The sequence below is a fragment of the Pseudomonas sp. P1_C12 genome, from assembly GCF_056406435.1.
This window is the reverse complement of sequence record NZ_JBFUAE010000028.1, coordinates 1-41,569: the sequence shown is the minus strand read 5'-3', so window position 1 is coordinate 41,569 and position 41,569 is coordinate 1. Positions and strand designations below refer to the sequence as shown.

The window sequence follows — 41,569 nt, the reverse complement described above, 5'->3', positions numbered from 1 at the left end:
GCGAATGGACGCGCCTTGACTCCAGTCCTGCCGACCATGCCTGCGTAACCAGTTCAGTACGGTCGTTTTACCCTGAATGCCATAGCGCTCTTGAGCCTCTTTATAACTCAACTCGCCTTTTTCGACCTGATCGACGACCGACAATTTAAAGGTCAGCGTGTAATCACGCTGACTGCGCCTTTCTCCCGTATTCATTACTCCCTCCTGAGAATGGGTCAGAAGGTGTAAACCTTATTCAGGACGGGACACAGATATAAAAAAGGGGCGCATTGAATGCGCCCCTTTTTTCGTTGCAGCAGTCGATCAGAACGCCGGCACCACTGCGCCTTTGTACTTCTCGAGAATGAAAGCCTTCACTTCCGGGCTGTGCATGGCAGCCACCAGTTTCTTCATCGCTTCGCTGTCCTTGTCGTCCGGACGAGCCACCAGAATGTTCACGTAAGGCGAGTCGCTGCCTTCGATGAACAGCGCGTCCTTGGACGGATCGAGCTTGGCTTCCAGCGCGTAGTTGGTGTTGATCAGCGCCAGGTCGACCTGGGTCAGCACGCGCGGGATAGTCGCGGCTTCCAGTTCGCGGATTTTCAGGTCCTTGGTGTTCTCGGTGATGTCCTTGACGGTCGACAGGATGTTGTTCGAATCCTTCAACTTGATCAGGCCGGCCTTGGCCATCAGCAACAGCGCACGGCCGCCGTTGGTCGCATCGTTCGGGATCACCACGTTGGCGCCGCCAGGCAGTTCAGCAATGGTCTTGTACTTGCTGGAGTAAGCACCCAGAGGTTCCAGGTGCACGCCCGCCACCGACACCAGGTGGGTGCCCTTGGCCTTGTTGAACTCATCCAGGTACGGCTGGTGCTGGAAGAAGTTGGCGTCCAGGCGCTTTTCCGCGACCTGCACGTTCGGCTGGATGTAGTCGGTGAATACCTTGACCTTCAGGTCCACGCCTTCTTTGGCCAGGGCCGGCTTCACGAATTCGAGGATCTCGGCGTGCGGAACCGGAGTAGCCGCGACGGTCAGGGTGTCGGCCGCGTGGGCCGAGAATGCGGCAACAGCAGCGAAGGCGACGAGTAGTTTTTTCATTCAGCTAACTCCTTGTGGGTGCCCGCTTGCGGCGCCGGTTTCCGGCGCCTGCCAGCGAATGGCCGGCTCATGTCTTATTTACGGGAGAAATGCACAACCAGTTTGTCGCCGACGGTTTGCAGCACCTGGACCAGTACCAGCAGCAACACCACCGTCACGACCATCACATCGGTCTGGAAACGCTGGTATCCGAAGCGAATCGCCAGGTCACCCAGACCACCGGCACCCACGACACCGGCCATAGCCGTGTAGGACACCAGTGTAATTGCTGTCACCGTAATCGCCGCGAAGATGCCCGGACGAGCCTCCGGCAGCAACGCGTTGGTGATGATCTGTCGGGTGGTCGCGCCCATGGCCTGGGTCGCTTCGATGATGCCGCGATCCACTTCACGCAGGGCGGTTTCCACCAGGCGGGCGAAGAACGGCGTGGCACCCACCACCAGCGGCGGAATCGCACCGGCGACACCCAGGGACGTGCCGGTGATCAACACGGTGAACGGGATCATCACAATCAACAGGATGATGAACGGCAGCGAACGCAGGATGTTCACCACCAGCGACAACAACGCGTAGACGCCTTTGGCTTCCAGCAACTGGCGCGGGCTGCACAGGAACAGCAGCACTCCCAGGGGCAAGCCGAGCAGCACGGTGAACAGCAGCGAACCGCCGAGCATCAGCAGGGTGTCGCCGGTGGCCAGCCAGATTTCGAACCAGTCGATATTGGCGAAGAAACTTGTCAGGGCTTCCATTAGCGCAGCACCTCCATGTGGACGTCGGCTGCGGTGAAGCGGGCAAAGGCCGCTTCCATGTCACCGCCGGTCACGGCCAGGGTCAGTTGCCCGTAAGGGATGTCTTTGATGCGGTCGATACGACCGGCCAGGATGCTGTAGTCCACACCGGTTTCCCGGGCGACAGTGCCCAGCAGAGGCGCGTAGGTCGCTTCGCCCTGGAAGGTTAGGCGCAGGATGCGCCCCGGTACGTGAGCGAAGTCGTCACGCTGCTCGCTTTCGTCGATCTGCTCGTCTTCCTGCACGAAACGCTTGGTGGTCGGGTGCTTCGGATGCAGGAATACCTCGGCCACCGAGCCTTGCTCGACGATCACGCCGGCGTCCATCACGGCTACCTGGTCGCAAACCCGACGGATCACGTCCATCTCGTGGGTGATCAACACAATGGTCAGTTTCAGCTCGCGATTGATCTCGGCCAGCAACTGCAACACCGATGCGGTGGTTTGCGGGTCAAGGGCGCTGGTGGCTTCATCGCACAGCAGGATTTTTGGCTTGGTCGCCAGGGCGCGGGCAATGCCGACACGCTGCTTTTGTCCGCCGGACAATTGCGCCGGGTACTTTTTCGCGTGGTCGGACAAACCGACCCGCGCCAGCAGCTCGGCCACGCGCGAGTCGATCTCGCTGCGCGACAGCTCGCCGGCCAGGGTCAGTGGCAGCGCGACGTTGTCGGCGACAGTCTTGGAGGCCAGCAGGTTGAAGTGCTGGAAAATCATCCCGACCTGCTGACGGAAGCGGCGCAGGCCATTGGCGTCGAGCGCGGTGACTTCTTCACCGTCGACGGTGATCTTGCCGCCACTGGCGTTTTCCAGGCGATTGATCAGACGCAGCAGGGTACTTTTTCCTGCACCGGAATGACCGATCAAGCCGAAAACCTGCCCGTTCTCAATCGTCAGACTGGTCGGATGCAGAGCGGGGATTTCCTTACCGGCGATGCGGTAGGTTTTATGGACGTTTTGAAACTCGATCACGTAGCGAACCTTGTGGGGCGCGTTAGAAAAGGATCAGCGGTTAGCCGGGCGCGCATTTTAGCCTGTCCGTATAGAGGTTCTTAGCATTTATTTCGCATTTGTCCTGTCATTTGGAAATAACGCGATCAAAGGTCAGAAAAAAGGAACGGCTGAAGAGGCTCACTCCAGCGATTGGTCGGCATCGGGTTTGGGAGAGGTATGCGAAGGCCAAGGCGATTTCGGCCTGAGCATTTTTATTGCCAGAAAGGATGCCTTCGCGGGCTTGCCCGCGAAGCTTTTCAGGGTTTCCGAGGGCTAAGAACCATCTGCGCCGGAACATTGCGCAAAATCTGCCGCTCAAGCTTCAGATCAAACTCAGGATCGAGCTTCTTCACCCGTTTGGTCAGCAAGTTAGCCAGCCAAGGGTAATCATTGGTGCGTGGAGCCTGAATGCTCACGTCGCACTGAAAATTCACCACATCAGCGGCAATGGCATCCAGTTGGCGACGCAGTTTGCCCATATCGTTGATATTCAGCACGATCGTGGTGCTTTCAGCCGTCAGGTCGATAACCTTGGCTTTTGGCTTGGCTTCGGCAGCCTTGAGGGCGGCTTCGGCTTTTTCCAGCTCGGCCTTGCGCGCCTGGGCAATCGAGCCGTTGACTCCGCCGGTCAGTGCCGGAGCCTTGGGCATCAACGCGCGGGCACGGCTCAGGGCGGTCGCGGCGGCATCCACATCACCCTTTTGCAGCACGATCTGGCTGCGGCGCAGGTAGGCTTCGGCCAGTTGCCGCTGGTATTGCTCAAGGGAAACATCGTTGGGCGATTCGGCCTGCAAGGCTGCCAATTGGTCCTCGGCGGTGGCCAGTTCATCGCTGGCGATGTTTTGCTCCAGCTGCACGATGGCCGTGGCCCGTGCATCGGCGGCCTTGGTGGCTTCCGATGGCGTGCTTTGGCAGGCGCCCAGCAGCAAAGAAAATGCGACAAGGAGCAGATAACGGGAGGCGAACGACTTCATTCCTGCGACTCTCTATTTGCGCAAAAAACGAGCAAGTCTACACCCCTCGACGGGGCAGAACAAAACTCAGCAGAAACAGTGCGGCGGCTGCCACCACAATCGATGGGCCAGCGGGGGTGTCCTTGAACCAGGACAGTGCCAGCCCGCCACACACGGCGAGTATGCCCAGCAGGCTCGCGCCCAGTGCCATCTGCTCTGGCGAGCGGGCGTGACGTTGTGCCGCAGCCGCCGGGATGATCAGCAATGAAGTGATCAGCAACACGCCGACGATTTTCATCGCCACGGCAATTACTACGGCGATCAACAGCATCAGGGCCAGGCGCAATCCAGCCACCGGCAGGCCTTCGACCCGGGCCAGTTCTTCATGCACCGTGATCGCCAGCAATGGGCGCCACAACGCAACCAGCAAGACCAGTACCGCAGCACTACCGCCAAGAATCCAGGCCAGATCGGTCGGACTGATCGCCAGCAGGTCGCCGAACAGATAGGCCATCAGGTCGATCCGCACTTCGTGCATGAAGCTTAGTACCACCAGGCCCAGAGAGAGCGTGCTGGGTGCGAGAATTCCCAAAAGTGTGTCGGATGCCAGCGGCTGGCGTTGTTGCAATGTCACCAGCAACACTGCCAACAGCAAGCAGCCGACGGTGACGGCAACGGTCGGGCTGACATCCAGCAGGAAGCCCAGGGCCACACCGAGCAATGCCGCGTGGGACAGGGTGTCGCCAAAATAGGCCATGCGCCGCCAGACCACGAAAGACCCCAGCGGGCCTGCAACGACGGCCAGGGCCAGGCCTGCAAGCAGGGCGTAGAGCAGAAAATCAGCCATGCTTGCAGCTATCTCCGTGAACATGGGGTTTACCCGACGCGGGCGCCTTGACCACCGAGCCATGCAAGTCGTGGGCGTGGTCGTGGTGGTGGTGATAAATCGCCAGGCTTTGTGCGTTTTTTCCGAACAGCTCGACGAAAGCCGGATCGCCGCTGACCTGCTCGGGATGGCCGGAACAGCAGACGTGGCGATTAAGGCAAACCACCTGGTCCGTGGTGCTCATCACCAGATGCAAATCGTGGGAGACCATCAGCACGCCGCAACCGTGACGGTCGCGCAGGCGGGTGATCAGGCTGTACAACTCAGCCTGGCCGGCCACATCGACACCCTGCACCGGCTCGTCGAGCACCAGCAGTTCCGGCTCGCGCAACAAGGCCCGGGCCAGCAACACGCGCTGCATTTCGCCACCGGAAACGCTTTGCACCGGGCTGTCGATCACCTGTTCGGCACCGACTTCCTTGAGTGCCGCCAAGGCCATCGCACGGTCCACGCCCGGCACCAGGCGCAAGAATCGCAGGACCGATAGCGGGAGGGTTGGATCGACGTGAAGTTTTTGCGGCATGTAACCGACCCGCAGTTTCGGCTTGCGCCATACGCTGCCGCTGTCCGGTTTCAACAGGCCGAGCACGGCACGCACCAGTGTGGTCTTGCCGGCGCCGTTGGGGCCGATCAGGGTAACGATCTGCCCCGGTTCGACGCTCAGCTCGATGTTGTCCAGCACCGGTTGCCCGGCGAACGTGACGGCAACCTGCTCAAGACGGATCAGCGCGTTGCTCATCAAGCCCCCTGGCAACCCGAGCAGAGACCGACCACTTCAACGGTCTGGCCTTCGACGATAAACCCGACATCCCTGGCGCTGGCGATGATCGCGTCGCTGATGGATTTTTGTTCGAGCTCGATGGCGGCGTGGCACCCACGGCAGATCAGGAACTGACCCTGGTGAGCATGTTCCGGGTGATTGCAGCCGATGAAGGCGTTGAGCGAGGAGATCCGATGGACCAGGCCGTTTTCCAGCAGGAAATCCAGCGCGCGGTACACCGTCGGCGGCGCGGCACGGCGACCGTCTTGCTCGCTGAGGACCGCGAGAATGTCGTAGGCACCCAGCGGCTTGTGGCTTTGCCACACCAGTTCCAGCACTCGCCGGCGCAACGCGGTCAGGCGCAGGCCTTGACGTGCGCACAGGGCATCGGCCTCGGACAAAGCGCTGTGAACGCAATGTGAGTGGTCGTGGGGACGGCTGGCGATCGGTGTTTTTAGCATGGGCGGCGACGAGTTTTGTGAGAGACGTTATTATGTTACCCGTTCTCGCCTCTTCGAGTGGTCATCGTGTCCCGACTTTTTTCTATCTTTGTCGCATTTACCGCAAGTTTTCTGCTGATCGGTTCGGCGCAGGCCGAGGTCAAGGTCCTTACCAGCATCAAGCCTCTGCAATTGATCGCCGCGGCGGTGCAGGACGGTGTGGCGATTCCCGAGGTCTTGCTGCCACCTGGAGCATCGCCGCATAACTATGCGTTGCGCCCTTCCGACGTGCGCAAGGTGCAATCGGTGGACCTGCTGTACTGGATCGGCCCGGACATGGAAGGTTTCCTGCCACGCGTGCTCAATGGTCGTACGCTGCCCAGCGTCGCCGTGCAAGATTTGGCAGGCATGAAACTGCGCCGCTTCGCCGAAGATAGCCACTCCCACGCCGAAGAAGTCGACGAACACGACCACGATCACCGCCCGGGCAGCCTGGATGCGCACCTGTGGCTGTCGCCGGTTAACGCCCGGGTCATCGCTACGAAAATGGCGGCCGACCTGAGTGCCACCGATCCTGACAATGCTGCGCGCTATCAGAGCAATCTGAAAGCCTTCGACGAGCGCCTTGATGCACTGGATGCGCGCCTGAAGAAACGCCTGGCCGATGTTCAGGGCAAACCTTACTTCGTGTTCCACGAAGCTTTCGACTACTTCGAGGACGCCTACGGCCTCAAGCACGTGGGTGTGTTCAGCGTCGCGGCCGAAGTGCAACCCGGTGCCCAGCATGTCGCGGCGATGCGCGCGCGATTGCAGGAAGTCGGCAAGACCTGCGTGTTCAGCGAACCGCCTCTGCGGCCGCGCCTGGCGGAAACCCTGGTGACGGGTTTGCCGGTGAAACTGGCTGAACTGGATGCGCTGGGCGGGTATACGCCGGCGACTGCTCAGGGGTATGAGCAGCTTTTGGAGAAGCTGGGGAATGATTTGGCAGGGTGTCTGGAGTCGTTATAAACCCATAAAAAGATCGCAGCCTTCGGCAGCTCCTACCTCGGTCCGTAGGAGCTGCCGAAGGCTGCGATCTTTTGCTTTAAAGGGCGAAAGGCAACGGCGTATTGACCGTCTGCCGCTGCGCCAGCCGCAGCTGGAACTCCATCGGATCGTGAATCAACACATCCTGTCCGGCGAACGACTCCGCGGCGATCAAGCGTGACAACCAGAACCGTACGCAAGCCACCCGCAGCATGGTCGGCCACAACTCGGCTTCGGCAGCGGTGAACGGTCGCAGGGCTGCATAAGCGCCCAGCAAGGCCCGCGCTCGCGGTCCATCGATCACGCCATCGTCGTCGGAGCACCAGTCGTTCAAGGCAATCGCCACGTCGTAGAGCATCGGCCCGGAGCAGGCGTTGTAGAAATCGATCAGCCCGGTCAGGTGCGTGCCTTCGAACATCGCGTTATCGCGGAACAGGTCGGCGTGAATGTTCGCCCGCGGCAGTGCCAGGATTTTTTCTTTCTGCCGGGTGATTTCTTCCAGCGCCCGTTGCAGCAGGTCTTTCTGCTCGGCACCGAGATGCGACAGGAACTGCGTGCCCTCTTCCAGCATCCAGTCCAGGCCGCGATCGGTTTTGCGCTTGATCATATTGGCCTGGGTCGCCAGGTGCAGATGGCCGAGCAACTCACCGACCTGTGTGCAATGTTGCGCGTTGGCTTGCTTGATGTGCTTGCCGGCCAGGCGCGGTTGCAGCAACGCAGGCTTGCCCGCCAGTTCGCGCAAGGCCACGCCGTCTGTGGTGCGCAGGGCGTAAGGTACCGGCAGGTCGGCGCCGTGCAGCACGTCGAGCAGTTCGATGAAGAACGGCATTTCCTGAACCGGACCGCGCTCGATCAGGGTCAGGACAAATTCGCCCTGCTCCAGGCTGATAAAGAAATTGGTGTTTTCGCTACCGGCGGCAATCCCCTGGAAATCAAGCAGGCGGCCGAGGCCATAAGGGGCGAGAAAAGCTTCCAGCTCGGGCCGAGCCAGGGGGGTGAACACAGACATGTTTAAACTGCCAGTACGGGCGCCGCTCGTGAGCCAGCGCCAATTGAAATTAGGAAACTATTTCCACTCAAAGATCTTCCACGCCGGAATCAGCATATCCGGGTAATCCGAGCGGATGTAGTTTGCATCTGTACCGTCCGCACGCACCAGAAAGTATGGCTTTCCGCCCTTGGGCGTGACTTTGATCGCATACAGGAAGCCGTTTTGGCGGTACTCCTGAATGAGCTTGTCCCCTTCCGTGCGGATCGTGACTTCCGGCTCGGGTGTCGGCGCATCGTCCGCTGCCATGACGGCCAGTGGTGTGATTGCAAACAAGCCAGCCAGCAACAGGCGATTTAGTGTGCGCATGATAACCTTGTCCCTTTGTCGTCAACGGTCCCGCTATTCTAGCGCCGGACCCGCCGAAAAGGTTGATCCTGCTCATGAGCCAAGCCCCCCTCGTCCTGGTGGACGGTTCTTCTTACCTGTACCGCGCCTTTCACGCGCTGCCACCGCTGACCACGTCCAAAGGCCTGCCGACCGGCGCGGTCAAGGGCGTGTTGAACATGCTCAAGAGCCTGCGCAAGCAATATCCGAATAGTCCGTTCGCCGTGGTGTTCGACGCCAAGGGTGGGACTTTTCGCGATGAGATGTTCGCCGAATACAAGGCCAACCGTCCGAGCATGCCTGACGACATGCGCGTGCAGATCGAGCCGCTGCACCAGAGCGTGATCGCCCTGGGCTTCCCGCTGCTGTGCGTAGAGGGCGTCGAGGCAGATGACGTGATCGGCACCCTGGCCCGCAGCAGCGCGGCGGCGGATCGTCCGGTGATCATCTCCACCGGTGACAAGGACATGGCGCAACTGGTCGACGGTCACATTACCTTGGTCAACACCATGACCGGTAGCAGCATGGACGTGGAGGGCGTGAAGGAGAAATTCGGCGTCGCTCCGGAGCAGATCATCGATTATCTGGCGCTCATGGGCGATTCGTCCGACAACATTCCGGGCGTTCCGGGCATCGGTCCGAAGACGGCTTCGGGCCTGCTGGTTGGTGTGAACGGCGGCCTGACCGAACTCTATGCGCAACTCGACATCGTGCCGACCCTGCCGATTCGCGGCGCCAAGACCCTGCCGGCCAAGCTCGAAGAGCACAAGGAGATGGCCTTCCTCTCCTATCAACTGGCGACCATCAAGGTCGACGTGCCGCTGGACGTTGGGCTCGACGACTTGCAAATGGGTCCTGAAGATCCGGCCAAACTCTACGAGCTGTACACCCTGCTGGAATTCAAGAGCTGGCTGAGCGACCTTGATCGCGACGCCAAACGCCTGGAACTGAGTGCTGCCGCCGAGCCTGCACCGGCCGCGGATCTGTTCAGCGAACCAGAGGCCGAAGCACCGGTCGCCGCTGCTGAAGCCGCCTATGAAACCATCCTCGATCAGGCGCGGTTCGATGCCTGGCTGGAAAAACTGAAAAACGCCAAACTGTTTGCCTTCGACACCGAAACCACCGGCATCGATGCGCAGCAGGCACGACTGGTGGGCCTGTCATTCGCGGTTCAGGCCAACGAAGCGGCCTACATCCCGTTGACCCATTCCTACATCGGCGTGCCGCAACAGCTGGACCGCGACACTGTTCTGCGTGCGCTCAAGCCGATTCTGGAGGACCCGAACAAACTCAAGGTCGGCCAGCACGCCAAGTTCGACATGAACATCCTGGCCAACTGCGCCATCGGTGGCGATCAGGACAATGGCATTACCGTGCGGGGCATCGCCTTCGACACCATGCTTGAGTCCTACGTGCTCAACTCCACGGCCACCCGTCATGACATGGACAGCCTGGCGCAGAAGTATCTGGACCACACCACGGTAAGTTTCCAGGACATCGCCGGTAAAGGCGTGAAGCAGCTGACGTTCGATCAGATCGCCCTGGAGCAGGCCGGGCCTTACGCCGCCGAAGATGCGGATATCACCTTGCGTCTGCACCAGACCCTGTTCGAAAAGCTCTCGGCCATTCCGAGCCTGGCCAGCGTGCTGACCGATATCGAAATCCCGTTGGTGCCGGTGCTGGCGCGAATCGAGCGTCAGGGCGCATTCGTCGATGCCGCCTTGCTGGGCGTGCAAAGCATCGAGCTGGGCGACAAGATGGTGGCGCTGGAGCGTGAAGCCTTCGAGATTGCTGGCGAGGAGTTCAACCTCGGTTCGCCCAAGCAACTGGGCGTGATCCTTTACGAGAAGCTCGGCCTGCCGGTATTGAAGAAAACCGCCAAGGGCCAGCCCTCCACCGCCGAAGAAGTGCTGGCCAAACTGGCAGAAGACGACTATCGATTGCCGAAAGTGCTCATGGAATACCGCTCCATGAGCAAGCTGAAAAGCACCTACACCGACCGTCTGCCGGAGCAGATCAACCCACGTACCGGACGGATCCATACCTCGTATCATCAGGCGGTGGCGTCCACCGGGCGGCTGTCCTCCAGCGACCCGAACCTGCAGAACATCCCGGTGCGCACCGCCGAAGGGCGTCGCATTCGCCAGGCCTTCGTGGCCCCGGCAGGTTACAAGCTGCTGGCGGCGGACTATTCGCAGATCGAACTGCGGATCATGGCGCACCTTTCCCGGGACGAAGGGCTGATGAACGCCTTCCGCCACAATCTGGACGTGCACACCGCGACCGCCGCCGAAGTGTTCAAGGTCGAACTGGCCGACGTGACCTCCAACCAGCGCCGCAGCGCCAAGGCGATCAACTTCGGCCTGATCTACGGCATGGGCGCGCAGAAGCTCGGCAAGGACATCGGCGTCGACACCAAGACCGCCAAGGCCTACATCGATACCTATTTCGCCCGATACCCCGGCGTTCGCCAGTACATGGACCGCACGCGTGCCCAGGCCGCCGAGCAAGGTTATGTCGAGACGTTCTTCGGCCGACGCCTGTACCTGCCGGACATCAACTCCAACAAGCCGCAAGAGCGCGCCGCCGCCGAACGCACGGCGATCAACGCGCCGATGCAAGGCACTGCGGCGGACATCATCAAGAAAGCCATGGTCGCGGTGGATAACTGGCTGACCGCGTCTGGCCTCGACGCCAAAGTCATTTTGCAGGTGCACGATGAACTGGTGCTTGAGGTGCGTGAAGACCTGATCGACCAGGTTCGCGATGAAATTCGCGTGCACATGAGCGAGGCCGCGAAACTGGATGTCCCGTTGCTGGTCGAAGTGGGTGTCGGAAATAACTGGGATGAGGCTCACTGAGCCTTCTTGTAGGAGCAAGCTCGCTCCTACAGAAAATTGTCGTGTTCTGCTGCGGCATAGTGCCGCGGCAGAAGGGCGTGAACCACTTAGTCCGGAAAATTATCAGAGTTATTCCAAAGCTATTTGAAAAAAATCTGAACTAATCTTGCGAACCACCACTCAGAGTTACTGAATGGCTGGTGAAGCCCTTCGATGCTCCTATGTTGTGTTAAGTGTTGGCAGATATCTGGACCCCGCCCTAGCGGTCTAGAGCTTGAACCCCGGAACTTCTCCCTCCCCATATGAAGCCCGGGGTTTTTTTTGCCTGCAGAAAACTGCCTGGGGCGCCCCAGGCAACCTTCGCTGCTTACTGGGCTTCTACTTCGGCACCCTTGTCCGCCAGTTCCATCCATCCAGCCAGTACGGTGTAGGCATCTTCCAGGCCCATGCGTTTCGGGGCCGAAAACAGCTGAATCGTCACGAGATCACCCCAGCCCTTGCGGATTTCCGCCTGAACCTTGAGCAGCGTGTTCTTGGCCGCGCCATAGGTCAGCTTGTCTGCTTTGGTCAGCAGAATGTGCATCGGCATGCCGGCAGCCACGGCCCAGTCGAGCATCAGCAGGTCGAAATCGGTCATCGGATGGCGGATGTCCATCATCAGGATCAGACCTTTCAAACTCTCGCGACCACCCAGATATGCCTCCAGGTGACGCTGCCAGTGTTGCTTGAGCGGGATCGGTACTTTTGCATAACCGTAGCCCGGCAGGTCGACCAGACGGCGTTCATCGTCTAGCTTGAAGAAGTTCAACAGCTGTGTGCGCCCCGGGGTTTTCGAGGTGCGCGCCAGGCTGGCATGGGTCAGGGTGTTCAAGGCACTCGACTTGCCGGCGTTGGAACGCCCGGCGAAGGCGACTTCGAAGCCCTCGTCATCCGGACATTGGTCGACTTTGGCGGCGCTGAGCATGAAGGTGGACTGTTGGCACAGACCGAGGATGGGATTCTTGAGTTGCATGGGATTTCCGATGTGGGCGGCGCCAGGAATGGGTGCGGCAAGCAGTGTCGCTTCCGTTTCAGTGACGCCAGTATATAATGCCGCAGATTTTGTGTGCGCTTTGTCCCAGCGTAGGATGAAGTTCACGAGAGCGACAAACCTTGATTGCGCACTAGAACGCAGCTCGCTCTCAACCCTGAAAAGGTCGTTTTATGACGAAATGGCTGCTAGCTGCCGGTGTCTTGATGCCGCTTTACAGCGCTCAGGCTACACAGGATCCGGAAGCTGTGTACAACCGTGTTTGTGGTGCCTGTCATTCCGGCCAACTCCCCATGGCGCCGAAAAAAGGCGATCAGGAAGCTTGGACGCCGAGGTTGGCGAAAGGTATGGAGACGCTGGTGCAACACGTGACCCAGGGTTTCAAGGCGATGCCGCCGCGTGGTTTGTGCATGGACTGCAGTGCCGAGGATTACCAAGCCACCATCCTTTGGATGAGCGAGTAAGCCCGGTCCATAACTCTTAACCCTTAGCCGTAGTTGGATTAGCTGATGAAGAAATTGATCGTGAGTCTGCTGTTGACCGTGGGCATCTCCGGCATGGCCCATGCTGCAGGTGAGGCAGTACAACCGGGTGATGCAAAAGCCGGCCAGGCCAAAGCCGCCGTATGTGGCGCCTGCCACGGCCCGGATGGCAACAGCATGGCGCCAAATTTTCCAAAACTGGCGGGTCAGGGTGAACGCTACCTGACCAAGCAATTGCACGACATCAAGTCGGGCAAGCGCACCGTTCTGGAAATGACCGGTCTGCTGACCAACCTGAGCGATCAGGACCTGGCGGACATCGCCGCCTACTTCGCCAGCCAGAAAGGCAGCGTCGGCGCCGCCGATCCGAAAGTTGTCGCTCGCGGTGAAGCCCTGTTCCGTGGTGGTGACCTGGCCAAGGGGATGCCAGCCTGCACCGGGTGCCATTCGCCAAATGGCGCAGGTAACGCGGCTGCCGGTTTCCCGCACCTCGGCGGCCAGCACGCTCAATACATCGGCAAGCAGCTGACCGACTTCCGCAAGGAAGAAGGCGGCCGCAACAACGACGGCGATGCCAAAACCATGCAGACCATTGCCAAGAAGCTGAGCGACGAAGACATCGCTGCGGTGTCCAGCTACATTCAAGGCCTGCACTGAGGCCGGCGGATCGGGTGTTGAACAGGGTGCTTATCGCCTGCAACGTTAACGCTCGATTAATCCGTGACAGCAAGTATAAAAAGGGTGGCCTTGGCCGCCCTTTTTTGTGGCCGCTGCCGTTACACTACAGAACTCAAGCCCGTCAGGATCTGTCTGAAAACAGTCGCGCGAGGCGATAAAATTTGTCCAGGAGTGAAGCATGCGTAATCTGATCATCAGCGCCGTTTTTGCCGCTGCCAGCCTGTTCGGCATGACCGCCCAGGCTGCTGAAGCCCCCGCCGCACCTTATGTGGAACTGAGCAATCCGGTTCCGGTCGCTGTGCCTGGCAAGATCGAAGTGGTAGAGCTGTTCTGGTACGGCTGCCCGCATTGTTACGCCTTCGAGCCGGTGATCAATCCGTGGGTCGAGAAGCTGCCGACGGACGTGAATTTCGTACGCATTCCAGCCATGTTCGGTGGCCCGTGGGATGCTCACGGTCAGATGTTCCTGACCCTTGAAGCCATGGGGGTCGAGCACAACGTTCATGCCGCGGTGTTCAATGCGATTCAGAAAGAACACAAGAAACTGACCGACAAGGATGACATGGCCGACTTCCTCGCTACCCAAGGCGTGGACAAGGACAAGTTCCTCGCGACCTTCGACTCTTTCGCTATCAAAGGTCAGATCGTCAAGGCGCGTGAACTGGCCAAGAAGTATGAAATCACCGGCGTTCCAACCATGATCGTCAACGGCAAGTACCGGTTTGACGTGGGGTCTGCCGGCGGTGCTGAACAGGCCCTGCAACTGGCCGACAAACTGATCGACAAAGAGCGGGCGGCTAACAAGGCTGCCGCCAACTAAGGGCAGTCACTGCCATGCGCCGATGGGGTACTGAACGTGTCGTTGGCCGGCATGATCCGCGGGTCAACGAGCATCATCTGGAGTCCACGGGCCTGCCCGTAGACAGTCGTCTGCGCTTGCTCAGCTTCAATATCCAGGTCGGCATCAGTACCGAGCGTTATCGGCATTACCTGACCCGGGGCTGGCAGCATCTGCTGCCGCACACCGGACGTGCCGACAATCTGCAGAAAATCGGCAATCTGCTGGGCGATTTCGATCTGGTCGCCTTGCAGGAAGCCGATGGCGGCAGCCTGCGGTCAGGCTACGTCAATCAAGTCGAACACCTGGCCCAGCTCGGCGCCTTCCCCTACTGGTATCAACAACTCAATCGCAACCTTGGTCGCCTGGCCCAGCACAGCAATGGCGTGCTCAGTCGATTGCGTCCGTGGGCCATTGAAGATCATCCGTTGCCGGGGCCAAAAGGTCGCGGAGCCATTCTGGTACGGTTCGGCGAAGGCCCGGAAGCGCTGGTGGTGGTCATGATGCACCTGGCCTTGGGTGCCCGGGCGCGCAGCCTGCAACTGGCCTACATCCGCGATCTGATTGGCGATTACAAACACCAGGTACTGATGGGCGACATGAATACCCATGCCAGTGACCTGCTGCAAAACTCTGCGTTGCGCGATCTCGGCCTGCTTGCGCCACAACTGGAAGCGACGTTTCCCAGCTGGCGCCCGCAGCGCTGCCTGGACCATATCCTGCTGAGCCCGAGCCTGACCCTGGAAAAGGTCGAGGTGCTGGCACAGCCCATTTCCGATCACCTGCCGGTCGCGGTAGAGATTCGTCTGCCGGGTTCGCTCACGGCCGATGCATTGCCCGCGTTGAGTCCTGCCCTTCGCGGATCCCATGAATGAGCGACGAAACACAGCGCTGGAAAGAGAAATACCTCAAAAGCATTGAACAACAGGAAAAGCTCGAACGTCGCTGGGACGCGCGGCTCGACTTGCTGCGCCGTGGACTGGTGCGCAGCACCCTGGCGGCGGAAGGCACTGACCGCGCCGTTGACCAGTGCATGAAGGAAATGCGCGAGGTCGTGCGTACCGACGACATGGACGCCGGCCTGGCCGCGCTGATTCCACGCCTGGAAAAAGCCGTGCTCGACTCCGAGCAGCGTCGGGAAACCCGGATCAACCAGACCAGTGCCGCCCTGACTGCGCTGGTCACTCAACTGCAAACATTGCCGCTGCCACGGGATGTGAGCCGGCCACTCAAGAGTTTCGCCAAGCAACTGGAGGCGCGGGTCAGTCAGGCACGTGAGATACCGTTGTTGCTCAGCGAACTGAGTGGCTTGCAAGGCAAGGCCCTGAGCCAGCTGGAGACCCCGACGGAACCCGATCGGCCGGGCTTGCTGCAGCGGTTGTTCGGCGGTCGTGAAGCGCAGGAGACGGCGGCCTCAACGGCTACTTCTCCTGCGCTGGCTGCCCCTGTAGCCGAGAGCCCTGTGGCGATTATCGAGTCGGCCCCGGTCGTGATTGAGCCAGCAATCTGCGAGGTACCCGCTGTTGAGCGAGCTGAGGACGAGTCCGTGCCGACTGAGCCAGCCGTGGCTTTTGCACCTCCGGCTGCGGAGCCTCAACCATCCAGTGCAGCCTCGACAGAAATCGAATCGGCCGAGCAACCAGCTCCGGAAACCATTGCGACACCCCCTGAGCCGCAAGCGAACCCCGACGAGCTGACCGCGCAAGCATCGACGGATAGTGTGCCCGTACCTCCGATTCCGACGGAGGACGTGGTCGCCACCGATCAGGCGCCATCCGAACACGACATTCTCTACGCACTCCCGGACTCCCCCGAGCCCTCCTACAGTTCGGTGGCCAGTCACATCGAAGACACGCTGCTAGGGCTGCTCGACGACCTGACATTGCCCGAACATTATCGCCCGCAAGCCGAATCCATGCGCGATCGTCTGAAAAACGGTTTGAACTGGTACGAATTGCTGCCGATCCTCGACGACTTCGCCACGTTGATGCTGGCCATTACCGACAGCGGCCAGCATGAGTTCGAAGCCTATCTACAACGATTGAACGAGCGCCTCGAATCGTTCCAGAGCAACTTGCAGGCCGCCACCGCAGGGCACGCCGACAACCGTTCGGCTGCGCGGCAGATGGACACGCAGATCCGCGAACAGGTCGATGGCTTGCAAAGCAGCATGCAGGAAGCCGCGGACCTGGAAGATCTCAAGCACGTCCTGGAAAACCATCTCGAAGGCTTGCTGGGCACCATGGACCAGCACCAGAAACAGCGCGATGAGCGCGAGCAAGAGGTCGCTGCGCGCTTGCATAGCCTGGCCGAGCGGGTCGCCCATATGGAGCAGGAGGCCCAAGGTTACCGTGAGCACCTTGAAGAGCAGCGTCAGAAGGCATTGGTCGACCCGTTGACCGGTCTGCCCAACCGCGCGGCCTGGAGCGAGCGCCTGGACCATGAAGTCACACAATGGCAGCAACATGGCAACACGTTGCTGCTGGCCATGCTGGACCTCGATCATTTCAAGCGTATCAATGATAACTACGGGCACCTGGCCGGTGACAAAGTGCTGAAAATCATCGCCAGCGTGTTGCGCAAGCGTCTGCGCGGGACGGATTTCATTGCGCGGTTTGGCGGCGAAGAGTTTGTGCTGTTAATGCCATCCACGGTGCCGGCGGCGGGGCTGAAGTTGCTGGAAAGCTTGCGTGCCTCGATTGAGGCCTGTCCGTTCCACTTCAAGGGAGAGCCGGTGACCATCACCGTGTCTATCGGAATGACGGCGTTCAGGCAGGGTGAGCATGGCGATCAAGCGCTTAAAAGAGCCGACCAGGCGCTGTATCGCGCAAAAAATGCCGGGCGCAACCGCGTGGAGCCGGGCTGATCGTCAATTGTTCCATTTTGTTTGATTGCCGTCCGCCCGCCAGGCATTACGTTACACTGTTGCATTATTGTCTTATGTGTACTGCCTTCGCCATGAAATATTTTGCTCTGATCGCGTCACTGATTCTGCTGGCCGGCTGCGCCAGCGGTCCCCGTTTTGACACCAGTCATCCTTCAGCCAATTACGACAGCCGTGTGCAGTTCGTGGTGGTGCATTACACCAACGCCTCGCTGGAGCGTTCGTTGCAATTGCTGACCCACGGTGAAGTCAGCAGCCATTACCTGATCGGCGACGACAAGGGCGCCACCATCTACAAACTGATGGATGAAAATGTGCGGGCCTGGCACGCCGGGGAGAGCGAGTGGAATGGCCGGACCTGGCTGAATTCCAGTTCCATCGGTATCGAAATCGTCAACCCGGGCTTCAAGGACACCCCGACCGGACGCGTGTGGTACCCCTACACCGAAGATCAGGTCCAGTCCTTGATCGTATTGCTAAAGGACATCAGCAAGCGTCAGGGCATAAGGCCTCGCGACATCATCGGCCATAGCGATATTGCACCGTTGCGCAAGCTGGACCCGGGGCCGCTGTTCCCCTGGAAGCGTCTGGCCGCCGAAGGCCTGGGCATCTGGCCGAACGAACAGTTGGTAGCGCGCCAGCAAATGCAGTTCGCCGAACAATTGCCGAGCATCAGCTGGTTTCAGGCGCAATTGGCCCGCCTGGGTTATACCTCGCCACAAACCGGCGAGCTCGACGTCGCGACACGCCATGTAATAGCGGCATTCCAGATGCATTTCCGCCCGGCGCGCTTCGATGGAACTCCGGATGCGCAAACTGCAGCGCTGCTTTTTGTGTTGAATCAGACAAAATAATGACGCCCGCCCGACGGTCAGGGCTATTTTTCCAATCAGCAGCTATAACTCATTGGTAATCCGTCGGATATTACACAATGCCTGCTGCTCGAGAGACCTTCCATAGTTGGTTCCATCGCCCCTGGTTTTTGGGGCTGCTGTCTGCTGTCTTGAGCGCAACGTTATTGATGGCCGGCAGCCTGTTCGTCGCCATACACCAGGTCGAGCAAAACGAAAGCGAAGAAATGAATGCTCAGGGGGAGCGCTTCCTCGCCCGCCTGGAACAGCTCTTCGGGCAACTGCGTGAAAGCCTTGACGATCTTGAAGCGCAACCGTTGCGCGGCTGCGATGCTGAAATGATCGCGACCTTGCAACAGGTTACGTTCAATTATCGCTTCGTCTACGAAGCCGCCTACATGGACTCCTCGCGAATCTGCTCCAATCGCCCTCGCCAGGAAGGGCTGTCGCTGAGTCGATCGCCAGACATAAAAGGCCCGACTTACAGCTATTGGCTCAACACCACCACCGAACCCGATGAAAACCGCGCCGCGCTGATGCTCGGGCGCGGGAATTTCCGGGTCGCGACCTCTCGCGGTCATTTGACCGATATGGTCGACCTGTCACCGGGCAGCAGCCTGCTGGTAGTCCTGGACCATGGCGCGCGGGCGATTCCGGTGCTGGGTGCTTCTCAGATCTGGCCACCAGCCGAGGCCTGGCCACCGAAAAACCGTGATGCGCTGCAGATCACCCAGACACGCCTGATATACCGCATGCCCACCGACAACCCGGAGTATCAATTGGTGTTGATCAGCCCGCGTACCGGCATGCACATCCCGGCGGTCTGGTGGTGGCTGCTGCCGGCGAGCCTCGCGTTGGGTATATGCGTTGGGTTCCTGGTGTTTCTGCTGGTGCGCCAGCGGCAGTCGCTGGACGCCGAACTGACCGGCGCGATTCGCCGTGGCGAGTTGCAGGTGCTGTATCAACCGATCTTCGACCTCGATAGCCGCAACTGTGTCGGGGCCGAAGCGCTGCTACGCTGGCGCAGGCCGGACGGTACTCTGACCAGTCCCGACCTGTTCATCCCGATGGCGGAGAACACCGGGCAGATTCGCCAGATGACGGACTTCGTCCTGCAACGCCTGCTTGAGCAACTCGGCCAGTTGCTGCGTGCCAACCCGCAACTGTACATCTCGGTCAATCTCGCGGCGTGTGATGTGATGGTTCCGCGGATTGGTCAGGTGATGGCGCGGCTGCTGACCCTGCACCGTGTCGCTGCGCAGCAAATTGCCTTTGAGGTCACCGAGCGCGGGCTGGTCGATGTGGTGGTGGCCCGGGAAAACCTGCAAGCCTTGCGGGATGTCGGACACCAGGTGTTGATCGATGACTTCGGCACCGGCTATTGCAGCCTCGCCTATTTGCAAACCCTGCCGGTGGATTGCCTGAAAATCGACAAGGCGTTCATCGATGCATTGGGCCATGACGCCGCCAGCAGCGGCGTGGCCCCGCACATCATTCACATGGCCCAGTCGCTGCACCTGAAGGTGATTGCCGAAGGCATCGAACATGAGGCCCAGGCCGAATTCCTCAGCAGTGAAGGCGTGAAGTTCGGCCAGGGGTGGCTGTTCGCCCGCGCGCTGAGTTCCGTGCAGTTCATTGAATTGATAACCCGGGGCCGACGCCTGGCCGGCGCTGGCCGACGTCTGGATGACGAGGCGTGAAGGTGAGCTAAACGGTCAGCGCCATGTAGAACTGAGTACCTTGCCCCGGCCGGGAGTAGACGCCCATGCGCCCGCCATGCAATTGCACGATTTCCTTGCACAAGGCCAGGCCGAGCCCGGCCCCGCCCTTCTTGCGTCCGACCTGTACGAACGGCTCGAAGATCCGCCCCTGTTGACCGTAGGCGATGCCTTCGCCGTTGTCCTCGACACTGATGATGACCCGGTCGCCGTGGCGCCGGGCCTGCAGGCGTATCCGCCCGCCGGAGCCGGTGTGACGCAAGGCGTTGTCGAGCAAGTTGTCGAGTACCCGGTCCAGTTGTGGCTGGTCGGCCTGTAACCGCGGCAAAGGCCCCTGCACTTCCACCAGCAGACTGATTTCTTTCTCCTCGGCCGATGTGGCAAAGCGCGATTGAGCCTGTTCCAGCAATGCCTCGATGGCACACGGCGCCAGGGTGAGTTTCTGCAAACCGTTCTGGTAACGGGAGAAATTCAGCAGGTCATTGATCAACTGCATCAGCCGCTGCATCTCTTCATTCACGGTATCGAGCAGATCGGCTTCCCGGGAATCCGGGGCAAAGTGAGCGCGCTCGCGGAACAATCCGAAAGCCATGTGCATGCCGGTGACCGGTGTGCGCAACTCATGGGAGGCGCGCAATACAAATTCGCTGCGTACCCGTTCGAAGGCACGCTGTTCCGTGACGTCATGCAGCACCATCACGGCACCGAGAATATGTCCCTGGGTATGGCTTACCGGGGTCAGGCTATAGGTCAGTAGTCGTGACTCGCCATCGACTTCGATGCTCAAGTCTTCCGGCGCCCGCTCCAGCGTGCTGCCGCGCAGCACCAGTTGTAGTTGCTCATCGAGTTCGGGGCGCTCCAGCGCCGTGCCCAACCCTAGACCCAGACGATCGGATTCCCAGCCCAACTGACGCTGGGCCACAGGGTTAAGGTGTTCCAGATGACCCTGACGGTCAATCATCAGCAGTCCGTCGTCAATGCTGTCGAGCACGGCCTGCAAACGCTGTTGACCGGCCAGCAGTTCATCGACGTTAGTGGCCTGATGCTCACGCAGCGCTTGGGCCATGATCCCGAAACGCCGGGACAGCTGGTTCAACTCCACCGCCGAAGAGATCGGCAGGGTGACATCGTAATTGCCCTGGCCGATATTGTCCGCCGCCTTGACCAAAGCCTCGATGGGCTCCCCGAAGCGCCGGGCAATGGCCTGCGCGGTCACGAAGCCGACGATCAGCACCGCCAGCCCCACCAGGCCAAGCAAACCGGCAATCAGCAGCGCCTGCTCCCGGGCCTGACGATCGGTATCGTTGATGTTATCCAGTGCGCGCTTGTGCTCGGCGATCAGGCCATTGCGTAGCGCGTTGAATTTTTCCATCAGGTTGCCGTGGCTGCCGAGCACATTCGACGGGGCCGGGGACGTTTCATAAGCCTGGATAAAGCGCTCATAGTCGGCCTTGGCTTTTCTGAAGCCGTACTCGCCTCCGGACTGCTCTGGCTCCTGGGCGATACCTTCCTCCAGCAGTTCGAAGTAATGCTGTTTCGAGGCGGCGAAAGCGGCAGATTCAGGTTTCTCGCTGAGCATGATGATCAGTTGATCATCCAGGGTCTGACGCAGCTTGAGCCCCAGGTCCAGAGTGACGAAGTTGTTGCGGGTGGGCACTTCCTGGCTGCCGGCCATCTGCATCACGCTGACCAGCCCGAGCAAGAGCCCGAGCAACGCGATGGTCATCAGTGCGGAGATGCTCAGGAACAGCCGGGTCCGCAATTTCATCGCCAGTTTCATCCGCTGCTGCTCACAAGTTGTACTGTTTGCGTTTGCGGTACAGCGTCGAGGCGTCGATGCCCAGGGTTTTCGCCGCTTGATCCAGGGTGTCGGCGGTGGTGAGGATCGCGCCGATGTGGGCCTTTTCCAGCTCCTCCAGGCTCAGTGCCGCACCGATGCGCGGTGCATTGTTGACCGGAGTTTCGGCCATACCCAGATGACTGATCTCGACCCGCTCCTGCGGACAGATGATGCTCGCCCGCTCGATCACGTTGCGTAGCTCACGGATGTTGCCCGGCCAGCGATAGCTCAGCAGCGCTTCCCGGGCTTCGTCGCTGAAGGCGCGCGCGGGACGGGCGTACTCCTTGACGAAGCGCGCCAGGAAACGGTCGGCCAGGTTGAGAATATCTTCGTGGCGTTCGCGTAGCGGTGGCAGGTGCAAGGTAATGACATTCAGGCGATAGAGCAGGTCTTCACGGAAACGACCGTCGCGGGCCATGTCCTCAAGATTGAGGTTGGTGGCCGCAAGGATGCGCACATCGGCACGACGGGTCACCGGATCACCGACGCGCTCATATTCTTTGTCTTGAATAAAACGCAGCAACTTCGGCTGCAATGTCAGGGGAAAGTCGCCGATCTCGTCGAGAAACAGCGTGCCGCCGTCCGCCTGGTTGACTCGTCCCAGGGTACTTTCACTGGCACCGGTGAAGGCGCCACGGCTGTGGCCGAAAAGTTCGCTTTCCATGAGTTCAGCGTTCAGCGACGGGCAGTTGATCGTGACGCAGGATTTCTTCGCGCGTTTGCTCCAGCCGTGAATGGCTTGGGACAGCTCGCCCTTGCCGGTACCGGATTCACCAAGAATCAGGATATTGGCATCGGTCGTGGCAACCTGGCGGGCGGTTTCGAGTACCACTTTCATGGCCGGGCTGTGGGAGTCCAGGCCATCCTTGGATTTGCGCACTTCACCTTCCAGGGCCTCCAGTCGCGCCGACAGTTGCCGCACTTCCAGTTGCTTGGCGGTGGCCAGCCGCAATTGATCGGGGCTGCACGGTTTGACCAGATAGTCGGCGGCACCGGCCTGAATCGCATCCACTGCGGTGTCGACGGCTGAGTGCGCAGTGACGATCACCACCCGCATCCAGGGCGCCTGAATACGCATCTGGGCCAGCACATCGAGGCCGTTGTCTTCACCCAGACGCAAATCGAGGAAGCACAGGTCGAAGACCTGCCGCTGCAACAGGGCTTCTGCCTGCGCGGCGCAGGTAGCGGTGGCCACGCTGTAGCCTTCGTCTTCGAGGCAATAACGGAAAGTACGCAGGATGGCGGACTCATCATCCACCAGCAGAATGCGGCCTTGATGCTCAGTGGCTGATTCCATTTTCCTACGCTCCTTAATAAATATCTTTATTTAGTCTCAGAGAAATCGGGCAAGTTGCATGATTGATTCTGAGCCATTCCTGTCATGGCAGGGTAGATTTCATCCCATGTATCGGTTAGCCACCTGATTTTGCGGTTCTTTGAATAGATGTCCGGTTTCTGACAGCGGCCAGCGTAAAATTCTGACATCCGCGCCCTCCTCCCAATTCAAAAAATTTACGCATTCCTTCAAACGAATCATGCAATACGCACGACCGCGCAAGTGGCATCGTGCAGGATGCGTGCGAAGTGATTTCTTTTATGATCATAAGATATTGAAATTAAAAGAAATTAAATCGAGTCAAGGCTGGCATGCGGGCTGCAATTGTCTGGTTAACCAGGGCATTCAAAAACAAACGCCCGCTATCGAATACCGACCCGAGAGGCAGGAGCTCCAAGATGAACCGTCAACGTGCCGCCCACCTGCACCTCTCGCCTGTGCAAATCGAGCAAGGACTGTTTGCTGTTCTGGCGCTGTTGATCACCCTGATCGGCGGCCAGCAGTTTCAGCGCTGGGAGCAGGGCCAGCAGCCTGAAACGCCACGTCTGTCGATTCAGCATCCGACCCAAACCCATTTCAGCGCGGTCAGCAGCGGTCAGGCCGATAGCACCCCGATGCGCATGATGGATGTCGACCAGGCCGGGCCTGTGGGTGAGATACGTCATCAGGAGCGTTGGGTGTTCTAGGCAAACTTCCGCGCATCCGATGCGCCGGGAAACGCAGCACCTCTAAACAGAGCGTAAGGAGAATCATCATGTTGAGCTGGGCAATCACATTCCTGATCATCGCCATCATCGCCGCTGTATTGGGCTTCGGTGGTATCGCGGGCACCGCCACGGGTATCGCCAAGATTCTGTTTGTCGTGTTCCTGGTGATGTTCATTGCCTCCTTCTTCTTTGGTCGTCGCGGTCGAGGCTGACATGAGAGGTTTGTTCAAGGCACTGGCAGCCGCCCTGTCGATGGAGCAAACGAAGAAAGATCCGAACGGGTATTGAAGTACGCACATGAGGGAGGCCACAGCGCCTCTTTCCACCTGCGTCACCTGAGGAAGGCTGGCGCATGACCAAGGGGTCGGGACGTTCTGCCTGTTTCAGGGGTGGAGTGACCTACGGGTACAGCGAGTGCCTGCGCAAGGGCTGGGTCAGGAAAAGCTACTGCGCAAGTTCGCCGGACCGCCATGGTTCGACGGGCTTGCGAAGGGCTTGATCACGCAACACATTGAAATAGAGCGCTCGTCTCGGTTTCCTCACCGTTATCGCGTCCTTGTCCTGGTTACGTCGGAAAATACTTTTCCCGGTGTTTCACCAGCGACCGTATATCGAGAAAAACCACCTTTTTTTTGCCGCGATTTTTCGCTTCGTCCTGCGGGATTTTGCTGAAAAATCAGTCCTCGGCCACCGCTCAAAAAACATTCAATCTGCTCTGTGATGACCGGTTCACGGCACTTATACCTGCCGAAATGTCGCATTCGAACCGGTTGGGACGCGTGTTTTACTAAAAAAACCTCATGCCGATTCGGCATAGGGTAGGCGTTTACGGCATTAGACGGCGCTCCCTTGCATCGGAATAGTTGCGCCTTTTTCGCCTGCCGGAGAGCCGTAAACACGCGTTCCGGGGCACCTTATCCGGGGGTAGATGCACTAGACTTTTTCGCCATAAGCGTTCCAGTTCGCGCATCTCCCTGAGTCAAACAACAAGTAAGGGTAAAGATATGAAGAAGGCAAAGCTTAGCCTCGCCTGGCAGATCCTCATCGGTCTGGTATTGGGGATTGCAATCGGTGCGCTGCTCAACCATTTCAGTGCCGAGAAAGCCTGGTGGATCAGCAACGTCCTGCAACCGGCAGGCGATATCTTTATCCGTCTGATCAAGATGATCGTAATCCCGATCGTCATCTCCTCCCTGATTGTCGGCATTGCCGGCGTCGGTGATGCCAAGAAGCTGGGGCGTATCGGCTTCAAGACCATCATTTACTTCGAGATCGTCACCACCATCGCCATCGTGGTCGGTCTGCTGCTGGCCAACCTGTTCCATCCGGGTGCCGGCATCGACATGAGCACTCTGGGTACTGTGGACATTTCCAAGTACCAGGCCACGGCGGCCGAGGTTCGGCATGAACACGCGTTCGTCGAAACCATCCTCAACCTGATCCCGTCGAACATTTTTGCGGCCATGGTTCGCGGCGAAATGCTGCCGATCATCTTCTTCTCTGTATTGTTCGGTCTCGGTTTGTCAAGCCTGCAGGCGGACCTGCGCGAGCCGCTGGTGAAGATGTTCCAGGGCGTATCGGAAAGCATGTTCAAGGTCACTCACATGATCATGAACTACGCCCCGATCGGCGTGTTCGCACTGATCGCGGTGACTGTGGCCAACTTCGGCTTCGCGTCGCTGATACCGCTGGCTAAACTGGTGATCCTGGTTTACGTCGCCATCGCCTTCTTCGCTTTCGTGATCCTGGGCCTGATCGCTCGCCTGTTCGGCTTCTCGGTGATCAAGCTGATGCGCATCTTCAAGGATGAGCTGGTACTGGCCTACTCCACCGCCAGCTCCGAAACCGTGCTGCCGCGCGTGATCGAGAAGATGGAAGCCTACGGCGCGCCGAAAGCCATTTGCAGCTTCGTGGTGCCGACCGGTTACTCGTTCAACCTCGACGGTTCGACCCTGTACCAAAGCATCGCGGCGATCTTCATTGCCCAGCTGTATGGCATCGACCTGTCGATCAGCCAGCAACTGTTGCTGGTACTGACGTTGATGGTCACCTCCAAAGGCATCGCCGGCGTACCGGGCGTGTCCTTCGTGGTGCTGCTGGCTACCCTTGGCAGCGTCGGTATTCCACTGGAAGGCCTGGCGTTCATTGCTGGCGTCGACCGCGTCATGGACATGGCCCGTACCGCACTGAACGTGATCGGCAACGCACTGGCTGTTCTGGTTATCGCTCGTTGGGAAGGCATGTACGACGACGCCAAGGGCCAGCGCTACTGGAACTCCCTGCCGCACTGGCGCAGCAAGGAAAAACTGCCGGCAGGTGAAATTTCCAGCAACTGACACAAATCTCCTGTAGGAGCTGGCTTGCCAGCGAAGACGGCTTCGAGCATTGCATCGCCAGCTATGACGCCTTCGCCGGCAAGCCGGCTCCTACATTGGTTATGTGGTGCGTATGTACAAACCCCGGAGAAATCCGGGGTTTGTCGTTTCTGGCCACCCCGCTATCATTCGCGGATCTTTTGGGGGATTTGACTGATGCTCAATGGCCTGTGGCTTGGCTTTTTCATCGTGGCAGCCGTATCGGCGCTGGCGCAGTGGCTGATCGGCGGTAATGCCGGGATTTTCGCGGCAATGGTGGAAAGCATTTTTGCCATGGCCAAGCTGTCGGTCGAAGTCATGGTGCTGCTGTTTGGCACCCTCACCCTCTGGCTGGGTTTTCTACGCATTGCCGAGAAAGCCGGGATCGTCGAATGGTTGGCCAAGGCTCTGGGGCCACTGTTTTTGCGCCTGATGCCTGAAGTCCCGCCTGGTCATCCGGCCATCGGCCTGATCACCCTGAACTTCGCCGCCAATGGCCTGGGCCTGGACAACGCCGCCACACCGATCGGCCTCAAGGCCATGAAGGCGCTGCAAGAACTCAATCCCAGCGCCACTGTCGCCAGCAACGCCCAGATCCTGTTCCTGGTGCTCAACGCCTCCTCGCTGACCCTGCTACCGGTGACGATCTTCATGTATCGCGCCCAGCAAGGCGCGCCTGACCCGACGCTGGTGTTTCTGCCGATCCTGCTGGCGACCAGTTGCTCGACCATTGTCGGCTTCCTGTCGGTGGCGTTCATGCAGCGCCTGCGCATCTGGGACCCGGTGGTGCTGGCCTACCTGATCCCCGGCGCCCTCGCCCTCGGTGGTTTCATGGCGTTGCTGGCGACCCTTTCGGCGACCGCGCTGGCCGGCCTGTCGTCGATCCTCGGCAACGTGACGCTGTTTGGCCTGATCATGCTGTTTTTACTGATCGGCGCGCTGCGCAAAGTGAAGGTCTACGAGGCCTTCGTTGAAGGAGCCAAAGAGGGTTTCGACGTCGCCAAGAACTTGCTGCCCTATCTGGTGGCGATGCTCTGCGCAGTGGGCGTACTGCGTGCGTCCGGGGCGCTGGACTTCGGTCTGGATGGCATTCGCCATCTGGTGGAATGGGCCGGTTGGGACACGCGATTCGTCGATGCGCTGCCGACGGCGATGGTCAAACCCTTCTCGGGTAGCGCCGCCCGGGCGATGCTGATCGAAACCATGAAGACCTCGGGCGTCGACAGCTTCCCGGCGCTGGTGGCGGCGACGGTCCAGGGCAGCACCGAAACGACGTTCTATGTGCTGGCGGTGTACTTCGGCGCCGTGGGCATCCAGCGCGCACGACATGCAGTCGGTTGTGCATTGCTGGCGGAGCTTGCCGGGGTGCTGGGCGCGATCGGGGTTTGCTACTGGTTCTTTGGTTGATCGGCCTCGCCAGCCAATGCTTTCAGCGCGGCCTTACGCTCGTCCGCCGGCAAGGCGCCGAGCTTTTCCACGGCAGCGTAAAACTTGAGCCAGTCGCCATCCTCCTGATGGAACAGCGTGGCAAATGCCGGAACCCATTGGTCGTACAAACCAAATGGCAATAGCCGGGCATTATTCATGGGGGCATAGATCCAGGTATCGTAGCGTTTGTCCGCGGCCCACTGATTGTCGCGCAATTTCCGGTATTCGCTGCGCAAGCGCTCGAACTCGGCAGCCTTTTGCTGGCGCATTTGTTCGGTTGGCAACGGCAAGGTGTAGAGTTTTTCCAGTCGGGTGCGGGTCTTGAGCACCAACGCAGTGAACTGGTTGCGCTGACGCGCCTGCGCATTGTTATCCGGTGGCAGGAGGCGGTAGGCGCGCCATTGGCGAGTACCTTCCTGCTCGACGAAGGTGGCGAAGGATTCGTTGAACTCCGTGTCGTCCTTCACATAGAAACGCTGATGGGCCAGCTCGTGAAAGATCAGCGTGGCCAGTCGCTCATCCCCCCAGCCCATCATCGAACTGATGATCGGGTCGTTGAACCAGCCGAGTGTCGAATAGGCTTCGACACCACCAATCGACACGTCCATGCCCTGCAAGCGTTGCATAGCTGCTTCGCCGCGGGCTGCACTCTGGCTGTAGTAACCGCGATAAGCCACGCAACCGGCGATGGGGAAGCAGTGGTTTACGGGTTTTAGGGAAAATTCCGGCGTGGCGAAGACATTCCAGACGACGAAGGGACGCCCAATGTCCGCGTACAAGCGGTAACTCGGGTTATCCGGCAGGTGCAATTGCTGGCTGGCGAACGTTCGGGCCTTTTGCGATTGCTCCAGGTGTGTACGCAGCTTTTGATCGCGCGCCGGGTCGGCAATCACGCTGGAAACCGGCTCCCTGGCCCGCAGCAACTGCAGTTGGCCGCTGGCCAGTTGGCTGTAATAGCTGGCGCTGGTGCAACCGTTGAGCAACAAAAACAACACACCCGGAAACAAAACGCGAAAAACGCGATCAAGTAACCCAAGGCTAGGAAGCGGCCTGATCACAATAATTCTTCCTTGGAGAGTCTTTCCACAAGACTATCCCGCCTGACTGGAGCTCCGCTATGCGCATGTTGATGCTGACAGGAGGCCTGCTGATGCTGGCCGGCTGTGCTTTTTTCGGACTACCCCGCCCTGATCCTGCGCAAGCCTGGATCGACCTGGAGTCGAAGCAAGAAGATACGAAGCTGCAAGCGCTGGAGGTCGATGACAAGGCCACCGACGATAAACGCTATTTCCAGGTCCAGCCCGGTAGCCATGAGTTGACGGTCCGCTACCAATTCTCGGTCCAGCCTACCAACATCGGCCCTGATGCCGAACCGTTGTGGCGCGATTGCCAGTTGAACGTGAAATTCAACGACTTCAACGCGGGCGAGCGTTATCGGTTACAGGCGGGGAACATCGGCTTTCGGCCTTGGGCGAAACTCTACGATCAACAGCGAAAAGTGATTGGCCAAGGCACGCCTGCGGGCTGCCAACACTCCTGATCGGCGTTATGCTGAATGCATAACCCCTTGGGACATTCATCATGTACAGGTTGATGCTGTTGCTGGTTGCCAGCATTGTCGCTGGCTGTCAGAGCCCGATGCCGACGGCTAATCCAAAGATGGCCTGGGTCGATTTTTCCACGCCCTTCCCTAACGATAAATTGCTGATGGCCGAGCGTCTGGATAAACAGCGCTTGGCCGACGGGCGTTATTTTGAGGTTATGCCCGGCAGCCATGAACTGATCGTCCGCTTCGACTTCGAAGTACCTGGTGGCGGGGGCTTGAACATGATGGGCGGCCCTTCTGAACGCATATGTTACTTGACCATCAACTTCGATCATTTCGAAGCCGGCCAACGTTATGTGCTTGAAGGCCGCTCGATTGCCTTCATCCCTGAAGCCAGGCTATACAACGCCAAGCGGGAGATCGTTGCAGAAGATCGAGAGTCTTACTGCCTGATGTGAGTGGTCAGCGGTTGTTCTTCTGGTAGATGATTTTCTTGGTACCGTTTTCGCACGAGCCAACGACCATGTTCTGGTCGTGGACCTCGTCGTTGGTGACGATTTCAAGCGTGTAGGCGGTGACGCCACTGGCCTGGATCTTGGCTTCGATCTCGGCCTTGAGTTCTTCGCAGGGTTTCGGCGCTGCGAGGGCCGAAGCGGCCAGTGCGCAACAGATAACCGCCAAGGCAAAACGTTTCATGGTTTGAAGCTCCTTTGAGGCAGCACGCACAGTCGTGGGTTTTCGCTGCTGTCGTTTATTCGACCACAGTTTTAGCGGGCAAATCTGTCGCGACGCAAAAAAGATCGCAGACGTGAGCACTTTTTGCCGAATGATCCCGGCAGGTTGCTCAAGGCAGCGATCTCTTGTTCTCAACGAAAATCTAGCCGACCAATGTTGCCTCCAATCTGATCTTCGCATTCCGCACGTTGGACACCGGGCAGACCTGTCCGATCAATCCGCTTTTTTCGATGGATTTTTTACCGGGCTATTGAAACTCGGGTATATGCCCACATTGCATGAACACGCTTTTGGATTCGGCAGGTTTGCGTTCGCAAGAACAAACCTGCGCCCTCAATTGGAGAAGCAGGTTTATGAAACGACTGTCCGATATCAAGTTCTCGACCCTCGATCTGGTGCCGGTGCGCGAGAACGGCAGCGCGGCCCAGTCGCTGCGCAATTCGCTGGACCTGGCGCAGCACGTCGAGAAATTCGGTTACAACCGCTTCTGGGTGGCTGAGCACCACAACATGGACGGCATCGCCAGTTCCGCGACTTCGGTACTGCTCGGTTATCTGGCCGGTGGTACGTCGACCATTCGAGTCGGTTCGGGTGGGGTGATGTTGCCCAACCACGCACCGTTGGTGATCGCCGAGCAGTTCGGCACCCTGGAAAGCCTTTATCCGGGCCGGATCGATCTGGGCCTGGGTCGCGCGCCCGGTTCCGACCAGATGACCGCACGTGCGCTGCGCCGCGAACGCTCCGGCAGCGCCGACGATTTCCCGGAAGATGTGGCGGAACTGGTGCGCTACCTCGGGCCACGTACACCGGACCAACGCATCATCGCCATGCCGGGCACCGGGACCAATGTGCCAGTCTGGTTGTTGGGGTCGAGCCTGTTCAGTGCACAACTGGCCGGTGAGCGTGGTTTGCCCTACGCCTTCGCATCGCATTTCGCACCGCGCTACATGCATGAAGCGATTCGGGTCTACCGCAATCACTTCAAACCGTCAGCCGTTTTGGCCAAACCCTACGTGATGCTCGGTGTGCCATTGGTGGCAGCCGATACCGACGAGCAGGCCGATTACCTGGCGACTTCGGTGTTCCAGCGGATTCTCGCCCTGATGCGTGGCCAAAGCCTGGTACAGCGTCCGCCGGTGAAGACCATGGACGGCCTGTGGCTGCCCCATGAAAAAGAGGCTGTGCACGATTTCCTTGGCCTGGCCATGATCGGCAGCCCGCAGAAAATTCGCGCCAAACTCGAGGTTTTGATCGAACAGACTCAGGCTGACGAGCTGATTTTCACCTGTGACCTGTACGAACATGCGGATCGCGTACATTCCTACGAGTTGTTGGCGCAGGTCATGCGAGGCTGATACTCAAACAGCAAGCATGAAAAAGCCGACGCCCTGGCGTCGGCTTTTTCATTCAAGTGGGAATCGGTCTACTTTTTATAGACGATCACTTTGGCGCCTGCCTCGCATTTACCGACCACTTTCCCGCCGGCAGCGGCACCTTTATCGACAATCTCCAGCGAATATCCGGAAACGCCCTTGGTATCAAGTTTCGCTGCGATTTCGGCTTTCAACTCTTCGCATGACTTGCCGCCCGCCAATGCGCTCCCCGCAAGGCTCAACAAACCTACCGCCAACATAAACTTCTTCATCGGTTGCATTCCCTGGTCGGATCATAGGGGTAACCAGCCGTCAGCCGGACGCACTCATGTAGTGCTTTGCCATTCCCTATGGCATTCGGCCGGCGTGCAAGTTCAGAAGACTAGCCCAAAGTCAGCTGCTGGCAATCCGGAACCCGACTTTCAAGGTCACCTGAAAGTGCGCAGCCTTGCCGTCCCTGATGTGCCCGCGGGTCTCGGTCACTTCAAACCATTCCATGTACTTGATGCTTTTGCTGGCTTCGGCCAGCGCGTTGTTGATCGCATCTTCGATACTGCTGGTGGACGAGCCAACCAGCTCGACTTTCTTGTAGGTGTGATGGTCAGACATGGCGTTCTCCTCGGCGTGTGAATTACAGCCTAGCAGTGATTTTTCCTATTTCTTCTGTTGGCCGTTCTGAGTGTGAAGTTCATATTTTCTGCACTTTCTTGAACCCATGAAGTCCCAACCAACACACGCCACTCATCACCATTGCAGGAGAGCCACCATGGCCAACACCTCGTTACGCAAAGCCTCATTGCAAAGCATGGAAGCCGAGATCGAGAGTCTGCTCAAGTCTTTGGAAAGCCTGAAGGGCGACGCCTCGGACGAGTCGCGTAAAACCCTCAATACCCTGAAAAGCAACGCCGAAAATGCCTTGAAGCACTCGCGCCATCTGCTTGCCGATGCTTATGAGGAGGTCAAGGTCAAAACCCGCGAAACCGGGATTGCCACCCGGGACTACGCCCAGGAACACCCCTGGACAACAGCCGGTGTCGCCGTGGGCGCATTGGGCCTGCTGGCCGCTTATCTGTTGTGCAAGCGTGATTAATCCGCTCGACGCAGCTCGTTCTTGAGCCACTGCGCCAGTTGCCGGGCGCGCCCGTCCGCGGCGCGCTTGGGTAGCCACAACGCCAGTTGCGCCGGGGTTTCACTGAAGCCCCAAGGTGCAACCAGGCGGCCGGCCTTCAAGTCCTCCGTCACCAAAGGTTCGGGGGCAATCGCCACGCCCAGACCCGCGACGGCGGCCTCCAGCAAGTAATACAAATGTTCAAATCCCTGGCCGTACTTCAGCGCCCTGGCGTCGAGGCCCCGTGGTTGCGCCCAGTTCGGCCAGGCTTGCGGGCGTGAAGTGGTGTGCAGCAAGGGTTCGTTCAGCAGTGCGGTTTCCGGCGCTTGCTTGAGCCGTTCATAGCCGACGAACCGAGGGCTCATCACCGGACCGATACGTTCGCTGGCCAGCTCAAAAACCTGCATGTCCGCCGGCCAGGGTGGCTCGGCAAATACCAGCAAAGCATCCAGCCCCGGTCTTCGCGGATCCAGATCGCCTTCTCCGGCCGACAGGTGCAGGCGCAAGTCCGGCAGGTCGGCATTGAGCCGCCCCAGTCGCGGGATAAACCAGCGCGCCAGCAGGCTTCCCGAGCAACCGAGCACGAATGGCGCATCGGCTGTGCTTTGTGTGAGTTCAGCGCAAACGCTGCGCAGGCGCTCGAAGGCTTCGCTGCTGGCGTCACGCAGGCGTAACCCGGCATCTGTGAGTTTCAGGCCGCGTCCGTCCTTGATGAACAGGCTAACGCCGAGGTGTTCTTCAAGCACCTTGAGTTGCCGGCTGACGGCCCCATGGGTGACGTGCAACTGCTCGGCCGCCTGACTGACGCTGTTCAAGCGGGCAGTGGCTTCGAAGGCGCGAAGCGCGTTTAGCGGAGGAAGGTCATGGCTCATGGGATCTGTGAGTTTTCCTGACAGGTTGTGGCGATCTTATCGGTTTTCAGGCCGGGGCGTCAGGGGTAGAGTGAAGCCCACTATCTCTTTATGCATCACTTCACGCATTCAACTGGAGCGCCAAATGACCCAGACTAATCTGCGCAACGGCCCTGATGCCAACGGCCTGTTTGGCGCGTTCGGCGGCCGCTACGTTGCCGAAACCCTGATGCCGTTGATCCTCGACCTGGCCCGTGAATATGAGCTGGCCAAGGAAGACCCTGCATTCAAGGAGGAACTGGCCTACTTCCAGCGCGACTACGTCGGGCGTCCAAGCCCACTGTACTTCGCCGAGCGTCTGACCGAGTTCTGTGGCGGCGCGAAGATCTACCTCAAGCGCGAAGAGCTGAACCACACCGGCGCGCACAAGATCAACAACTGCATCGGCCAGATCCTGCTGGCGCGGCGTATGGGCAAGAAGCGCATCATCGCTGAGACCGGCGCCGGCATGCATGGTGTGGCCACTGCCACCGTCGCCGCGCGCTTCGGTCTGGATTGCGTGATCTACATGGGCACCACTGACATCGAACGTCAGCAGGCCAACGTGTTTCGCATGAAGCTTTTGGGTGCCGAAGTGATCCCGGTGGTGGCCGGCACCGGCACGCTGAAAGATGCGATGAACGAAGCCCTGCGTGACTGGGTGACCAACGTCGACAGCACCTTCTACCTGATCGGCACCGTGGCCGGTCCGCACCCTTACCCGGCGATGGTCCGCGACTTCCAGGCCGTGATCGGCAAGGAAACCCGTGAGCAACTGCAAGCCCAGGAAGGCCGTCTGCCAGATAGCCTGGTGGCGTGCATTGGCGGTGGTTCCAACGCCATGGGCCTGTTCCACCCGTTCCTCGACGACAAGAGCGTCGAGATCATCGGCGTTGAAGCTGCCGGTTACGGCATCGAGACCGGCAAGCATGCGGCCAGCCTGAATGGCGGCGTGCCGGGCGTCCTGCACGGCAACCGCACCTTCCTGCTGCAGGACGACGATGGCCAGATCATCGACGCCCACTCGATCTCTGCCGGCCTCGACTACCCGGGCATCGGTCCGGAACACGCCTGGTTGCACGACATTGGCCGCGTTCAGTACACCTCGGTGACCGATGACGAAGCCCTCGCCGCGTTCCACCAGTGCTGTCGCCTGGAAGGGATCATCCCTGCCCTGGAAAGCGCCCATGCCCTGGCTGAAGTGTTCAAGCGCGCACCGAGCCTGCCAAAGGATCACCTGATGGTGGTCAACCTGTCCGGCCGTGGCGATAAAGACATGCAGACCGTGATGCACCATATGGAACACTCTCAGCAACAGCAGTCCAAGCAGGAGAAACACTGATGAGCCGCCTGCAAACGCGTTTTGCCGAACTCAAGGAACAAAACCGTGCCGCCCTGGTGACCTTCGTGACCGCCGGCGACCCGGGCTACGACACGTCCCTGGCAATCCTTAAAGGCTTGCCAGCGGCGGGCGCCGACGTGATCGAGCTGGGCATGCCCTTCACCGACCCGATGGCTGACGGCCCGGCCATCCAGCTCGCCAACATCCGTGCGTTGGGTGCCAAGCAGAATCTGGCGAAAACCCTGCAAATGGTTCGCGAGTTCCGCCAGGACAACAACGAAACGCCGCTGGTGCTGATGGGGTACTTCAACCCGATCCACATGTACGGCGTACCGCGCTTCATTGCCGAAGCCAAAGAGGCCGGGGTTGATGGCCTGATCGTGGTCGATCTGCCGCCTGAACATAACAGTGAGCTGTGCGACCCGGCGCAGGCCGCGGGCCTGGATTTTATCCGCCTGACCACGCCAACCACCGACGATGTGCGCCTGCCGACCGTTCTTAACGGTAGCTCCGGCTTCGTCTACTACGTCTCGGTGGCCGGTGTGACCGGCGCCGGTGCCGCCACGCTGGAACACGTCGAGGAAGCGGTCGCCCGTCTGCGTCGCCATACCGACTTGCCGATCAGCATCGGTTTCGGTATCCGGACTCCGGAACAGGCGGCGTCCATCGCGCGTCTGGCCGACGGTGTTGTGGTGGGTTCAGCGTTGATCGATCACATCGCCAATGCCACCTCCCCGGAACAAGCCGTGGATGGCGTGCTGAGCCTGTGCTCTGCGTTGGCCGATGGCGTGCGTAAAGCCCGCGTCAGCTGAAGGCAAAGTTCCTGATACAGAGGAATTAGAGCCTCGCGGCACAGACTAAACAGCAAGACCGAGGGCTTCAGGACTGTGTTCTGAAGCCCTTTTTGCTGTGTGTGGCTAACCGCTGTAAACCTTTTGGGAGCAAGCACCCACAAGGTTGCGGTCTCAAGGCAGCTCTATCCCGCCCGACGCCTTGTGCAGTTTGCGCAGGTGCTCACCAATCTGCTTCACGTTGGCCTCGTTGGCGGCCATCTCGGCGGCACGGCTCGGCTCAAGCAATGCCCTCACTTCCTTGTCCAGATCCCCGGACAGGGCCAGGAGCTGCTTCTGGCGCTGGCTGCTTTCCGCTTCCAGATGCTCCCACTCGCTTGGTTGCGGCAAGCCATAACCGTTAGTGCCCAGCAGCTCCGCCGGCCGGCTGAGGAAACCACTGTTGGCGAGAATGTCCTTCAGCGTCTCGTTGGCCTTGTCCATGCCGCCATTCTTCAGCTCTCGGGCGCCCAGATAACGCTGCTTCACTTCATCCTGGGCCAGCAGCAATTGCTGACGGAAACTGGCCTGTTCCAATAGCAGCAACGCCGCGCTGGTGCGCAAATCGGCCTGCTCGAACCATTGCCGACGCTCCGCGGCTTTCAATTCGAGCCAGTCTTCGACGGTTTCCTGTTTGATCGGCAAGTGCTTTTTCAGGATCTCGAACATGGCCTGATAGCGCTCGCGGAAGGAGTCGAAACGATAACCCAGGCGCAAGGCTTCCCGCGGGTCGTCCAGCACGCTGGTGTCCGCCAGCCCGCGGCCTTTCAGCACTTCCAGCAAACCATTGGGCATGATGTTGTCGAGTCCCACCAATTGCGGGTTATTGGTACCGCCACGCAGTAATTTCAGCTCTTCCACCGCGCAGTTGTTCGACAGGAAGAAGTAGTTGCCGTCATAGCTCCAGTGCATCTCGGCGGCACGTCCCACCACGTCTTCAATCTCGTTGCGCGACAGGTTCAGGGGTACGGAGGCCAGGCTGCGCAGTTCGGTCTTGGTGTATTCGTCAATGACCTGGGACAGCGGCAGGATAAACAGCCGCGACGGGTATTTACCGACCAGGCCATCCCAGCTCGACAGCTGTACGTCGCCGACGAAGGCGCGGTACGACAGCACCAGATGCTGGTCCAGGTCCAGTCGACAATCCGGTCCGCGTGGTCGGCCCGGCGCGCAGATCACCAGGCGTAACATGCTGTGGCCCCAGCGGCTGAACAGGTTCTGGTTAGCTTCGGCCAACAGATAGTCAATGGCATACACCCGCTCCGGATCGACCTGGCCCAAAGGTGTCCTGGCGAAGTCGTTGCCGGCATTGAGGAAAGCGAAGGTTTTATTGCAGGTGTTTTTGGTAGCGGGCGCCCAACCGAAATGTTCCTTGTAGTAGCGGTACAGTGCGGGTCGGCGGCAGGCGTAGCTCGGGTCGAGGAGGAAATACTCCATGTTGACCGCGACGAATTCCTTTGGACTGCTGGTCTCGTAGATGTCCGGGCTACGGGCAATCTGGCGGTTGTGCTGTTCGCGTTCACCGCGACGGCCTACGTATTGCTGCCAACCGGCGAGATCGAGCAGGCGTGGATCATCACTGAGGGTAAAACGCCGATCCGACTGGCCCCGGCATTGGTCGGGAATGCCAACCAACCCTGAGCTGTTGTTGCGCTGGGTGCAGCGTTGAATCAGCTTGCGCTCGGCATCCGGCCACAGGCGTGAGCGATCGTAGATGTGAGTCAGCTCGTGCAACACCGTGGCCAGCATTTCCCGGCGCACGGTGCCATGGGGGCGATGGGTTTTCCTCGTCGCGGCGCTGCCATCGGTGAGGCCGGCCAGCAGGTTGCGGTTCAGATCGAGCTCGGACACCAGTGATGCCTGACCGTAGGCGTTGCGTGGCATGTCATCGGTCCAGCCGACGTCGATGCGTCGATCGAGTTGCTCGATAAAGCGTGGCGGCAGCGCCTGCATGGCTTCATCGAGCAACGCCTGGCTGGCTTGCTGTTGCGCGGGCGTCAGGCCTTCGGTCTTGAGCTGTAACTGAAGGCCTGCGTGGGCCGTGTTGCCGAGCAGCAACAGGGCCCCGGCCAGCAGCCAGGCGCATGGACGCTTCACAGTGCGAGGATGGCTTCGGCGAGGTCCTGGTCACTGGCGTCACGGGCTTCCGGCACGCGGGTGCGCAGCAAATCGAAGGCGGATTCCAGGTGAGCGCCACGAATGTCGCCATTGCTGGCAACGAAACTGGCGGCGTCGTCCTGGGCTTCGCGCACGATTTTCGAATCGCGAATGGACGTGGTGGTGTCGGAGGTGAAATCGAGGGTGCGCTGGGTGGCGCGGATCAGCATGTTACTGGTGGCAACCAGAGTATGTGCCTGGGACACATCGGCCAACAGCAGCAGGCCTAAGGTGGCAGCAATCAGCGGGTTACGCATGGAACGACTCCAGAAAAACAGGGATAACTATTGGACGAGAATTGCTTGTGCCAGTTCAAGGTCGCTGGCATGAAGTTTTGCCTGGGATCGGCGCAGATACCGCAGGACCGACTCCAGTCGTGCGCCTCTCAGTTGGCCATCACTGGCAATGAATGCCGCAGCGTCATCCTGGGCGGCGAGCAGCAGTTTATGGTCGAAGGGGGCGCTGGTCACCAAACTTGTGGCGTAACCGCTGGCGACGATGCCTTGGGTGGACAGATTGAAGGCGTCATAAGCGTGGGCCGATCCGCAGTAACCAAGGGTAAGAAAGACTGGAGCGATCAAGAGACTTGAAGGAAAACGCATGAGACTCGACAGGTGAAAATGAGTCCCAAGGCTAGCGCAAGGCCCGATCTAGAGCCAGCGTCGAAACATTGGGGCGCGCCGGGCGTGCCCCATGTCTGTGCAGTCGTTTAGATCGTCAGGATCGCTTGCGCCAGTTGGGCGTCGGTTGCGTTCAGCTGTGGCGCCTGGCGGTGAATGTGGTCGATGGCGCTTTCCAGTTTCACGCCGCGGATGGAACCTTCACTGGCGACGAAGCTGGCAGCGTCGTCACGGGCCGCGAGGACGATCTTGTCATCCTTGAACGAAGACGAGACGACATCGGTAGTCGCATCGGACGTGGCTTTGAGTGCATTGACGACAGCATCCGTGGTCACGATGAAGCTGCTGGCTTGGGCACTGGCAGCTACGGCAAACAGGGCTGCAGCGCTGAGCAGACGGAGACGGGACATGGGTAACTCCTTTGTGTAAACCAATTGAAAAATGGCGCAGTGTCTGCAAAGTCAGACGCCAGGCGCTTGGCGCTCGCCACGTTCTGGTTTGATATTAGGCCTGAGTGTGTCAGTTCGAACAGCCCGTCATGCAAACAGGAAGTCAGCGCCAGAACGGTTTATCCAATTCATTGATGCGGTCGGCGTGGCTGATACCAAGATCTGATATCTGACAATCATCGAGTTGAGCCAGTAAACGTCGTGTTCTCGCCCTTTCGAGACTAGCGAACAGTCCTGTTAACAGATCTCTGACCCAGTTCAGGCAAGGTCTCGATTGAATTTCGGGCTTGGAAACATCCCGTAAAGAATTCATGGCGCGGTCCCTGTCCTGATAAGTGGAGAGCTTCATGCTGACACCCGCCGAATATCCATTACAGACACACTACGGCAATATTGTACTCATTCAGTTAGTGCTTTTTGCAAACTGTACTGGTGTTGAGGATTCCCTACTGTCAGACCGGATTTGACAGGCCAAAACGACAAAACCCGTCGTGGTTTCCCACGACGGGTCTTGTTTTTTCAATTCGGGTTGCTGGCGGTGGACCTTCAGGTCAGAGCCAGCGACGCTAACTTAGCGCCAGAACGGCTTGCTCAGCTCTTCGTAGCGTTGTGCTTCGCTAATCCCGGCGTCAGCCAGCAGACGCGAGTCCAGGCGAGCCAGTTGATGGCGGCTGGTGATGCGGCGCTGCCACAGCATCAGGTTGGCGATAACGCGCAGAGGCAGGGAAGCCTGGGTTTTTGCAGCAGTGTCTTGAAAGAACAGATCGGAACTGAGTGTACGTTCCATGGTGGTCATCCTTCCGCTTATGGCGGGATTAGGTAGTGGTTTAACTGGTGCCCATGATCCTCTCGTTTGCCTAGTCCCTGTAGATACAGTTCATCTGTATTGTGAGGGCTCAGTTAACTGTTTATAGGGGGTGTACTGGTCGAAATAGAGGCAACTGTACCTGTCCGCACTATTAAGGTGCGAAATTGCTGTTTTTGTCCGATGGGGTAGGAATTTTCCCTAGGAAATGACCGGTACAGCAGTACAGTTTTTTTCATATTGCGAAGAGGCAAGAGCAAGCTGACGAAACTGTGTTTGCGCCAGCTGCTATCTGTACCAATTACTTCTTCAGCATTTGCCCGGTTTCTTCCAGGTTTATGTGCCAGCTCAAGGCGTCACGCAGAATGTGCGGGGTGTGCCCGCCGATGGCGCATGCGGCGGTGAAGTAATCATTCAGCGCCTGGCGGTAATCCGGGTGCACGCACTTGTCGATGATGACCCGGGCACGCTCCCGCGGTGCCAGGCCTCGCAGATCTGCCAGACCGACTTCGGTCACGAGGATGTCGACGTCATGTTCGGTATGGTCAACGTGGCTCACCATCGGCACCACGCTGGAGATCGCACCACCCTTGGCGATCGACTTGGTCACGAACACGGACAGGTGCGCGTTGCGCGCGAAGTCGCCCGAGCCACCGATGCCGTTCATCATCCGTGTACCGCAGACATGGGTGGAGTTGACGTTGCCATATATGTCGAACTCCAGGGCGGTGTTGATGCCGATGATGCCGAGGCGGCGCACGACTTCAGGGTGGTTGGAGATCTCCTGCGGACGCAGGACCAGTTTGTCCTTGTAGCGCTCCAGATTGCCGAACACGTCGGCATTGCGCCGGCTCGACAGGGTGATCGAACTGCCCGAAGCAAAACTCAGCTTGCCCGCATCGATCAGGTCGAAGGTCGAATCCTGCAGCACCTCGGAATACATCGTCAGGTCTTCGAACGGCGAGTCGATCAGGCCACACATCACCGAGTTGGCGATGGTGCCGATACCGGCTTGTAGCGGGCCGAGCTTGTTGGTCATGCGTCCGGCTGCCACTTCCTGTTTGAAGAAGTCGATCAGGTGGTCGGCAATGGCTTGGGTCTCGGCGTCCGGCGCCAGCACAGTGGAGGGCGAGTCAGCCTGGTTGGTGACCACGATGGCAACGATTTTTTCCGCTGGAATCGGGATGGCAGTGCTGCCGATGCGGTCGTCGACTTTGACCAATGGAATCGGGGTGCGGGTCGGACGATAGGTCGGGATATAGATGTCGTGCAGGCCTTCGAGGTTGGGGTTGTGCGCCATGTTGATCTCGACAATCACGTGCTTGGCGAAAATCGCGAAGCTGGCCGAGTTGCCGACCGAGGTGGTTGGCACGATATGCCCTTGCTCGGTGATCGCCACGGCTTCAATCACGGCAATGTCCGGCAGTTTCAATTGCTGGTTGCGCAATTGCTCCACGGTTTCCGACAAGTGCTGGTCGATGAACATGACCTCGCCGGCATTGATCGCCTTACGCAGGGTGCTGTCGACCTGAAACGGCATGCGTCGCGATAGCACGCCAGCTTCGGTCAACTGCTTGTCGAGGTCGTTGCCCAGGCTCGCGCCGGTCATCAGGCTGATCTTCAGCGGCGTGACCTTGGCGCGCTCGGCCAGCGCCTGGGGGACGGCCTTGGCTTCGCCGGCGCGAGTAAAGCCACTCATGCCGACGGTCATGCCGTCCTCAATCAGAGCGGCAGCGTCGGCAGCGCTCATCACTTTGTCCAACAACGAAGGCAGGCGAATACGGTCACGGTACATGGATTGTTATCTCGGGCAACAGGTAGCAGGACGTGCAGTCTAGTGAATTGCGCCAGCTTCTGTCCCGCTACCAAGGTCGCAATCGAGGCGTCTATTCCGGGCCTTTCAAGCAAAACACCGTTACCGGATCGGTAACAAAAGAATAGTTTGTCCGACGATTTGCGCAAACAAAAACGCCCCGACGAGTCGGGGCGTTCTGTGTGCCGCAGAAGGTTAGTCGACGGCCTTGACCATGTCTTCGATGACCTTTTTCGCGTCGCCGAACACCATCATGGTTTTATCCAGGTAGAACAGCTCGTTATCCAGGCCGGCATAGCCGCTGGCCATCGAGCGTTTGTTGACGATGATGGTCTTGGCCTTGAACGCCTCGAGGATCGGCATGCCGGCAATCGGCGATTTCGGATCGTTCTTCGCGGCCGGGTTGACCACGTCGTTGGCACCGAGCACCAGCACCACGTCGGCCTGGCCGAACTCGGAGTTGATGTCGTCCATCTCGAACACCTGGTCGTAAGGCACTTCGGCCTCGGCCAGCAACACGTTCATGTGGCCGGGCATACGACCGGCAACCGGGTGGATCGCGTACTTCACGGTCACGCCGCGATGGGTCAGCTTCTCGGTCAGTTCCTTCAGCGCATGCTG

44 protein-coding genes and 1 pseudogene are annotated in these 41,569 nt (G+C 59.3%); 19 read left to right on the top strand and 26 right to left on the bottom strand.

All coding sequences use genetic code 11. The features are described 5' to 3' along the window. The 8 genes and pseudogenes from AC1D19_RS29080 to zur all read right to left on the bottom strand — a co-directional run. Nucleotides 1–195, bottom strand: a pseudogene (locus AC1D19_RS29080) (IS3 family transposase); the annotation flags it as partial. Between the two features lie 108 nt (nucleotides 196–303). Continuing rightward, nucleotides 304–1,077 (bottom strand): MetQ/NlpA family ABC transporter substrate-binding protein, encoded by a 774-nt coding sequence (locus AC1D19_RS29075; protein WP_477765413.1) that lies wholly within the window; start codon nucleotides 1,075–1,077, stop codon nucleotides 304–306. 74 nt (nucleotides 1,078–1,151) lie between these two features. Further along, the gene (locus AC1D19_RS29070) at nucleotides 1,152–1,826 is read right to left on the bottom strand and encodes a methionine ABC transporter permease (protein WP_477753430.1); all 675 of its coding nucleotides are present in this window, start codon (nucleotides 1,824–1,826) and stop codon (nucleotides 1,152–1,154) included. Further along, nucleotides 1,826–2,833 (bottom strand): methionine ABC transporter ATP-binding protein, encoded by a 1,008-nt coding sequence (locus AC1D19_RS29065; protein WP_477753429.1) that lies wholly within the window; start codon nucleotides 2,831–2,833, stop codon nucleotides 1,826–1,828. Before AC1D19_RS29065 ends, AC1D19_RS29070 begins: the two co-directional genes overlap by 1 nt. A 278-nt stretch (nucleotides 2,834–3,111) precedes the next feature. After that, nucleotides 3,112–3,828 carry a PA5502 family lipoprotein gene (locus AC1D19_RS29060; protein WP_477765412.1) on the bottom strand — a complete coding sequence of 239 codons (717 nt, stop codon included), beginning with the start codon at nucleotides 3,826–3,828 and terminating at the stop codon, nucleotides 3,112–3,114. A 37-nt stretch (nucleotides 3,829–3,865) separates the two neighbouring features. Then, nucleotides 3,866–4,654: a zinc ABC transporter permease subunit ZnuB gene (gene znuB / locus AC1D19_RS29055; RefSeq protein ID WP_477753427.1), complete on the bottom strand. Its 789-nt coding sequence runs from the start codon at nucleotides 4,652–4,654 to the stop codon at nucleotides 3,866–3,868. Continuing rightward, nucleotides 4,647–5,432, bottom strand: coding sequence for a zinc ABC transporter ATP-binding protein ZnuC (gene znuC / locus AC1D19_RS29050; protein ID WP_116262474.1), 786 nt, complete (start codon nucleotides 5,430–5,432; stop codon nucleotides 4,647–4,649). The genes znuB and znuC overlap by 8 nt, the downstream gene beginning before the upstream one ends. Beyond that, on the bottom strand, nucleotides 5,432–5,914 hold the full coding sequence (gene zur, locus AC1D19_RS29045) for a zinc uptake transcriptional repressor Zur (RefSeq protein ID WP_477765411.1): 483 nt from the start codon (nucleotides 5,912–5,914) through the stop codon (nucleotides 5,432–5,434). Before zur ends, znuC begins: the two co-directional genes overlap by 1 nt. 66 nt (nucleotides 5,915–5,980) lie before the next feature. Between zur and znuA the strand changes: the two genes are divergently transcribed. Continuing rightward, nucleotides 5,981–6,901: a zinc ABC transporter substrate-binding protein ZnuA gene (gene znuA, locus AC1D19_RS29040; RefSeq protein ID WP_477765410.1), complete on the top strand. Its 921-nt coding sequence runs from the start codon at nucleotides 5,981–5,983 to the stop codon at nucleotides 6,899–6,901. Between the two features lie 76 nt (nucleotides 6,902–6,977). On the opposite strand, the gene AC1D19_RS29035 is transcribed toward znuA, so the two are convergent. Continuing rightward, nucleotides 6,978–7,928 carry a homoserine kinase gene (locus AC1D19_RS29035; protein ID WP_477765409.1) on the bottom strand — a complete coding sequence of 317 codons (951 nt, stop codon included), beginning with the start codon at nucleotides 7,926–7,928 and terminating at the stop codon, nucleotides 6,978–6,980. Nucleotides 7,929–7,985: 57 nt separating this feature from the next. Further along, entirely contained in the window at nucleotides 7,986–8,276 is a 291-nt protein-coding gene (locus AC1D19_RS29030) for a DUF2782 domain-containing protein (RefSeq protein WP_116262477.1), read from the bottom strand. A gap of 74 nt (nucleotides 8,277–8,350) precedes the next feature. Here AC1D19_RS29030 and polA point away from each other — a divergent pair, with 74 nt between their 5' ends. After that, nucleotides 8,351–11,155 carry a DNA polymerase I gene (polA, locus tag AC1D19_RS29025; protein ID WP_477765408.1) on the top strand — a complete coding sequence of 935 codons (2,805 nt, stop codon included), beginning with the start codon at nucleotides 8,351–8,353 and terminating at the stop codon, nucleotides 11,153–11,155. Between the two features lie 346 nt (nucleotides 11,156–11,501). On the opposite strand, the gene yihA is transcribed toward polA, so the two are convergent. Further along, nucleotides 11,502–12,146, bottom strand: a complete 645-nt coding sequence (gene yihA, locus AC1D19_RS29020; protein ID WP_008002192.1) for a ribosome biogenesis GTP-binding protein YihA/YsxC — start codon at nucleotides 12,144–12,146, stop codon at nucleotides 11,502–11,504. Between the two features lie 191 nt (nucleotides 12,147–12,337). Between yihA and AC1D19_RS29015 the strand changes: the two genes are divergently transcribed. The 7 genes from AC1D19_RS29015 to AC1D19_RS28985 all read left to right on the top strand — a co-directional run bounded on the left by AC1D19_RS29015 (nucleotide 12,338) and on the right by AC1D19_RS28985 (nucleotide 19,597). After that, entirely contained in the window at nucleotides 12,338–12,628 is a 291-nt protein-coding gene (locus AC1D19_RS29015) for a c-type cytochrome (protein ID WP_223455051.1), read from the top strand. Between the two features lie 45 nt (nucleotides 12,629–12,673). Next, nucleotides 12,674–13,303 (top strand): c-type cytochrome, encoded by a 630-nt coding sequence (locus AC1D19_RS29010; RefSeq protein ID WP_477754123.1) that lies wholly within the window; start codon nucleotides 12,674–12,676, stop codon nucleotides 13,301–13,303. 199 nt (nucleotides 13,304–13,502) lie between these two features. Next, on the top strand, nucleotides 13,503–14,144 hold the full coding sequence (locus AC1D19_RS29005; RefSeq protein ID WP_108218734.1) for a thiol:disulfide interchange protein DsbA/DsbL: 642 nt from the start codon (nucleotides 13,503–13,505) through the stop codon (nucleotides 14,142–14,144). 14 nt (nucleotides 14,145–14,158) lie between these two features. Beyond that, nucleotides 14,159–15,037, top strand: a complete 879-nt coding sequence (locus AC1D19_RS29000; RefSeq protein WP_218431436.1) for an endonuclease/exonuclease/phosphatase family protein — start codon at nucleotides 14,159–14,161, stop codon at nucleotides 15,035–15,037. Continuing rightward, nucleotides 15,034–17,028: a GGDEF domain-containing protein gene (locus tag AC1D19_RS28995; RefSeq protein WP_477765407.1), complete on the top strand. Its 1,995-nt coding sequence runs from the start codon at nucleotides 15,034–15,036 to the stop codon at nucleotides 17,026–17,028. Before AC1D19_RS29000 ends, AC1D19_RS28995 begins: the two co-directional genes overlap by 4 nt. A gap of 92 nt (nucleotides 17,029–17,120) precedes the next feature. Continuing rightward, nucleotides 17,121–17,900, top strand: a complete 780-nt coding sequence (locus AC1D19_RS28990) for an N-acetylmuramoyl-L-alanine amidase (protein WP_477765406.1) — start codon at nucleotides 17,121–17,123, stop codon at nucleotides 17,898–17,900. A 77-nt stretch (nucleotides 17,901–17,977) separates the two neighbouring features. Next, complete coding sequence (locus AC1D19_RS28985; protein ID WP_477754120.1) at nucleotides 17,978–19,597, top strand: EAL domain-containing protein; 1,620 nt, start codon at nucleotides 17,978–17,980, stop codon at nucleotides 19,595–19,597. A 7-nt stretch (nucleotides 19,598–19,604) separates the two neighbouring features. Here AC1D19_RS28985 and AC1D19_RS28980 read toward each other — a convergent pair whose 3' ends face one another. Continuing rightward, nucleotides 19,605–21,395: an ATP-binding protein gene (locus AC1D19_RS28980; RefSeq protein ID WP_477765405.1), complete on the bottom strand. Its 1,791-nt coding sequence runs from the start codon at nucleotides 21,393–21,395 to the stop codon at nucleotides 19,605–19,607. A 10-nt stretch (nucleotides 21,396–21,405) separates the two neighbouring features. After that, the gene (gene algB / locus AC1D19_RS28975; RefSeq protein WP_477765404.1) at nucleotides 21,406–22,752 is read right to left on the bottom strand and encodes a sigma-54-dependent response regulator transcription factor AlgB; all 1,347 of its coding nucleotides are present in this window, start codon (nucleotides 22,750–22,752) and stop codon (nucleotides 21,406–21,408) included. A 437-nt stretch (nucleotides 22,753–23,189) separates the two neighbouring features. Here algB and AC1D19_RS28970 point away from each other — a divergent pair, with 437 nt between their 5' ends. The 4 genes from AC1D19_RS28970 (at nucleotide 23,190) to AC1D19_RS28955 (ending at nucleotide 27,259) form a co-directional block, all read left to right on the top strand. Then, nucleotides 23,190–23,477, top strand: coding sequence for a hypothetical protein (locus tag AC1D19_RS28970; RefSeq protein ID WP_477765403.1), 288 nt, complete (start codon nucleotides 23,190–23,192; stop codon nucleotides 23,475–23,477). 68 nt (nucleotides 23,478–23,545) lie between these two features. Beyond that, nucleotides 23,546–23,710 (top strand): DUF1328 domain-containing protein, encoded by a 165-nt coding sequence (locus AC1D19_RS28965; protein WP_003177151.1) that lies wholly within the window; start codon nucleotides 23,546–23,548, stop codon nucleotides 23,708–23,710. Between the two features lie 792 nt (nucleotides 23,711–24,502). Further along, on the top strand, nucleotides 24,503–25,834 hold the full coding sequence (gltP, locus tag AC1D19_RS28960) for a glutamate/aspartate:proton symporter GltP (protein WP_477765402.1): 1,332 nt from the start codon (nucleotides 24,503–24,505) through the stop codon (nucleotides 25,832–25,834). Between the two features lie 195 nt (nucleotides 25,835–26,029). Beyond that, nucleotides 26,030–27,259, top strand: coding sequence for a nucleoside recognition domain-containing protein (locus AC1D19_RS28955; protein ID WP_223443495.1), 1,230 nt, complete (start codon nucleotides 26,030–26,032; stop codon nucleotides 27,257–27,259). On the opposite strand, the gene AC1D19_RS28950 is transcribed toward AC1D19_RS28955, so the two are convergent. Continuing rightward, nucleotides 27,241–28,338, bottom strand: a complete 1,098-nt coding sequence (locus AC1D19_RS28950; RefSeq protein ID WP_477765401.1) for an aminopeptidase — start codon at nucleotides 28,336–28,338, stop codon at nucleotides 27,241–27,243. The two genes, AC1D19_RS28955 and AC1D19_RS28950, sit on opposite strands and share 19 nt — an antisense overlap. A 59-nt stretch (nucleotides 28,339–28,397) precedes the next feature. Here AC1D19_RS28950 and AC1D19_RS28945 point away from each other — a divergent pair, with 59 nt between their 5' ends. Both AC1D19_RS28945 and AC1D19_RS28940 read left to right on the top strand, forming a co-directional pair. Beyond that, a complete protein-coding gene (locus tag AC1D19_RS28945; protein WP_477765400.1) occupies nucleotides 28,398–28,820 on the top strand; it encodes a PA0061/PA0062 family lipoprotein in 423 nt (140 codons plus the stop codon). A gap of 41 nt (nucleotides 28,821–28,861) precedes the next feature. After that, on the top strand, nucleotides 28,862–29,284 hold the full coding sequence (locus tag AC1D19_RS28940; protein WP_477754112.1) for a PA0061/PA0062 family lipoprotein: 423 nt from the start codon (nucleotides 28,862–28,864) through the stop codon (nucleotides 29,282–29,284). A 4-nt stretch (nucleotides 29,285–29,288) separates the two neighbouring features. Here AC1D19_RS28940 and AC1D19_RS28935 read toward each other — a convergent pair whose 3' ends face one another. Further along, nucleotides 29,289–29,522: a DUF1161 domain-containing protein gene (locus AC1D19_RS28935; protein ID WP_477754111.1), complete on the bottom strand. Its 234-nt coding sequence runs from the start codon at nucleotides 29,520–29,522 to the stop codon at nucleotides 29,289–29,291. Nucleotides 29,523–29,914: 392 nt separating this feature from the next. On the opposite strand from AC1D19_RS28935, the gene AC1D19_RS28930 reads away from it, so the two are divergent. Then, entirely contained in the window at nucleotides 29,915–30,916 is a 1,002-nt protein-coding gene (locus AC1D19_RS28930; protein WP_477765399.1) for an LLM class flavin-dependent oxidoreductase, read from the top strand. 68 nt (nucleotides 30,917–30,984) lie between these two features. Here the strand turns inward: AC1D19_RS28930 and AC1D19_RS28925 are convergent, their stop codons facing one another. Next, nucleotides 30,985–31,206, bottom strand: coding sequence for a DUF1161 domain-containing protein (locus AC1D19_RS28925; protein WP_477765398.1), 222 nt, complete (start codon nucleotides 31,204–31,206; stop codon nucleotides 30,985–30,987). A 121-nt stretch (nucleotides 31,207–31,327) separates the two neighbouring features. Continuing rightward, nucleotides 31,328–31,543 (bottom strand): dodecin, encoded by a 216-nt coding sequence (locus AC1D19_RS28920; protein WP_008002152.1) that lies wholly within the window; start codon nucleotides 31,541–31,543, stop codon nucleotides 31,328–31,330. A gap of 157 nt (nucleotides 31,544–31,700) precedes the next feature. Here AC1D19_RS28920 and AC1D19_RS28915 point away from each other — a divergent pair, with 157 nt between their 5' ends. Then, a complete protein-coding gene (locus AC1D19_RS28915; RefSeq protein ID WP_150728191.1) occupies nucleotides 31,701–32,024 on the top strand; it encodes an ElaB/YgaM/YqjD family protein in 324 nt (107 codons plus the stop codon). Here the strand turns inward: AC1D19_RS28915 and AC1D19_RS28910 are convergent. After that, nucleotides 32,021–32,914 (bottom strand): LysR family transcriptional regulator, encoded by an 894-nt coding sequence (locus tag AC1D19_RS28910; RefSeq protein WP_477759756.1) that lies wholly within the window; start codon nucleotides 32,912–32,914, stop codon nucleotides 32,021–32,023. The genes AC1D19_RS28915 and AC1D19_RS28910 overlap by 4 nt on opposite strands. A 124-nt stretch (nucleotides 32,915–33,038) precedes the next feature. On the opposite strand from AC1D19_RS28910, the gene trpB reads away from it, so the two are divergent. Then, on the top strand, nucleotides 33,039–34,274 hold the full coding sequence (gene trpB / locus AC1D19_RS28905) for a tryptophan synthase subunit beta (protein ID WP_477759755.1): 1,236 nt from the start codon (nucleotides 33,039–33,041) through the stop codon (nucleotides 34,272–34,274). Then, the gene (trpA, locus tag AC1D19_RS28900) at nucleotides 34,274–35,086 is read left to right on the top strand and encodes a tryptophan synthase subunit alpha (RefSeq protein WP_477756637.1); all 813 of its coding nucleotides are present in this window, start codon (nucleotides 34,274–34,276) and stop codon (nucleotides 35,084–35,086) included. Before trpB ends, trpA begins: the two co-directional genes overlap by 1 nt. A gap of 153 nt (nucleotides 35,087–35,239) precedes the next feature. Here the strand turns inward: trpA and AC1D19_RS28895 are convergent, their stop codons facing one another. From AC1D19_RS28895 to AC1D19_RS28860, 8 genes are all read right to left on the bottom strand, one after another. After that, nucleotides 35,240–37,201, bottom strand: a complete 1,962-nt coding sequence (locus tag AC1D19_RS28895) for a DUF7844 domain-containing protein (protein ID WP_477765397.1) — start codon at nucleotides 37,199–37,201, stop codon at nucleotides 35,240–35,242. Further along, complete coding sequence (locus AC1D19_RS28890; protein ID WP_108231768.1) at nucleotides 37,198–37,518, bottom strand: DUF2388 domain-containing protein; 321 nt, start codon at nucleotides 37,516–37,518, stop codon at nucleotides 37,198–37,200. The genes AC1D19_RS28895 and AC1D19_RS28890 overlap by 4 nt, the downstream gene beginning before the upstream one ends. Nucleotides 37,519–37,545: 27 nt before the next feature. After that, the gene (locus tag AC1D19_RS28885; protein WP_477765396.1) at nucleotides 37,546–37,863 is read right to left on the bottom strand and encodes a DUF2388 domain-containing protein; all 318 of its coding nucleotides are present in this window, start codon (nucleotides 37,861–37,863) and stop codon (nucleotides 37,546–37,548) included. 107 nt (nucleotides 37,864–37,970) lie between these two features. Then, entirely contained in the window at nucleotides 37,971–38,291 is a 321-nt protein-coding gene (locus AC1D19_RS28880; RefSeq protein ID WP_477756308.1) for a DUF2388 domain-containing protein, read from the bottom strand. Between the two features lie 142 nt (nucleotides 38,292–38,433). Further along, nucleotides 38,434–38,643, bottom strand: coding sequence for a DUF1127 domain-containing protein (locus AC1D19_RS28875; RefSeq protein WP_477765414.1), 210 nt, complete (start codon nucleotides 38,641–38,643; stop codon nucleotides 38,434–38,436). Between the two features lie 258 nt (nucleotides 38,644–38,901). After that, nucleotides 38,902–39,117 carry a DUF1127 domain-containing protein gene (locus AC1D19_RS28870; protein WP_108218709.1) on the bottom strand — a complete coding sequence of 72 codons (216 nt, stop codon included), beginning with the start codon at nucleotides 39,115–39,117 and terminating at the stop codon, nucleotides 38,902–38,904. 319 nt (nucleotides 39,118–39,436) lie between these two features. Then, nucleotides 39,437–40,930 carry an acetyl-CoA hydrolase/transferase family protein gene (locus tag AC1D19_RS28865; protein ID WP_008018492.1) on the bottom strand — a complete coding sequence of 498 codons (1,494 nt, stop codon included), beginning with the start codon at nucleotides 40,928–40,930 and terminating at the stop codon, nucleotides 39,437–39,439. Between the two features lie 213 nt (nucleotides 40,931–41,143). Then, on the bottom strand, nucleotides 41,144–41,569 hold a 426-nt coding region (locus tag AC1D19_RS28860), incomplete at its 5' end, for an NAD(P)(+) transhydrogenase (Re/Si-specific) subunit beta (RefSeq protein WP_477765395.1).

Bases quoted from the DNA above. Each gene is read 5' to 3' on its own strand.
- AC1D19_RS28915 (WP_150728191.1), top strand. From the start codon at position 31,701: ATGGCCAACACCTCGTTACGCAAAGCCTCATTGCAAAGCATGGAAGCC.
- znuC (WP_116262474.1), bottom strand. From the start codon at position 5,432: ATGAGCAACGCGCTGATCCGTCTTGAGCAGGTTGCCGTCACGTTCGCC.
- AC1D19_RS28955 (WP_223443495.1), top strand. From the start codon at position 26,030: ATGCTCAATGGCCTGTGGCTTGGCTTTTTCATCGTGGCAGCCGTATCG.
- AC1D19_RS28865 (WP_008018492.1), bottom strand. From the start codon at position 40,930: ATGTACCGTGACCGTATTCGCCTGCCTTCGTTGTTGGACAAAGTGATG.
- AC1D19_RS28930 (WP_477765399.1), top strand. From the start codon at position 29,915: ATGAAACGACTGTCCGATATCAAGTTCTCGACCCTCGATCTGGTGCCG.
- algB (WP_477765404.1), bottom strand. From the start codon at position 22,752: ATGGAATCAGCCACTGAGCATCAAGGCCGCATTCTGCTGGTGGATGAT.
- AC1D19_RS28980 (WP_477765405.1), bottom strand. From the start codon at position 21,395: ATGAAACTGGCGATGAAATTGCGGACCCGGCTGTTCCTGAGCATCTCC.
- AC1D19_RS28990 (WP_477765406.1), top strand. From the start codon at position 17,121: ATGAAATATTTTGCTCTGATCGCGTCACTGATTCTGCTGGCCGGCTGC.
- yihA (WP_008002192.1), bottom strand. From the start codon at position 12,146: ATGCAACTCAAGAATCCCATCCTCGGTCTGTGCCAACAGTCCACCTTC.
- zur (WP_477765411.1), bottom strand. From the start codon at position 5,914: ATGCTAAAAACACCGATCGCCAGCCGTCCCCACGACCACTCACATTGC.
- AC1D19_RS28995 (WP_477765407.1), top strand. From the start codon at position 15,034: ATGAGCGACGAAACACAGCGCTGGAAAGAGAAATACCTCAAAAGCATT.
- AC1D19_RS29010 (WP_477754123.1), top strand. From the start codon at position 12,674: ATGAAGAAATTGATCGTGAGTCTGCTGTTGACCGTGGGCATCTCCGGC.
- AC1D19_RS28985 (WP_477754120.1), top strand. From the start codon at position 17,978: ATGCCTGCTGCTCGAGAGACCTTCCATAGTTGGTTCCATCGCCCCTGG.
- AC1D19_RS28965 (WP_003177151.1), top strand. From the start codon at position 23,546: ATGTTGAGCTGGGCAATCACATTCCTGATCATCGCCATCATCGCCGCT.
- AC1D19_RS28890 (WP_108231768.1), bottom strand. From the start codon at position 37,518: ATGCGTAACCCGCTGATTGCTGCCACCTTAGGCCTGCTGCTGTTGGCC.
- trpB (WP_477759755.1), top strand. From the start codon at position 33,039: ATGACCCAGACTAATCTGCGCAACGGCCCTGATGCCAACGGCCTGTTT.
- AC1D19_RS29000 (WP_218431436.1), top strand. From the start codon at position 14,159: ATGCGCCGATGGGGTACTGAACGTGTCGTTGGCCGGCATGATCCGCGG.
- AC1D19_RS29070 (WP_477753430.1), bottom strand. From the start codon at position 1,826: ATGGAAGCCCTGACAAGTTTCTTCGCCAATATCGACTGGTTCGAAATC.
- AC1D19_RS28940 (WP_477754112.1), top strand. From the start codon at position 28,862: ATGTACAGGTTGATGCTGTTGCTGGTTGCCAGCATTGTCGCTGGCTGT.
- AC1D19_RS29075 (WP_477765413.1), bottom strand. From the start codon at position 1,077: ATGAAAAAACTACTCGTCGCCTTCGCTGCTGTTGCCGCATTCTCGGCC.
- AC1D19_RS28880 (WP_477756308.1), bottom strand. From the start codon at position 38,291: ATGTCCCGTCTCCGTCTGCTCAGCGCTGCAGCCCTGTTTGCCGTAGCT.
- polA (WP_477765408.1), top strand. From the start codon at position 8,351: ATGAGCCAAGCCCCCCTCGTCCTGGTGGACGGTTCTTCTTACCTGTAC.
- AC1D19_RS29015 (WP_223455051.1), top strand. From the start codon at position 12,338: ATGACGAAATGGCTGCTAGCTGCCGGTGTCTTGATGCCGCTTTACAGC.
- AC1D19_RS29005 (WP_108218734.1), top strand. From the start codon at position 13,503: ATGCGTAATCTGATCATCAGCGCCGTTTTTGCCGCTGCCAGCCTGTTC.
- AC1D19_RS28935 (WP_477754111.1), bottom strand. From the start codon at position 29,522: ATGAAACGTTTTGCCTTGGCGGTTATCTGTTGCGCACTGGCCGCTTCG.
- AC1D19_RS29035 (WP_477765409.1), bottom strand. From the start codon at position 7,928: ATGTCTGTGTTCACCCCCCTGGCTCGGCCCGAGCTGGAAGCTTTTCTC.
- AC1D19_RS28925 (WP_477765398.1), bottom strand. From the start codon at position 31,206: ATGAAGAAGTTTATGTTGGCGGTAGGTTTGTTGAGCCTTGCGGGGAGC.
- AC1D19_RS29060 (WP_477765412.1), bottom strand. From the start codon at position 3,828: ATGAAGTCGTTCGCCTCCCGTTATCTGCTCCTTGTCGCATTTTCTTTG.
- AC1D19_RS28875 (WP_477765414.1), bottom strand. From the start codon at position 38,643: ATGAATTCTTTACGGGATGTTTCCAAGCCCGAAATTCAATCGAGACCT.
- AC1D19_RS28885 (WP_477765396.1), bottom strand. From the start codon at position 37,863: ATGCGTTTTCCTTCAAGTCTCTTGATCGCTCCAGTCTTTCTTACCCTT.
- AC1D19_RS28970 (WP_477765403.1), top strand. From the start codon at position 23,190: ATGAACCGTCAACGTGCCGCCCACCTGCACCTCTCGCCTGTGCAAATC.
- AC1D19_RS28920 (WP_008002152.1), bottom strand. From the start codon at position 31,543: ATGTCTGACCATCACACCTACAAGAAAGTCGAGCTGGTTGGCTCGTCC.
- trpA (WP_477756637.1), top strand. From the start codon at position 34,274: ATGAGCCGCCTGCAAACGCGTTTTGCCGAACTCAAGGAACAAAACCGT.
- gltP (WP_477765402.1), top strand. From the start codon at position 24,503: ATGAAGAAGGCAAAGCTTAGCCTCGCCTGGCAGATCCTCATCGGTCTG.
- AC1D19_RS29030 (WP_116262477.1), bottom strand. From the start codon at position 8,276: ATGCGCACACTAAATCGCCTGTTGCTGGCTGGCTTGTTTGCAATCACA.
- AC1D19_RS28870 (WP_108218709.1), bottom strand. From the start codon at position 39,117: ATGGAACGTACACTCAGTTCCGATCTGTTCTTTCAAGACACTGCTGCA.
- AC1D19_RS28945 (WP_477765400.1), top strand. From the start codon at position 28,398: ATGCGCATGTTGATGCTGACAGGAGGCCTGCTGATGCTGGCCGGCTGT.
- znuB (WP_477753427.1), bottom strand. From the start codon at position 4,654: ATGGCTGATTTTCTGCTCTACGCCCTGCTTGCAGGCCTGGCCCTGGCC.
- AC1D19_RS28910 (WP_477759756.1), bottom strand. From the start codon at position 32,914: ATGAGCCATGACCTTCCTCCGCTAAACGCGCTTCGCGCCTTCGAAGCC.